Below are 57,394 nucleotides of genomic sequence, written 5' to 3'. Positions count from 1 at the left end.
CCCATATGCCGGATTACACTATTCTGGATACCCGCAATTTGAGCATCAGCTTCAACATTACTATGATCATCCAGCTAGCCAATATGCTCATCCTGTCAGCCAAGCATTTCAGCCTTCACCGATTTATCAATCATCTTTGCAGGGACTCCCTTATCCTAACCCATATCCACAAGCTAGACCTGAAGTTCACCAGCCTTCTCAATTGCAAAATTTCATGTCACAATTTAAGAAAAAGAACGGACAACTCGATTTTAGTAAAATGATGGATACAGCTGGTCAAATGATGAGCACCGTCAATCAGCTGGGATCGCTCGCCAAAAGCTTTATAGGATTCTTCAAATAAAAAAAGCATGAAATGTTCATTCATGCTTTTTTTGTGCCGGAAATGACACGGTTAACGTATTACGATTCCATGATGTTTTCATTGTTTCTTCATAAACAGGATAAGGGAGCAAAATCGTTCTGGACAGATTGGTAAATGATGCTGAGTCTTTGGATTCTGTTTTCTCTTTCAGTGAAACATGTAAGTACCTTGATTTCGCTTCAATCATAATATCACCATTTTGAAATGATTCAGGGACGGTAATATCGATTAGCAGCTTGTCATTTTCTTCTCTTATATTCATGGAAACCATTAAACCTTGCAGTTGGTCTGAAACCATTTCTTGAAAAGAATTTAATAATTCGTGAAAGGGAGAGGCATAAAACAATTGTTCAAAAGCTTCTTGAACTTCGTTCTTTTGGTTAAACGGTTGGTTCTCATGATCCTTGGAATCCATCATTTGTCACCTCTTTTCGTTTTTTACTTTTAGTTTATGCAGAAGTAGGTCATATGGTTATAAATTGCTGGATGTTAAAAAATGTGGTTAAATAGTGGGGAATCCCTAACTATACATAGATATCCTTAGGGTGCTGAAAGGAGTTAATTAGATTGTTTAAAAAAATATTCGGTAAGAGCCATAAAGAGGAAGCAGTTAAAGAAGAAACCGTTTTTTCACCAGCAGACGGTAAAGTGATCAGCCTATCAGAAGTGCCGGACCCTGTTTTTTCACAAAAAATGATGGGGGATGGAATTGCGATTGAGCCGGCGAACGGTGAGATTGTTTCTCCGGTTAACGGGGAAGTCATCCAACTTTTTCATACAAAGCATGCCATCGGTATTCGCTCATTATCAGGAGTTGAAATGTTGATTCATATTGGATTGGACACTGTTAGTATGGAAGGAGAAGGCTTTACTGCTCATGTCAAAGAAGGCGACAAAGTGAAAGTCGGTGACCCTTTAATCACATGTGATTTAGAATTAATCAAGGAAAAAGCAAGCAGCACGATTACACCAATTGTGATCATGAATGGAGATGTACTGGAACGGATTCAAAAATATGAAGATGGCGAAGCAAAAAAGAGCCAGACAAAATTGCTTGAGCTAGTAGCGAAATAGTCAAAAAGCAGAGAGTTCATTCTCTGCTTTTTAACTATTCTCAAAGACAGTGTAGAAGAAGCTTTCTAGTAAACTCAAGGAGACTCCTATTTTCGAGTGTTTCACAGGTACTGCAGTGTTTAAACCTGTGGGCAACACAAGAAATACATGGGGCTGTCTTGAAAGTAGTGTGGAAATGGGGAATTTGCTCGCTTTCCGTGGGCGATCCGCGAGCCTCCTCGGAGCTCTTTCCTTGCTCCTGCGAGGTCTCGCAATTCCCCCTGATTCATCTTAATAAAGGACTTTTTAGACAGCTCCTCCACAAGTTATGTTTTATGTTCATCAGGATAAAAGGAGATACAAAAATGAAAGTTGATGATGCTTCTTTACATATGAATCACCATGTCCCATTTATGAAAGACCAGTTAAAATGGGAGGCCCGAACAAGAGAGTGGGCAAGGAATATATTGAGAACTGGGTATGGGTCTGTTCTAATCATAGCTGGAGATTTCTTAAAATGAAATCGACAGGCGTTTTGGTTTTTAGAAGAGGCTAGCTCAATCTACGAGAAGATTTTTTTCGTGCCTCCTATTTGATAAGTAAAAACCGAAAGAGGAAATATAAAGATTCGAAAGCACGACAGCAGGCATTAATAGAATCCTCAGCAAATCTCACTAATGTTCAACCTTTAAATCGTGAAGCCATTTCCTATAACGGAAAAACCATTGCTGGTGATAGCCTTTGGTACATACCGAAAACACCTGATGAGTGGTTGTTCTTTTTCAATGAATCTAATGATTATTACATTTATGTAATCGATGAGTATCCCTGGCTTTACAACAAAAGAAGAAGTTCATTTTCTCTATCGGGAAGCAGGTTGATTGGTACAGGTTAGGCAAAAAAACGAAGGTGAGATCCTTAATTGATATTTACAAAATAATTTAAAAAAGTGATAAACTTTTAAAGGTATTATAAAAGAAAGGGTTGTTTTCATGAAAATATATGAAGCTAAAACCTTATTATTGACAATGGAAGCTCGTTCTAAAGAATATCAACAAACAAGACAAGCATTTGTTGCGTTAAAAGAAGCTTTTCTAGAGGTTACCAACTTGGGAGACGATTTTCAAGGAAAAGGTGCTGACAACATAAAGGCGTTTTACAAAGATCAAGCTGGTATTGTAGATAACTGGCTCGATCTGATTGATTCACAAATTCAGTTTCTTGATGGCATATCAAATGTGATAGAAGAGGCCGAACTCTCCAACTCGTTTATCGATATTGAATTTCTCGAAAATCAACTTGCGAATGCTTACACAAACTCAAAATCAGTAGTGTCAGAGCAGAAAAAACAATTAGTAAACATATTAGCTGATATCAAAGACTTACTACCTTTAGAACCCATTTCAGATCAAGAATTTAAGGAAAAATTAGATGTGGCAAACAAAGAGCGCGAGAGTACGATTCAAGCAGTCAATGATCTTGATACCATGCTTATAAACGAATATGCTACCTCTGAAACGACTCAACAAATGGTCATGGCAGACTACGCCGCATTGATTGATGCGACAGGTTTAGCGGAAAGTGCTTCGCAGGTGAGCTATGATGCAAAAGCTTATCGAAGCAGTGAAACATACCGTCTTAAAAGCGAAGTACATAAAAATGCGGAAAGCTATATCAAATTTAAAATGGATCAGGCAGAAGCGCAAAAAATTACCAAGGAACAAACTGAACCCGCCGGACAATAAGAAGAACTGCTTTTGAAGTAAAAAAAACGTATTCATGCAAGACTTGCGACTCGGACCATTTTATTTCAAGATTAAATCATGTACTCGATTGATCACGATATGATGGTTTGTCGATTCAATAACCCGGCAGGACATCGAAACGACTAAATTGATAAAAAAATTTCTATAAGGTACCAGTTTGATAGTTATTATTGAATTGGAGGATTTTAATTGCGAATAGTTTAGGCTTGTTCATGTATAGTTTAAGGTATACAAAAATCTTAAATAGATCGGGGGTATGTTTTATAGAGGGGCTCCGATCCGTTTAAGATGACAAACGAATTATTTTAGTTTTTTGTATTCCATCAACCAACAATCTTGATACTTACCTTCATGAAGTTCATGTTTTGGAAGAATACGAATTTTTTTAAAACCACATTTTTCATAGCACTTTATAGCCCGTGAATTTCTGACTTGAGGATCCATAACAACTCGGTCTGCTAGTTTATGCTTCACTAAATAATTCAACATGGATGAAACAAGTAATGTCCCAAGTCCTTTATTCCAATTCACTTTTTCCCCGATAAATTGGTCTGTTCCGTAGACATTTTCGTTAAGATAACCATATTCTCTTTTTGTTACATCATCCAGTTGATAAAACTGAATGTATCCTATTTCTGTCTCTTCGTACTCCACTATACATTTAACTTCGTCATCTTCAGAATCATAAAAAACATCGGTAACCTTATCTATATCAAAAGGATGATCCCTCCCTTCATAAAATTCAAGAATTGATGGGTCTGAAAGCCATTTTGCTAAAAGGAACTTATCAGCTTCATTTAAATTGCGAACGATTAAATTTTGATTTTGAAATAACATGATAATCCTCGCTTTTATTCAACTTAATAAACAACATTAGAATCTCTAAGAATAATTAGAATTTTTGTGTCTGTCAAGTTGCAAAAGCTCTACTTTGCGGAATTGCCGTCAAGAATCCTTCCTAGACTATTAGATATATATAAATCAGAAACGAGTTTTGACACCAATTCAGGAGGGTGTAAAGTGATTTTTACAGAATCTTAATCAGATGGCAGATGGACCATAGGATAAAAAATTGGTTTGTCCACACAGATTACCTGAATACAATAAGAAGTAAAGTATTTCTCGGGAAAGCGTAGTTTTCAACAAAGCCGTTCTCTAAATTGTCAAACAATATCAGAATCTGCTGATGGCTGGGCGTTTGTCACAGCGCAAGCGCTTGATGAATAGGAATAAAGAGAGAATTGTGAGGTGAGTGTGTTGGAGAGGGCTGTTACTTATAAAAACAATGGGCAAATCAACATTATACTTAACGGACAGAAACAAGTTTTGGCCAATTCAGAAGCGGAAGCTGATTATCAAGCAGCTCTGCAAAAAAATGAAGCCAAACACAGCATCCTAAAAGAGATCGAAAAGGAAATGAACACGCTTGTCGGAATGGAGGAAATGAAACGGAATATTAAAGAAATATACGCTTGGATCTTTGTGAATAAAAAACGGGAAGAGCAAGGACTTAAAGTCGGAAAACAAGCACTTCACATGATGTTTAAAGGGAATCCTGGAACGGGAAAAACAACGGTGGCCAGATTAATCGGCAAGCTGTTTTATGAAATGAATGTTCTTTCGAAAGGTCATTTAATTGAAGCAGAACGTGCTGATCTTGTTGGAGAGTATATTGGACACACGGCACAAAAGACGAGAGATTTAATTAAAAAAGCGATGGGTGGTATTTTATTTATTGATGAAGCATATTCACTAGCAAGAGGTGGGGAGAAGGATTTTGGTAAAGAAGCAATTGATACTTTAGTCAAGCATATGGAAGATAAACGGAATGAATTTATCTTGATTTTAGCTGGCTATTCACGAGAAATGGATCATTTTCTTTCTTTGAATCCTGGGCTTCAGTCAAGGTTTCCAATTGGTATCGATTTCCCTGACTATTCAGTCAGTCAGCTGATGGATATTGCAAAACGGATGATGGCTGACAGGGAATATCAATTTAGTCCCGAAGCAGAATGGAAGCTGAAAGATCATCTGATGACAGTGAAAAGCACGGTTAGCCCTGCTAAATTCAGTAACGGTCGGTTTGTCCGAAATTTAATTGAAAAATCGATTCGCTCACAGGCAATGCGGCTGTTAATGGGGGATTGTTATTTGAAGAATGACCTGATAACGATTAAAAGTCAAGATCTTGATATAAAGGAAGACGCGTCATGCCTATGATGGCGTGCCTTTCCTTTTTGTTGAAATTTTCAAGAAAACATTACAAAATGAAACATAGACTGAGAACTTGTATGCATAATAGTTGAGCAGTTTGCAATTTGCGCTAGAAATTAAAAATAGGTATAATAAGGATTCGTAAAATAAAGGAGGCCGCTATATAAGAATAAAAATTAATTGAAAATGTATTTTAATCAATAGGAAGTGAGCAGTATTAAAAATTTTATTATAAAAGGCTATCCTTTGCTGACATTTCTCATTGCTGTTCTTTTTTTCTGGTTGTTTTTATTTATCAACATGGGAACAATTAATTGGGTTGGACTAGTATATGCCCAACTGATATCGATTTATGTTCTGATTGTCTATTCTGTTGCCGCTTTTCCTATCCAATTCGTTTTGCAAATGAAGAATAAGAGCAAGAAGTTTAATTTAAAACATCTTGGACTATATATTGTTGCAATTATCGTGGTATCAATAGTAATCGTTTTGATGTTTAGTGCTGATGCGCTGATTCAGTTATTGGTATTTCCTTTGTTTTATGGGATATGCATATTTGTCAGCTTATTTTATTGGTTGTTGGATTCTATATTTCTACTTTTAAAGGAACGCCTAGCTGGTAGTTGTTAAAAACAAATATTATGAGAGAATTGAAAGGAGACTTCAAATGGAACTGATGTGGGTCGGGATCGGGTTAGCTGCTATGGGTTATTTTGTCGGTGATGGACTAAAAAATTTTAAGAATCCAAAAGCAAGTTCTTCTGATTATCCAATGTTAATCAAGGAAAAAGATTTACACTATAGCCTTGGACTCAGTAAAGAAGAAACAAAGGAACTGTTAAACAAATTTCCGAACGCACCAAAGGTAGAGTTGAAGGGGACTACATATTATCCATATAAACAATTTTTAGAGTGGATGTCATCGAACGATATCTATAATCATAAACTATAATCGATAATCTATTAATGAGTTTATTACATACAGTATTAAGTGTCGCAAAAAAAACTAGAAAGGATTAAGTTTGGTATTGTACTGGACTTGATCCTTTTCATTTTGTCTTCATATCGAAACAATTTATATGAAAGGGCTATTCGATCAGATGGTGAATATTGCAAGATGGCTGAAAGTGAGAGAATGGAAGTTAAAAGATCATCTAACAGTGCGGTTAGCCTTCCAGTGTTACACCTATAAATATGCATCTTTTTATTTTTTGCTTGATGTCTGGAAACTGCTCCCACTGTTTGTTATGATAATACTGCTTTACATCACTATTGTTAAGAAAGGAACATGATCATTTGAATGAACAAGAATTCATAAAAGAAAAAGCGATCTTAGTTGGTTGTCAACTTCCACATATTTCTGATGAACGTTTTTCATACTCGATGGCAGAGCTTAGCGCATTGACGAAGACGGCTGCTGGTACAGTTATGTCGACCGTTACACAAAAACGGAATCGAGCTGATGCTGCTACATATATCGGTAAAGGGAAAGTAGATGAGCTGATGATGCTTTGTGAAGAATTGTCAGCCGATGTCTTAATTTTTAATGATGAATTGTCACCAAGTCAGCTTAAAGCTCTTGCCACATATCTCGATATAAAAATTATCGACCGAACACAATTAATCCTCGACATCTTTGCAAAACGAGCGAAGACGAGGGAAGGAAAACTGCAAATCGAACTTGCTCAGCTCCAATATACATTGCCGAGATTAAGTGGACAGGGGATTAATTTGTCAAGGCTGGGAGGTGGAATAGGAACAAGAGGACCAGGGGAAACAAAGCTTGAAACCGATCGGCGTCATATTAGGAATCGGATTCATGAAATCAATCTTCAGTTGTCTACTGTTATTCGTCACAGAAGCAGATACAGAGAAAGAAGAAAGAAAAATGGCGTACTACAAATCGCTCTTGTCGGTTATACAAATACGGGAAAATCAACATGGTTCAATCGCTTGACAGCTGCAGACAGTTTTGAAGAGAATCTGCTGTTTGCCACACTTGATCCAATGACAAGGAAAATGACACTCCCAAGTGGATATCATGTGCTCTTGTCTGATACAGTTGGTTTTATTCAGGATTTGCCAACCACTTTAATTGCAGCGTTTAGATCTACATTGGAAGAGGTAAAAGAAGCTGATTTGATTCTTCATATGATCGATTCTTCACATGAGGATTATCAAGGACATGAAGCTACGGTAAAACGTCTTATCGAAGAGCTTGAAGCCGATGATATTCCGGTGTTCACTATCTATAATAAAAGGGATCAAAAAAGAACTGATTTTATCCCTTCATCTGGAAAAAACCATATCATGACAAGTGCCAAGATTGATGGTGATTTGCCAGTGTTTAAGCAGGCGATCGAGGAATTTATTAAAAAAGAACTTCTTGTTTCCTATCGAGTAAAAATTCCTGCTTCAGAGGGTAGACTGTTAGCACGAATTAAATCTGAAACGATGATAAAAGCCACCGCTTTTCACGAAGGTTGTGAAAAATATGAAGTGGAAGGTTACATACTTCCTGAACAAAATATAATGGGAGAGCTCAAGAAGTATATGTAAGAAAGGACACTTTCAATGTTTGAGACACTAAAACATGGGGATTTACTAAAAAAGATAACGATCGAAACCGAAGATGAAATTTCAGTCGTTCATAAAACAATTGATGAAATTAGTGAGCGAAATGAGTGGAGGGTACTTGAAAGCTATCGAAAACATAAAGTGTCTGATACGCACTTTACCCCTTCTACTGGGTATGGTTATGATGATATCGGCCGAGATACACTTGAAGCTATCTACGCAGACGTATTTGGTGGTGAAGCAGGTCTTGTCAGACCCCAGATTATTTCGGGGACTCATGCGATTTCAATTGCTCTTTTCGGTGTCCTTCGTCCAGGTGATGAACTTCTTTATATAACAGGGAAACCATATGACACACTCGAAGAAATTGTCGGTGTCAGAGGTGGAAAAAATTCAGGGTCATTAAAGGAATTCAACATTCAATATAACGCCGCCCGGTTGACAAAAGAGGGAACCGTTGACTTTCAACGTGTTGCTGAGTTGATCACACCAAAGACAAAGGTTATCGGAATTCAACGATCAAAGGGTTATGCCAACCGTCCTTCTTTTTCAATTGATGACATTGAAGAAATGATTCGTTTCGTAAAAGAAATCAATAACAAAATTATTGTTTTTGTAGATAACTGCTATGGAGAATTTGTTGAAGAACGTGAACCCTGCCATGTTGGTGCAGATCTTATCGCGGGTTCACTGATTAAAAATCCAGGCGGTGGTTTAGCGAAAACAGGAGGTTATCTTGTTGGTAAGCAAGAATGGGTTGAAGCTTGTTCATTTCGAATGTCATCACCCGGTCTTGGAAGGGAAGTCGGTGCATCACTTTACTCACTGCAAGAAATGTACCAAGGTTTTTTCCTAGCGCCACATGTTGTTTCTCAAGCGTTAAAGGGAGCTGTTTTTACAGCGCGCTTTCTCGAAAAGTTAGGATTTCGAACAAATCCTTCATGGAAGCATAAACGAACCGACTTGATTCAATCAGTTGAATTTTCCAATGCTGAACAAATGATCGCATTTTGCCAAGCGATTCAATACGCTTCACCTGTTAATGCCCATGTGACTCCATATCCAAGCTATATGCCGGGATACGAAGATGATGTCATTATGGCAGCGGGGACTTTTATACAAGGTGCAAGCATCGAATTATCAGCAGATGGTCCGATCAGGCCGCCTTATGTTGCGTACGTTCAAGGAGGTTTAACCTATGCACATGTTAAAAATGCGATTTGTAGTGCAGTCGATGTTATCATAGAGTCATAATTTCATGTAAGAATTCCTGACATAACCTTGACATGTTACTTGACAACAAATATAATAGACTTAATTAGTAAAGGAGGAAATTGAGATGAGTGATAAAATTCGCCGCTCAATGCCCTTATTTCCAATAGGAATTGTCATGCAGCTAACCGAATTATCAGCTAGACAAATTCGGTATTATGAGGAAAATGGACTGATATTTCCTGCAAGAAGTGAAGGGAACAGACGGTTATTTTCGTTTCATGATGTAGATAAGTTGCTGGAAATTAAAGATTTGATTGAACAAGGTGTAAACATGGCGGGAATTAAACAAATCTTCGCCAAATCAGAACATCAATATCAAGATAAACCAGAAAAAGTAATGAAACACAATCTTTCAGATGAAGAATTGCGAAAACTGCTAAAAAACGAACTGATTCATTCGGGTCGTTTTCAAAAGGGAACAACATTTCGTCAAGGAGATATGTCCAGGTTTTTTCATTAAGTTGTTAGCAACTGCATTGCTATATATACATTTACCTTTTTAGAGGAGGAGTTTTACGAATGGCCAAGTATTCAAGAGATGACATAATGAAATTAGTAAATGAGGAGAATGTAAAATATGTTCGCCTTCAGTTTACTGACATTCTAGGAACAATTAAAAACGTTGAGATTCCTGTGAGTCAATTGGAAAAAGCACTTGATAATAAAGTCATGTTTGATGGTTCTTCAATCGAAGGCTTCGTACGTATAGAAGAGTCAGATATGTACTTATACCCAGATTTAGACACATTCGTTATTTTCCCGTGGACTGCTGAAAAAGGTAAAGTAGCCCGTTTCATCTGTGACATTTACAATCCTGATGGTACTCCGTTTGAAGGTGACCCTCGAAACAACTTAAAACGAATCTTGAAAGAAATGGAAGAGATAGGATTCTCAGATTTCAATCTTGGGCCAGAACCGGAATTCTTCTTGTTCAAACTCGATGAAAAAGGTGAACCGACTCTTGAATTGAATGATAAAGGTGGATATTTCGACCTTGCTCCGACAGACCTTGGGGAGAACTGCCGCCGTGACATCGTGCTTGAGCTCGAAGAAATGGGCTTTGAAATCGAAGCGTCTCACCATGAGGTAGCTCCTGGACAACATGAAATTGATTTTAAATATGCTGGTGCTATTCGCGCCTGTGATGATATTCAAACATTTAAGCTTGTTGTAAAAACAATCGCACGTAAGCACGGTCTTCACGCAACATTTATGCCAAAACCATTATTCGGTGTAAACGGATCAGGTATGCACTGCAATCTGTCGTTATTCAAAAACGGTGTTAACGCATTTTTTGATCAAGATGGTGATCTTCAGTTAAGCGAGACTGCAAAACAATTTATTGCCGGTGTCGTAAAACACGCAACAAGTTTTACAGCTGTTACAAACCCAACGGTTAACTCATACAAACGTCTTGTACCGGGTTATGAAGCACCATGCTATGTAGCATGGAGTGCCCAAAACAGAAGTCCATTAATCCGCATCCCGGCTTCTCGTGGTATCAGCACCCGTGTAGAAGTAAGAAGTGTCGACCCATCTGCAAACCCTTATCTTGCACTTAGCGTATTGTTAGCAGCGGGTCTTGACGGTATCAAAAACAAACTTGAAGCACCAGCTCCAATCGACCGTAACATCTACGTCATGAGTCAAGAAGAGCGCCTTGAAAATGGCATCGTTGACCTACCAGCAACACTTGCTGAAGCTTTGGACGAATTAAAATCGAACGAAGTCATGGTCAACGCCCTTGGTGAACACTTATTCGAACACTTTGTTGAAGCAAAAGAAATTGAATGGGATATGTTCCGTACACAAGTCCATCCTTGGGAACGCGAACAATATATGTCTCAATATTAATCTTTGGATCCCTTGGCACATTTGGTGTCAGGGGGTTTTTAATTTTGTGGGTATTTTTATTTTTTAAAGACTGTGAATGAAACACCCACAAAACACCTACAAAAACTTGCAAAAAAATTACTCCATTATTGTGGAGAGGTAGTCTTCATATTTGTTCATTGAATCCATATCAATCTTTTTGCTAACATGAAAATAAATATCTGATGTCATGGAGGCGTGTTGGTATTTATAGGAGATACGGATGATTTCTATTTCGAAATTATTGAGTTAGGCAAAAGGTTCGGTATTTTTTATTGTTCAGGGAAAGTCAAAAAACGCACCAAGTCCTCACTCGTTAAGAGGGATTTTTCATATGACCGGAACTGGTGAAAAGGGGTTCGGTACGTACAGTTATGTAATAGCGCTTGATTGAAAAAATAATCTTCTAGAAAAGTGAGGATCAAGTGAACATACTGGCAGATACTTTGTATTTGGTGGGTTCCACAGTGTTTACGATCATTACTTCAATTGTCGCATGGTATAAAAACAACTATGTGACTGAGAAAGGTAAGAAACAAAAAGAAGTGTTAAAACAAAACGGATTAACAAAATGATGGCTGCCAAGAGGCAGTCTTTTTTTATTCAAACATAAAATGAGGAGTGGTTTACATGGTAAAAGTCGTGAAAAATTTTGTGAAAGTTAATCGTTATACTCGTCCAGGTGCTAAATGATCAGGAGTGAAAGGAATTGTCATGCACTATACAGCAACTCCTGGGGCATCTTCATTAAATGAACGTAACTTACATGTGTAGTCGATAAGCGTTACGCATCAGCCCAATATTTTGTAGACCGCAAAGAAGTGCAGTACATTATCCCTGAAAATGAAATGGCCTATCATGCCCATGATGGGAACCGTTGTTATGTTAGTTTTTTAAAGCCAAATGCCAATCAAACAGCTATTAGTGTGGAAATGTGTGTTGAAAAAGATGGGAAAATCCACAGTGAAACTGTTGAAAATGCGGCTGAATTGGTTGCGAAACTATGTAAGCGATATGGACTATCCACGAGCAGAATCGTTCGTCATTATGATGTCACGCGAAAAAACTGCCCGGCTCCTTGGGTGAGTGACTCAAGTCAACTATCAGCATTCAGAAAAAAAGTTGATAGCTTACTAGGAAATAAAACTGGATCTAAAACAGACTCATCTTCAAGTCATAATAAAAAATCAAGATATCCATTGCCTTCCGGTGTTTATAAACTAAAAAGCCCGATGATGAAGGGTACAGCAGTACGGCAGATTCAACAAGCACTGGCAGCCCTTTATTTCTATCCAGACAAAGGCGCAAAAAACAATGAGATTGATGGTTACTATGGATCGAAGACAAAAGATGCGGTTAGACGGTTCCAATTGATGCATGGACTAGTAGCAGACGGTATTTATGGGCCGAAGACGAAGGCGAAGCTTGAGGCGTTATTGAAGTAATTAAAAAGGCCCTCTTTTAACAGAGGGCTATAAAGTTTTATTGAATTGGTCAATCGTTATTCGCTGCCGTTCTTTTCCCATATTTTTTTACCGTTTGGCAAATATACTGCACTTGGCGGATCATCATAAAGAGAAACCTCAACCAAGGAGCTTTCTTCTTGTCGTAACCAATCATATACACTGCCATAATTATTAGTAGGATGAGATAAAATTTTATTTACTTGAAATGCTGCTGCGTCATATTCTATATAATTGACATCATCGTCATCCAAACCATTATCTGTTTCATAAACTGTATCTAGTTTACCATTAATTCTTAAACCACTTTTCCATTCTAATGTCATCTCACTTTTTTCATACTTTATTAATGTTCCAATTAAAGAATCATATGCCATGTACATCCTCTTTTCTTGTTTTTTATGGTCTCGCTGGTACTATGTGAGCTCCGTTTTTACTATAATGTATTAGACCTCTAGTAGTATTCACATACTTCCCTGTATCTTTGTCATAATATTTTCCTATCGGTTGACCAAAGTCTACTCTTTCTTTATTATTTCCTAATTTAGTACCTTTTCCTGCAAACTTATCAAGCAATTCTTGTGCTCTTTTATTATCCCCGATGAAGATACTTTTGTGTTTTCCGTTGGCTACTTCTTGTTTGTAATTTGGTGTACCAGGAATATGCTTTTCTTGAGCACCTGGCTTTACTTTTGCTGGGTACCCATGTACTTCACGATATGGACCTTTTGGTACAGATTGTTTTCCATAAGAAGTTGTTTTATTGGTCTTTTTCTTACTATGTTGAGACGCTTTCTCTTCAACTTTCCCAACACTCTTAGAAGTACTCTTTGCTTCACCTTTAGCAATACTGTTCTTTAATATCTTTTTTATTCCTTTCTTCGCAAGGGTTCTACCTGCATTGCCCAAGTTAAGATATTCTAAAATTTCCAATGGTGTTCCTTCAAATAGTGAGTCATTGATTTTGGCTGATGCAGCACCTCTAGAATTTGGAATACTATCGACTACTTCCACTACTTCTTTACCGTTTGATTTATACTTACGTACAATCTGGCCATTTTCATATATATAGTATCTGCCACCAATAAAGTTTGGGTCTGAATGATCTGTAACTAACTCGTCTGGGACATCAATATCTGTGGCTACTTTCCACCCTTTAACATTATATAGCTTACCATCAATAACCCGGATGTCATCCAATTTTTGGGGATATACAACGGGTCCTTTCTGGAGAGGGCCCATTAAAGGATTATCATTTTCATGAATCTTGTGATGAATCCTTATCTCATCCTTGTCCCTCATTACTGTATCAAAAGTTAAATAATCTGTCTCCTCCAATTTTTTCAGCATTGTTACAATAGCTGAAGTAGCATCCGTATCCACCTTTTTTTCTGGATCAAGCTGGTTCATGAGAGTGAAGTTTGAAATGTTTTCCTCAGATTCTAAAATTGATCCTTTTTTATAAGTATTAATCTCAATTCTTGGGCCTGATGACGTATACATCTTCCCAAGTGTTTTCATGTAAGTTTTCATCGTCTGGAGATCGTTTGAAGCTGTCTTTAACTCGTTTGTTTGCTCTCTGTCGAATGTGTTTAGCTTTTCAAGTGTGTCGTTGATCTCTTTCAACGCTTGTTTCTGATGCTTATCAAACTCACTATCGTCCAACTCGGGTAAATCGACAATATGTTTGACTCTTTTGATGACGTCATTCGTTGAGGAAACCATGCTTTTTGTTTCCCTGTCGGCTTCATTTAAACCATCTTCAAGGTCGTTCTCAAGAAATTGTTGTGAGATAAATCCATCATCATGGGATTCTAGTGATTCTAACGATTTTTTGATTTTCTTGAGTGCTGATGTGTATTCTTCGATAAACAAATCATAGAACCGCAAAAAAGGGGTGTGACACTCTTCGTAAAAATTGCGAATCGCCTCACCGCCTTTTCCCTTTAAAGCATCATCTAAGGCTACGATACCATCAACGTTCTTTTTAATTTTATTGATTTCTTTAGATTGAACTTTTAATTCGTCAAGCGTTTTATCAATTCCTTCACGCAACGCTTTAACATCAAGAGTTTTCATTCCATTCTCCTCATTTTTAAAGTAAGTAACCAATACAAAAGTTTACCATTCTTTTTATAAATGTTGTGGAATGAAAAGACATATTTAAGAAAATGAATCTTTTGGATTAGGTATAAAAACCTAACCATAAATGAGAAAAATCCATAATTCTCGCAATAATCTGTAGAATTTTTTGTTTTTGGAAACATTTTTGACTATCAAAGGGAGTAAGTACCCCAATATTATTTGAATGATTTATATTCAAACTATTGTAAATAATGTAAACAAATGAGATAATACAAATAAATACAATTTTAAAGGGGGATGGAAACTTTGGTTACAATAGCATTTCAAAAAGTAGGACAAGACATTAACGAGTGGTACAATCTGATTAAACAAAATGATATTTATAAGGCAAAAAACAAAAGAGAAGAGATAAAAAGCACGTTGCCAAATATGAAAGAAAATCAAAACGTATTAATATACTTTAACCTGATAGACTCACGCTACAAACTCATGACTGAGGATTACAGTGTCAGGAGAATTACTGGATGAGATTAAAAGTAAGTTAGAAAATAGCACAGATGACATGATTCAATATTATTTTTATTTCTTTTCAGGAATGTACCAGTTTTATCAGAAGAATTTTATTGACGCAATTCATTATTATAGAATAGCAGAAAATAGACTCTATAAAGTACCAGATGAACTTGAAAAAGCTGAATTTCACTATCAATTAGCAATTGCATATTATGAAATCCGACAAAACTTTTTTTCTTTAAATCATGTTCAGAAAGCATTTGATAGCTTCAAAGCTTATGATGGCTATACTAACCGAGTAATTAAGTGCAAAATGCTTTATGCAATGAATCAAGTGGATTTGCAAGAATGGGAAGAAGCGTGCAACCTGTATAAAGAAGCTATAGAACTCGCTTCTAAGACAAATGATAAACCAACAGAAGGACTTGGATATTTTAATTTGGGGCTATCCTATGAAAGACAGAATCTATTGGAAAAAGCAAAAGAATGTTTTCAAAATGCGCTTGCAATTCCTGAACATCGAGCATCCGTTTATTCCATTCGTTCTATGTATATGTTAAGTCGAGTTTTATATAAGCTAGGTTTACTTGAACAAGCAAGGGAATGGCGTACCAAAGCCCTTGAGTTTGCCGATAAGGTAAATGAATATGTATATAAAACCAAGCTGAATCTCATATACTTTTTGTATGATCAGACAGATTGCAGCTCCTTTGATTCATGTATGGACCTGTTAAAGAAGAAAAACTTATGGTCAGATGTAGCCGATCTCTCTGAAAATGCAGCTTTTTATTATAAAAGGCAGGAAAACAGCAATCTGTCGTCAAAGTATTTCGAAGAAGCATGTAAGATCAAAGATCAAATATTAAATATAAGGAGGCAATTAATTTGAAAAAAATTCAGTTATTCATGGGTTTTGCTGTTCTTGGACTGAGTTTGGTGTCAGGTTTAGCAACAAAAGAAGAAGTCGGATCAGTCCAGAAACAATATAGAGTCGCTGAGAATGGAGCATTAGGATATAAGGTTTTAGAAAATGGGGCATTAAAATATGAAGTTCTGGAAAACGGGGCACTCGGATAAAATAATTTTTTTGGAAAAGTCCGTTGAGTTCTTTGAGAATTTTTGACCCCAAATTGTATTTAAAGCCATTTGTTAAGTAGGTTACAAGCGAAGCCCAACTCTAATGAGAAAGGCTTTTTTCGTATCCTATTTGAATAGCTTACCTAACAATTTTCCTGTCGTTTTTCCGGCAGCACGACGGGCGATGCGTTTCCCTACTTTTCCTTTTTTAACCGCATTGACATCTCCTAAAATTTTACCCGACTTGTACATTGCTGATCTAATTTTATTGATGCTCATGTACTTCATCCCTTTTTAATTGTTTTATAAAACCATTATAACAAACTTATAAAAGGGGATCTGATTTGACAAAAGTCATGACCAAAATCATGACCAAAATTTGACCAAAAAATGTTGAGATTGATAGATTATTTATTTCAAATTTAAAATAATACAACACTGAAAAAGGCTTATTTATAAGGGTTTTCAGTGCTGTACATTAGCTATTTCAATTCGAAATTATGTTCCGTACACAAGTCCATCCTTGGGAACGCGAACAATATATGTCTCAGTATTGGATCCCTTGGCACATTTGGTGTCAGGGGGTTTTTGAATTTTGGTCAAAGAATTGTGTAAGCATTCTTTTTGGTCCTTGACCAAAATATGACCAAAAAAATTTGAAGTTATGAATCTAACTCCACAATTGATGAGACATATTTTTCGTAATCCTTGATCCTATTTTGGTCGAGCTTCTTACTGATATGAGGATAGACATCAGCAGTTACCATCATGCTTTTATGACCTAAGCGTTCTTAAATGTATTTCATGTCTGCCCCTGACTCCAAAAGTAAAACCGCATGTGAGTGCCGCAAAGCGTGGATAGGAATTCTTTTTATACCTGCTCGTTTTAAAATATGATTAAAAGCATTACCAATTAATGAAACTTATAGTTTATTAAAAACGTATCATTATTATAACTATTATTAGTTGGGTAGGTTGTTGAAATTAAAATTTAATATATAGAAAAGGTGATAAAGTGAATTGGTCATGGTGGGTTACGATAATTATTTCTATGGCAGTTGTATTTGGCTTTTTTGATAATAAAAACAACAAAAATCAAGGGAAAAGATAGATTATCTAATAAGTTAAGAATTAACGCAAAAAAGAATGTATGAGGGGAAAGTTTAAAAAAATATATTTACGCTTTTAAAAGGGATGGCGTTTTTTTGAAAGAGCATTCTTTTAATCCTTCGGAAGTACGACAGCATCGGTCAAAGAAAAGTGGTAATGAACGATCGGTATTGAGAGGTACGAAAGGAGATGGGTTTATAAACCTTTGAAGATGACATGCTTGAATTACACTGAAATAACAAACGACACTTTAGCTGTGCCTTTTGAATTAGCTTTACTACAAGTAAGATAACTCCCCTCTACAATTGGTCAATGTGAGTATCCCCATATAAAATAAAGAAAACATAACCCATAGTAAGGCACGGCTAAATCACACTATATCATTCGGTATTTGAAATTATGAATAAGCAAAAAAAAATGATGATATTAAGAGTGTATTGACCAAATAGGGGATCAAACTTGACGACTGCGTCCATTATTCAATCATTGATGATCTGTAATTGATAGATGTGAAGGGTCTTTTTTTCTTTGGGGTCATATCCAAAACTCGTCTCTAGCCATGAATCTGAATGATCTCGTTAGTTTATTGCTGTAAAAGTCCCTTTGCCATGTAAAATGTATCGATCTCGATTAGTTATGTACTCAATTTCACAACAAAATATTATAATATAACTCTATGATAGTACAACCTACATGGCTATTGATTTTAATTCTTAGTTATGTAACAGTGAAATTCCGTAAATGTTGTTGCAACTTGAAATTTCTTACACATTCTTCATCCTGATCTTCTGTTAAACCTTCTATACTCAATAGCATTACTTTTTCTCCAGCATTTTCATATCCACAAAAACTAAAACTGGATGATCTCCATGGAGGTCACCCTTTGTTCTTAATATCAATGCGTTTTCTGTTTCATATCATAAAAAATCTACACATATAAAACTGGAGATGACACCTTTAAAATCTCGCCATCTCTTATATAAAAACGGGGGATACGGCGGCTTAGTGTAGATACAACTTCATAGTTAATCGTGTCAAGCATTTCAGCAACTTCATCAACGGAAATCTCAGCTCCCTTTTGTCGCCCATAAATAACAACTTCATCTCCTTGTTTCCCATCATCTTCACCTAAACTAACCATGATTTGATCCATCGTAACCCTTCCTACCACAGGCACTCGTTTTCCACAATGAAGAACAAACCCGCGATTAGAGAGTTCACGAGAATAACCGTCAGCATAGCCGATCGGGAGGGTAGCAATGATTTCTCCAAGATCGGCGATGTATGTAGCGCCATAACTAATGGTCCGTGGTTCTGTTATCATCGTTTTTACAAAAGCTATTCGCGCTTTCAAACTTAGTGCAGGTATAAGCTTAACGAGATTGAGTTGCTTTATATATTCTGAAGGATATAATCCATACATGCCTATACCTAAACGAATCATATCAGCACTAAATTCCGGAAAAGCGATTGTTGCAGCTGTGTTATTCATATGTACGGTAGGTAGTTCAATGTCTTGATTTTTTAAATAGCGAAGAAAACTGATAAACTTATCGTGCTGTAGTCTCGTTAGTGTCGTATCTGGTTCATCAGCTGTTGAGAAATGGGTATAAATACCATTCCATTTGAGGAATTTACTTGCCGTTAGTGCTTCCACTATTGCTAAAAGCTCTTCTTCTCTACGTACACCTAATCGTCCCATACCAGTATCCACATTAATATGAATAGCCAACCGGCTAGAAACTGCTTCTTTTTCCAAGATCTCGTTAGCTTTTTTTATCCAATCTACCTGAAATGCTGATAACTCTATATTCCAAGCTGATGCCTCTTTCACACATTTAAGGGGTGTAAAACCAAGGACAAGGATAGGGGCTTTAATTCCTGCTTTTCGTAAAACGATTCCTTCTTCTAATCCAGCAACAGCGAGCTCACTAGCTCCGTGTTCCAGGGCATGGCGTGCCACTTCTACAGCTCCATGACCATAAGCGTTAGCTTTTACGACAGCCATAATTTTGCTCTTATTTGGAATGTAATGATGAAACGCTCGTAAATTTTTTTTAATTGCATCAAGGTTTACTTCTATCCAAACTTCTCGACAAAGCTTTGTCATTAACGCTTCCTTCCTTCTTATAGAATAATATAAAACCACATTTAGCATTCGATAAATCCCCTGGGTGCTTCCATCTTATTCAATTTTATCTTCCTTTAATATACGAGAAGATGATAAAGGTGATGATTGATATTGGCTAGGCCTGAGAGCCTTCATGGCCAAAAACCTTAATCAGTATGGATTCGTTGTTTGTCAGCTTCCCTGGGTGATTGATTTAATAACCAAATAAAAACAAGCTATCCTCAAACGGTAATACGCTCTTGCTAGCAGACTGGCAGATTCAGAAAAAGTTTGTAAAGGGAGCAAAGTTGAGGGCTGGTATATATATGACAACAAAAGTGGAACTTAAGGCTCTATTCAAATGAAAAACGCCCTGTCTTTTATTTGGCTGGGGCATTTTTGGGTTCTTTCTCTTATCCTATTCTGTTTTATGGTCTAAAATTCAAGATGAATTTCAGCACTTGTTTGATAACTGTATAAACTACAAAAGATACGACAAGACCTGTATGATCCATTTTCAGAATGAAGTCAACTAACCATTTCACAAAAATTTAATCGAAAGGTAAGAGCCAGAAATAATAGCAGACAAATTTGGAAAGATTGTTTCAAAATATCATCTTGACTTGGTCACAACAAATAAGATAATGTATTAAAATAACATATTATGTAAAATGATAGAACCAAGGAGGGCTTCAATTGCCGAAAGAGAACAGTATTTGGCAAAAAAACTTTACCTTTCTTTTTTCTTCTAAATTAATCAAAATAACTGCAGACAATTTTGCAATGAATTCCATTTTGTGGTTTCTGATTTTTGATGGAAAAGGGGCTATTGGAACAGCGTTATTAATCGCTGTATCTTTTCTACCTCAAGCGTTACTAGGGCCAATCATTACACCACTGATGAAAATAAACACTTTAAAACTTTGGATGTTTTTTGCAGATATGACAAGAGCCTCTCTCATGCTTATTATTCCTACCTGCTATTTTAGTGGTTTTTCACCACTGTGGTTTATTATTTTACTCATGCTTATCCATTCGGCTACAGGAGCTTGTTACAATCCTGCGTCTGTCTCCTTGATTCCGAAAATTGTGAAAGAAGATTATATTCAAAAAGCAAATGCGATTATTCAGTCATCTGAACATATTGTAAGACTAGCCGCGGTTACTCTTGGTGGGATTTTAATCATGTTGATCGGCGCAGCAAATACAATGTTTATCCCACTTATACTTTACATGATTTCAGCTAGTTTGGTTTTATGTATTGATTATGTAAAGAGAAACAATGACGTTAAAATGAAAGCATCAAGAAAAACAAGTACATATCTTAGTAAATTGAAAAGAGGGTTTACACTTGTCCGTCGGCACCATGTTCTATATCCATTAGCGATTTATTGTGTTTTTTCAAATCTAGCATCTGCTCCATGGGAAGCACTAGCAGCAGTTTATATATCAGAAGATTTAAATGGTGGACCTATTGTTCACTCTTTATTAAGAATTACCACAGCAGGTGGAGCGTTTTTATTGGGATATTTGCTTGCTAAAATAAAAGTGAATCGGTATGGTCTAGTGTTTGTTACGGCTGGAATAATCGAAGGAGTTGCTTTTTTGATCACAGGTATGAACACGCTATTGTCACTGATGTTTATTGCAGCATTTGCACTAGGGGCTAGTATTAGTGCAATTAATATTCCTGAACATACCATCATTCAAATGTCAGTTGAAGATGAAGATCAACCGTTGGTTTTTGCAGTGATTAATATGATTTCATATGTGATGATTCCAATCGGTTCCTTAGTAGGGGGATATGTAGCGACTTTAGTAGGTGCAGGTCCGGTGATTGCTGGAGGAGGGCTGATTGAAATTCTTGCAGGAATAGCAATTCTATTGTTTACAAAACTTGGGGAAGCTCAACGAACAGATCTAATAAAGTCAAAAGGGGTTAAGTCGGTCTGACAAAACCCTTTTTTTGCTTTGTTTTAAAAAGTTGAAATCTTTTGTCTTTCTGCAGCTAATGCATCAGCTTTGGTTACATGAACAGTACCAAATGGATGGTTGGGAGGTGCATATATTGAGTAAAGTTTTAGGGGAACCCTACCTGTGTTTGTAAGGTTGTGCCATGTTCCGGCAGGTATCATGATTGCTGTATCATCAGAGACATTTCTTATAAAATTTAATTGATATTTGTTTTTACCCATTCGAACTAATCCTTGACCTTGTTCAACACGTAAGAATTGATCGACATTCGGGTGCATTTCTAAACCAATATCTTCACCGACATTGAGGCTCATTAAAGTAACTTGCAAATGAGTTCCTGTCCATAAAGCAGTACGATACTTATCGTTTTGTTTTGTAGCTTGATTGATATCAATGACAAATGGTCTTGATCCATAATCTTTTCTATTTGCAGTACCGTTAGATCTGGTTGTATGTCCTGACTCATAATAAACTGGTATATGAACATAGTACGGGCAGGGAAGAGGCATATAATACATATTCTCAATCCTTTCACAACGATTTACCAATTATTTTATGTATTGTGTTTAGGGAATGTGTCTAGATAGATAACTTGGGAATTGAAAAACTTCCACGAACATGACATCAAAAATTGCAACTTCCAAGCGAGTATCAAATATAAGGGAGGCAAATCCTACGATGATTCATCAATTAAGACAGAAAAAAGATTTTAAGCTTATCCGGTCACTTCTTCACGATAAGCGTCACCCTATTCTGAACGGTATAATCGAAGGGCATCATCATGGTCGCATTTATGTCGATCATTTGAGTAAGCCCAATTGTGCGCTAGTCTGGGCAGAGCAAGAAATTTTTTATCTATTAGGTAACCCTCAGCCTGATTTTGTTACTAAGCTTCCAACTTATATTAAAGAAGTGATCGCCCCTGAGGCTGAGCGGATAAATGATCATTTTTTTCAGGTGGAACTATGGCCAGAGTCAAAATGGAGACAAGTAGTTCAGAAACATTTACAGATGTTTCTTCCAAAACCATATGAAAGGGTTACGTTTAGTTTTGATCCTGACCTTTACATAAAATCGCCAAACGTATCGATACCCTCTCATGTGGAAGTCAAGCGTATTACTTTAGACATGCTGTCAGAACAAAGGTTTGAAGAAATCTTGGAAAGTGTTGTGGATTTTTGGGAATCGCCTGACATGTTTATCAAAAAAGGATTTGGTTATGTAGTCATTCGCGAAGAAAAAGTGAGATCCAGTTGTGTATCTGTTTTTGCAACAGATACTGATGTTGAAATAGGGATTGATACATACAATTATTTTGATCGCGGGAAAGGATATGCTCTATTAGCTGCGCGAGCGTTTCTCGATGAATGCCTCCGTCAAGGGCGAATGCCTCATTGGAGAACAGAAGATTTTCGTGTGTCATCCATTAAATTAGCAGAAAAAGTTGGCTTCACCAACCGACAGTATTATACTGCTTTTGTATTCTTGTACAATCCATTAGATCATTTTGTTTTCTGTGCTTATCATCGATTAAGATATGGTGGAAATGTAACTGAAGCTAACAACTATATAAAACAAGCCCAAGCTCTTGGAGAATTAGATAAACGGCATCATTTCCTACTTTCATGTGGCTATTCATTAGCTGACAGATCAGATCTTTCGTTAAAGTATCTGCAGCTCGCTCTAGATCTTGGTTGGAATGATATCTCTGATATTCGCTATTTTGTAGATTTGGTTCATCTGCGGAAGACAGACAAAGGACGAGCTCTTTTAGAAGAATTTGAAAATAAAAATTCCTTTTGCAATGAATAGAGCATTGTAGATCAAGAATTATGAATTATCATTTGCTATCTTAAAGATAGGAGGTGTACTTTATGGAAACATGGGAATTGGTTCAAAAAACATTGTCGCATATTGAAACTCATTTGTCAGAGGAATTGAAAATCAAAGAATTAGCGAATATCGCCTGTTTGTCACCATTTTATTATCAAAGGATTTTTAGCCGATTAGTTGGAAAGCCGGTTATGGAATATGTAAAGCTCAGACGTTTAGCAAAAGCAGCAACAATGCTAGAGAATACGGATCAAAAAATTATTGATATTGGATTTAACGTAGGGTTTGAAAATCATGAAACATTTACACGTAGTTTTAAAGATGTGTACACGATTACACCTGAAATGTATCGTAAACATCCAAGACCTTTATCACACTTTAATAAACCTGATATTTCTTTAAAATATCGGTTGGTTGATGAAAAAATGCCCCTTATTGCTGATGGAGTTGTATTGGAAGTCTACCGGAAACACTTAGAAAAAAACCGGTTTTTTGCTGGATTATCAATTGAAACCCCGTTTTCAAATCATCCTAGCATTGATCACTTAGCTGAATTATGGCACGACTTCCATATCAAAAAGAAAAGGGTTGATGTTTTCAAAAAAGAAGAAATTGGAGTTGGTCGCCCTAGTCACCGCGAAGGGTATTTAAACTATTTTGTTGGTGCCGAAGTTGATCATTTTGAAGGGCTGAAAAATTTCTCGGAATTTATACTGTTTGAAGGGGATTACATTGTTTGTTATTTTGAAGCCGAAGACTTCTATCATTTAACAAGAGATGCTCTCGATAAAGCTGTTCATTATATGTACGGCACTTGGCTCCAAAAAAATAATGTAATCGTAGAACCGTTTATGGTTGAAATATATTGTGAAAATGAACCTGAAACATCTTCTATGGAAATATGGTTCAAACAGCGAAAGGATGAATAACAATGTGGGATCAAGTCTTTGATAAAAGTCATCAACCTACACTTGAAGATATCACAGCATATGTGAATCATGATTTATGGGGTGAGTGCCAGCGGTTTATTGAAAATCATTATAAAATTATACCGAAATTAGAGTATAGTAAGTGTTCATTACAAAAAGGATGGAATGTAAAGTACAAAAAAAGTGGAAAATCGCTATGTACATTATATCCAATGAAAGGATATTTCATCGTACTGGTTGTGATTGGTACAAAAGAAAAGCATGAAGCTGATATGATCGTGCAAACCTGTACCCCGTATATTCAGGAACTGTACAAGAAAACACCTTCTTCACATCTTGGACAATGGCTGATGATTGAGGTTAAAAACAGGTCAGTTTTAGAAGATGCATTTCAACTCATTCAAATTCGCTTAAAAAAATCCTAGCCCATAAAAAGTGGCTAAGGATTTTTTTATTCAGCCCTATTTGTCCACCTTTGAAAAATTCCTATCGTCAACCACACTTTCAAGTCGAATTTTAATGCATATATTGTAAAAATAAAAAAAAGAAGGTGATCTGATTGAATAAAGATAAACGGTTAGTTTTTGTCCATATCCCAAAAACAGCTGGTTCTTCATTAAATCTATTTATTTATCAAAATTATAGCCGAGACGAGTGCATTTTGGTGAGTAACCCAAATGAAACACCAGAAATAAATGAGCACATAAAATGTATACTAGGACATAATCTTTACGGTCAACACCAGGAATTAGGACCTTGTCATTACATTACCATGTTTCGTGACCCGGTTGACCGCGTCATCTCAAATTATTTTTATCTCAAAGATGTTTTACACTACGATCATTTAGGGAGCTTAGAAGAGTTTGCCCAATCAGCTGAACGGTCAAATTTGCAAACACGCTTTGTGACTGGTGGTCAAGCAGATCTTGAGCAGGCGATCATCAATATGGATCAATTTACTTTTTACGGAATTACAGAAATGTTTAAACAATCTTTATTTTTATTAAAAGAAATAATGGGCTGGAAAAATATGAATTGTCCAAAAGTGAATGTAAACACGAAAAAACCAACAAAAGAATTAATCTCTAAGGAAACGATTAAAAAAATTGAACAGGCAAATCAGCTAGATATACAACTATATCAAGTGGCAAAGAAAAATTTCGAAAATCGTTTACAATCATTAGATCACAATATGAAAATTGAACTTCAGAAATGGACACGTAATTGAATTTAGACTAGACCATTAAGTGCTAGGCACTCTTTTCACTGAATATAATGCTAAATATACTTCTGAGTGAAAGAGGGTGCCTCTTCACATGAATGCTAAATTAATGGAAAAAGATATGTTGAATATGATTACAAATGGTCTAGAAACATCACAGTTTCCTAAACATATCGTTATCATTGGTGCTGGACTGGCTGGGCTTGTGGCAGGATCCTTATTAAAGGATGCCGGTCACAAAGTGACCATTTTAGAAGGGAATAATAGAATAGGAGGACGTGTTTACACTGCGCGATTCCCTTTTAGCCATGGGCTGCACTTCAATGCTGGGCCCATGCGTATTCCAGAAAACCATTTTTTAACTTTAGCATATATTAAAAAGTTTAAGTTACCTATTCAAATATTTATTAATCGTACTCCACAGGATATCATTTATGTAAATGGGATTAAAACACGTCTCGAAAGTTTTGAAAGAAATCCGAGTATTTTAAAATATCCAGTAGCCCCACATGAACAAGGAAAAACGGCTGAAGAACTGTTGAATACCGTCTTTGATCCGATCTTCAATTTTATCAAACAAAATCCAGAAACAAACTGGAAGATTGTAGAGTATCAATTTAGAAATCAATCGTTAAGATCGTTTTTATACTCTCATTTTTCAACCGGTGCAATTGATATGATGGGTGTCCTTCTCGATATGGAGGCTTATATGGGGATGTCTCTTATTGAAGTACTGCGAGAATCAATCTTTTTTACATCAACAACCCGTTTCTATGAGATAACAGGCGGCATGGACCGTTTGCCACATGCATTTCTTCCGCAATTAAATGAAAATATTCACTTGTGCCGAAAAATGGATAAAATTTCTCAGTTTCAAAACAATGTCACAATTCATTGTATGGATCAACAAACTGGGCAACGTTGTTCAGTAACGGGTGATCTTGCGATTGTGACGATCCCTTTTACAACTTTGCGATTTGTAAAAGTCGAACCATATCATACTTTTTCTTATTATAAACGGAAGGCGATTCGTGAACTCAACTATACAGCTGCAACAAAAATCGGTATCGAGTTTAAGAGCAGATTTTGGGAAAGGGAGGGGCAGTTTGGCGGCCGATTAATAACTGACTTGCCAATCCGTTTTACATACTATCCTAGTTATGGAATAGGGACAGGAGGACCGGCTGTCATTTTAGCAAGCTATACATGGGCAGATGATGCATTGACATGGGATGGTCTTTCCATGGGAGAACGTATTCATTATGTTTTGAAGGATTTGTCGGAAATATATGGGAATCAAGTTTATTCTGAATTTGTCAGAGGAGTTCCTTTTAGTTGGAGCCAAAATCCTTATTCAATTGGAGCTTTTACAGTTTTCGAACCAGGACAAGAATTAGAACTATATCCTTATATCCCTACACCTGAAGGGAGGATACATTTTGCAGGAGAACATACTTCACTTACTCATGGGTGGATGCAAGGTGCAATAGAATCAGGGATAAGAGCTGCATATGAAGTAAATCAAAAAAGTTTTATCCAGTTATAAATAGTCCTAAAAAATCAATTGTGAAAGTTAAAAAAGTCCTATAAACTATAATCAAAACTAATTTTTTAGGAGATGGGATTATGTTTAATGAAAGAGATGCATTGCGCTTAAGGCTTGAGCAACTAAACCATACTGAGATTACCGTTATACGAGAATTTCAAAAAGAACGAAATCAAATTTATGCAAAACTACGTGAATTAGATGGAGCAAATCAACTTCCTTCAGTAAACAAAAAGTCATCGTTGATTGAATTAGCCAGCGCAACTGCGCAAAAATTTAAAGAAGTCAATAAACATTCTGAAACGGAAAAGTCTTCTTTCATGCTAAATACAAAAGAACAAATTCACAGATCAAAAACTTCTATTCATCGAGAGGCAGCCTTAAAAGTATTGAATACATACAAAGAGGGGATTAGAGGGACAGACCTTCGGGTGGAGATTGAAAAAGAAACAGGCATTCCAATCATGAATATGACAACCTTTATGCAAGGCTTGATGAAGCACCATCCAGAGGTGAAGAAACCTGATCGTGGTCGCTATATGTTAAGTAAAGAACAAGAACTGATTTCCGAAAAGTCCTTTAAATAAAGGACTTTTCCCCTTTAAAAAATTTTCAAGGTGATGTTGGATATGAAACCAATGATTTCTGATCAACTGACAAAAGCTATACACGAAAAAATCATTATTGATTTATGCATACATGCTTTAGAAACAAGAATCGATAAAACCGATTCTAGTCAAAATACGAAGCTTGCAAAAGATTATGAAGAGAAACTAAAAAAGCTTTTTTTGCTTAGAAAACAACTCAATGATTACCTTAGAAAAGAACATGTAAAAATCCAAGAGGTTGTTGTGTGTGATGACATGTTTGTTGAATATCCTTACTATATTAAAACGGACGAAGGAGGAATTAAGCAGGGTACCTATAGGTATTGGAAAGCTGCTTTAAAGCTCCATATGAAAAGAAAGTTAGAAGAATTTGAATAGATAAATATTTCAGAAAGTAAACAGTTCTGAACAGCTCAAATAGACTAATCCCCGAATAATCCTCTCTACCTATCTGTTTTCACTTTGTGTCTATTATATGGAAATGTAATCTCTTTGGTTTATTGGAAAATAGTTGTATTTCCTCATTCTTCTATGAAAAAAATTCGTTATGCTTGTTTTACAAGAAGGGAGGGAGTTAAGTGAAATAGCTGTCAATGTTTGTCTAGTAGATCATTCGATTTTCGAAAAATGGCAATTTAATTGGGAGGGTATAAAATGAAAAAAATGTTAGCTTTCATTACAGCCTTGGTGATTAGTTTATCTTGTCTTCCATATTTGGCAGAAGCGAAAGAAACGAAACAAATGGACACTACTATTAAATCGTTGCCATCTACGTCATTGCCATCACATGTTAATCAACCACTAAAGTTTGAAAGTAAAAAATTTAAAACGTCAGCTATTGATCTTGGTATCAACCTTGACCTTCTAGGAATCGGAAATCAAATTAGAGATTCTATCGTACAAAGCGCTAACCGCAGCGGCTTCGTTAAAAACTGCATGGAATCGGCTTTTTATGCTGCAGGACAAAGATATAATGTCATGGTTTTTAACTTAAGTCAAAATTATCAAGAAAGATTAAGAGGAGTTAAGTTTTACGGATCTGCTAACTATCATGGCGTCATTTATGGAATCTGGGTGTTTGAAAACGGAGAGTTCACAAACCAAGGAGATGGCGGCTGGATTAACTGGGCTTTTAAAGGATGGTTTGACCGAAATGGAAAACATGTTACATTCCGTAAACCTTAAGTAGTTGATCATTAAAGGTGTACAGGTAAACTGTACACCTTTTTTAAGTTTAGGGATCTTTAAAAATGCATGGCTATCAAAAGTTAAACAAACAGCCATAAGGTAGTTCAGGAAAAGAGAATCGCTGGATTGTGTTTTCATATGAAAGGATTACAATACCATGCAAAGGAGGAAAATAAATGTAAAGTTTTGTATTTTTCACCAATGGAAGAACTAACTCTCATATAAATGCTAGAAACAATGATTGTAAGATTGTTGGACGGTGCATCAGTTGGTATCTTGAAAAAACTACTGAAGACTCTGTCATTGCTGCACATCTTGGTTAGATAACTTCACAGCATGTGATTGAAGTCGGGACTCGGAGCAATGCCAGAAGACAGTGTGGGAAAGTGCTTGACCGCTGACTATGCCATTGCAAATGGTCATTGACTGGCCAATTTTCTAGTTAATTTAAATACTCAATCCTAAGGACGCCTTCAGGCTGTTCGATTACATGAAACAACGACATCAAAAATCTGCTGTCTTGACTGATTAGAAGAGATAATGGATTGTATCCTTCAAAAAAAGAGAACGTTGTCGTTCTAAGTAACTTCCCAGGGAATTTAGAGAAATGAGGTTTCAAGAGGGGATGAGAATGCCACAGGGCGATGGGTGAAAGGACCGAGAGAAGGTGTATTTAATATGTGGCACATCTGTAAAGACTTGTACACGATATACAGTCTTCGATGATTAAAAAGTATCATCCATGTGAAGCACAACCACCTCATTTTTAGAAATGTTTTCCCTGATCATAATTCGAATGAATGGTGAATAGCCATAATGAAGAATGTTTGGTTAGGGGGGAGTCATTTTGAAAACATATAAAGAAACAGCTATCTTTGAACATACATTTTGGTTGCAGGTTTTAGGTGATCATGCGCGTTTTATTCTCGATTCTTTAGCTCAAAAAGAGAAGGAAGATATTCAGAAAGCAAAACAGTTTAAACAGATTTTCGATGCATTACTTAAAAAAGCGAATTCCTCAGGTGATTTGCATTCGTTAACAATGGAAGTTGAAGAATATGTTCTGGCCTTGAGGAAATTTAAACTTTCTCTTATTAAAAGACACTTAGTAGGTGATATTACCATTCATCTGTCACCAACATTTATCAATCATATGGTCAATGAACTTGAGGAATATTTGCTCGTAATCAAATATTTAAAAAAACAGGAAGTTCCACCTGTTTTCCATGAATTGCATCATCATATGTTATGGCTCATGGATGCAGCCGGACATGCTGGAGCGATCGCCGATAATTTGGACGCTGTTGAAAAGCGATTGAAAAAAACGAGCAAAGGATTTGAAAAACATTTTGAACAGTTTTATTTAAAATCTGTTCAACTGACAGGTTACCTTAGAGCCAATATAGAATCATTTCCTGCTCTCAGAAAAATGAATAAGGATGTTAAGTTAGAAATCGAATTGTTTAGGACATTTCTAAATGAAGTAGAGGAATTGGAATTGACAGATCAAATGCTTAGTACATTTTCAGCATTGATGGCAGATCATATGATGAGGGAAGAGTGTTACTATTTAATGAAAATCGCAGAATCAACAAATACGGAAATGCCAACATGTAACCCTGCAAAACCAAGATTGCAAAGTAAATAAAAAATAGATTTTTTCATACCTTTGACCTTAACTGCTGAAAAAGTTAACATGTAATCAGCAGGAAGGGGTATGGAGGTATCAAAGTGAAAAAAGATGATCAACATGCAATTTCCATGATCAGTTATTATAAGGTTGAGCGTTCTATAGATTTGAACCGGCAACAATATCAGAAAAAACAGTATGGCCTTTACTTATATCAAGACATCATCATAACAGCAACCCACCGATTTCAATTAGAACATGTCACTGATATATCGTACAGACCACTCTCAACAACCGGATTGCTTTATCTTCATACAAATCAAGGGGTGTATCCATATGAAATATGCAGTGATCCAGAGCATTTTATTCAAGAATATCAAAAACTAAAATGATACCAAGATGAAATACAATGAACAAGGCAGATGATATATAGATATTGAATCTGTCTTTTTAGTATGCTTTTAATCAGAAAAATGAAACTTTCGAGTTCATATGAACGTAAAATAAAAGTGAAGGAGGGATGACTAGTGAAAGTGATGATTGGTTCAGTCATATTGCTCCTCATGATAGGATTTGGGGTATGGCTGATATTAAGCCCGTTGTTTGAAAAAATCGGAAACGGAGCACGAAAAATAAAAAAAACACTGGAGGATGATCAAGATGATGAATGAAAAACAAAAAAAGCCAAAAAACAAAGCGCTTCTTGGTGGAATCATTGTTGCTGCTGCACTTATTATTGGGGGATTGACGGCTACACTTTTTATTGAAAAAATTCCAAATGGTTATGTTGGTGTTGTGTACTCACCAAATGGTGGTGTTAAATCAGAAACGCTTGATCAAGGCTGGCATCTTGTTGGATTATTTGATAAAGTGACAAAATATCCTGTACGCATGCAGACGGTCAGCAATCAAAACATTCAAGTTGCAACATCTGACGGTAAAAATATTTCAATGGATATTGCTTATAACTATGTCGTTCAACCTGATAAAGTTGTTGAGTTGTTTAATAAATTTGGTGCAGTAGATGTTAATTCAATTGAAAACAGCTATTTAAAAACAAGGTTATGGGATGCAGCAAGAAAATCGATATCGAAATATTCAGTTATCGATACATACGGTCAAAAATCATCTGAGGCTGCAGCAGAAGTGCAAAAAACGTTCGCTGATGATATGAAGAGGCTTGGGTTTGTAATCGATGATTTAACACTTGGGGTTCCCAAACCTGACAAAGCAACTCAAAAAGCAATTGATACTCGTGTCAAATCATCGCAAGAATTAGAAAGAAAACAAACAGAGCTTAAAATTGCCAAGGCTGAAGCAAAAAAGAAAAAAATTGAAGCGGAAGGAATTGCTAAATACAATGAAATTATTAAAAAATCAATGTCAGATGAGATGATCCAATATCAATGGATTCAAAAATGGGATGGAAAAATGCCTAAGGCTACCGGTTCCAATTCATTAGTCCAGTTACCAAAAGATGACAAATAGGTGTGAGTTGTAGTCCGGTACTGTCCCGCACATTAACTTTTTTCTATTGAAAAAATCTCAGTTTATTCATATCATTTGAATAAGGGTAAGAGGAGTGGATATGATGAGCCAATATGATCAGCAATACAACACACTGATTAACAAAATTATTCAACATGGCATTTCAGACGAAAAAGATCAAGTAAGGACACGATGGGAATCAGATGGAACACCGGCACATACCGTAAGCATCATCAGTCAAAAAATGCAATTTGATAACACGGAAATACCGATTTTAACAACAAAAAAAGTGGCCTGGAAAACAGCTATAAAAGAATTGTTGTGGATTTGGCAACTTAAGTCTAACAATGTTGAAAAACTTAATGATATGGGAGTTCATATTTGGGATCAATGGAAGCGCAAGGATGGTACGATCGGTTCAGCGTACGGCTACCAATTGGGAAAGAAAAATAGAACATTAAATGGGCAAAAGGTCGATCAGGTGGACTATTTACTTGATCAATTAAAACATAACCCTTCATCACGTAGACACATTACAATGTTATGGAACCCAGATGAATTAGATGAAATGGCACTGACACCTTGTGTATATGAAACACAATGGTATGTGAAAGAAGGAAAATTGTCTCTTGAAGTGAGAGCTAGAAGCAATGATATGGCGTTGGGCAATCCGTTTAACGTGTTTCAATATAATGTCTTGCAGCGTATAATAGCCCAAGTTTTAAATTATGAACTAGGTGATTACATTTTCAATATAGGCGATTGCCACGTATACACCCGGCATATCGATCATTTAAAGATTCAACTTGAGCGAGAGCAATATGAGGCTCCACAGCTGTGGATCAATCCAGAGATAAAAAATTTCTATGACTTCACGATTGATGACTTTAAACTAATTCATTATAAGCATGGGGACAAACTGACTTTTGAAGTGGCAGTGTGAAAGATAACAGGCAGTGATTCTGCCTGTTTTTTAATTCATACTCCATTTATCAAAATCTCACATTCTTATTATCCGAAAAACTATTGAATTTCAATACCTGCTTGTTTAAATGGCTCTAACACTTGTGGATCACACATTGAAATGTAATCAACTGTTTTTAAATTTTTAAGATGCTGAAATCCTTCAACAGATCCAACATCAAATAAACGATCCTCGCCATCCCAATCCGGCTTTAAGATATGATAAATTTCGTTTCCCCCATCAAAGCAAAGATAATCAATTTTTTGCAAATCACTCATTTCCAAAGTCAACGCTTCTAAATATTCCTTGATTTCATGAATGAGTCCAGCTCCAGTGTACCATTCAAAATGATTGGAATACTTATGTATTAAGTTTGTCAATTCCTCTAGAAATCGCGGCTCTTTATCTAATAAAGATTCAATGACTACTAATTTAAAATTAAAGTCTTTAAACATTCCACTTTTGTCCAATTTTCTCCCTCCAATTTTTATGATATAGTGTCTAAGGTTTTTGATCTGAATCAATAACAAAAGTATATTTTAGGTTTCTGGCCTTGATTACTCAATGCATTGTTATGATGTCAGTGTTTCTTGTTGCGCAAAAAGTTTCCTTAATTCAACTTTTTTGTTGACTACCAATCTAACATAAGAGATAATGGTTTTGTAAGCTTATCAGCAATTCCTCTTTTCAGGTTCATGTCACTAAATTAGTGATATGAACCTGTTTTTTTAAAAATAAAAGGCCGCCACTTATGGCTGCCTTAGATGATTAATGAACAGTTCTGAAAACCCCAATCACTTTCCCAAGGATCTTCACGTTTTGCAAAATAATAGGATCCATCGTTGGATTTTCCGGTTGAAGTCGTATGTGTGTCGCTTCTTTGAAGAAACGTTTGACGGTCGCTTCATCGTCTTCAGTCATTGCAACAACGATATCTCCGTTATTTGCCGTATTCTGTTGTTTGACGATCACATAGTCTTGATCAAGTATCCCCGCATCTATCATGCTTTCTCCCATAATCTCAAGCATAAATACATGTTCATCAGGCGGAACCAAGCGATCAGGTAGGGGAAAGTATTCTTCGATATTTTCAACAGCGGTAATCGGTATCCCAGCCGTTACTTTTCCGATAACAGGCACATTAACAACATGGTTTTTCGGAATATGAATCTCTTCTTCTGTATCCAGTATTTCGATTGCTCTCGGCTTTGTTGGGTCTCGTCTAATTAACCCCTTTGTTTCAAGTCTTGCCAAGTGACCGTGTACGGTTGAACTTGAGGCAAGGCCGACCGCTTCACCAATTTCCCTTACAGATGGCGGATAACCTTTGCGCTTGACTTCTTCTTTTATGAAACGCAAAATATCGAGTTGCCTTTTTGATAGTTTCGTCATGTTCTGCACCTCAAAACGTCGATTTTAGGTAGATTATAGCATGTTTTTCCTCAAAGTACAAACATAGGTTCGAAAAAACTATTTGACAGAAACATTTGTTCGCATTTATACTGATAACACAAAAACCGAACAAATATTCTATTTGAGGTGATAGAAATGAAAAATGAATCGTTGATTTTCGTTGTCTTGTTTACTGTTGTGATTAGTTTTTCTATTCTGTTTCTGTCATTTGCCACTAAGATCGAGGAAAGCAAACAATATGTTAAAATAGAAGTTCAAGAAGGGGATACGTTATGGGAACTGGCAGATTGCATTGAAGGGTTGAGAGGGACAGATAGGGAGAAATTTGTGGAGTGGGTTGCTGATCACAACAATTTATCAACATCTGTCATTAAACCTGGTGATGTTTTGATCCTTCCAGTAACTAAACAGCAATCTGATCAAGGCCAGCTGGCAGTTGTAGAATAAGTAGAATATGGGGGATTTCTATGAATGCGATTATATACACGAGAGTGAGTACAACGAAGGAGCAGCAAGAAACCTCCTTGAAGCGGCAAGAAGCTGAACTTACATCTCTTGCTAACGAATATGGAATGACGATTGTTAAAGTTATTTCTGAACAAGCGAGCGGATATGATATGGATCGCGATGGTGTTTTCGATCTTCTTGCAGAAATTAAGAACTCTGCTGTTGATATGGTTTTAATTCAGGATGATACACGTCTTGGTAGAGGAAATGCCAAAATTGCTCTACTTCATTGTTTATATAAAGAAGGGGTCCAAATTTATACGCTGTCTCATAGAGGAAAACTCGAGCTTTCAGAAGCGGATTCAATGGTTTTGGAGATCGTCAGCATTGTTGAAGAATACCAACGGAAAATACACAACTTAAAAATAAAAAGAGGAATGAAAAAAGCGGTGGAGAACGGATATCGGCCGGAAAAAAATTTAAAGAACCGCCATGAAGGATCAGGTAGAGGAAGAATTGAAGCACCGCTTTCAGAAATCATTAGGTTGCGAGAAAATAATCTAACTTTTGCAGAAATTGCTGCTGTATTAAGAGGATTCGGGTACAGCATCTCAAAAGCGACTGTTCACCGGCGCTATCAGGAATTTAAAGAGAGTACACAAGAGTTGTCAAACGGAAACGGATTTAGTAGTATGAGTGATAAACAAAATCAAAGGAGTTTATGATGATTTCTAAAGAAAAAATAGCCAGAATTAATGAACTTGCCAAAAAATCAAAAACAGGTTCTCTAACAGATCAAGAAAAAGCTGAACAGCAGAAGCTTCGCCAAGAATATTTAAAGGGTGTCCGTACATCTATGAAAAACACATTAAAAAACGTGACAATCGTAGATCCTGAAGGCAATGATGTAACCCCTGAAAAACTTAAAAAAGAAAAAACAAACCGCAGTTTACATTAAGTTTTAAGGAATACTCAATATTGTATTCCTTTTTGTGTAGACTACTGTTTAAGGTTTTTCAAATATTCATCACTTTTCACCTAGCTTGTTAGGCTGAAAAGCTTGTGAAAACTGTTGGGGAGATTTATGATAAGAATGTAGTAAAGTACATATTGGAAGGTGATTATGATGAAAACAATTGAGCTGAAATCTGTCGCAACAATTAGGACGCTATCCATAGACGCTATTGAAAAAGCGAAATCAGGTCATCCAGGTATGCCGATGGGGGCTGCTCCAATGGCTTATGCGCTTTGGACAAAACTGATGAATGTCAATCCTGAAAATCCAAATTGGTTTAATAGAGACCGCTTCGTGTTATCTGCAGGACACGGTTCTATGCTTTTATATAGCATGCTTCATTTAAGCGGTTACGACTTGTCAATGGATGATTTGAAAAATTTCCGTCAATGGGGAAGTCAAACACCAGGGCATCCTGAATACGGACATACTCCAGGCATAGATGCTACGACTGGTCCACTCGGACAAGGAATTGCAATGTCTGTCGGAATGGCGCTAGCAGAGCGACATCTTGCTGAAACTTACAACCGTGATCAATATCGTGTTGTTGACCATTATACTTATAGTATTTGCGGTGACGGAGATTTAATGGAAGGGATATCATCTGAAGCAGCTTCACTTGCCGGACATTTAAAACTGGGTCGTCTCATTGTCCTTTATGATTCTAATGACATCTCTCTTGATGGTGAGTTAGACCGTTCATTCTCTGAAAACGTTCAGAAACGTTTTGAAGCAATGAACTGGGAAGTTTTATATGTAGAAGATGGTAATAATATTAATGAAATTACGGCAGCAATTGAAAAAGCCAAACAAAATGAAAATCAGCCAACATTGATTGAAGTCAAGACGACAATTGGGTATGGCTCTCCAAATCGAGCAGGAACTTCTGGGGTTCATGGAGCTCCTCTTGGTGAAGAAGAGGCCAAGTTAACAAAAGAAGCTTATGAATGGACTTATGAGGAAGATTTTTATGTTCCTGCTGAAGTGTATGAGCATTTTAATGAAACAGTTAAGGAAGCGGGTAAGCGAAAGGAACAGGAATGGAATCAGTTGTTTTCGGCATATAAACAAGCTTATCCAGATTTGGCACAACAACTAGAGTTAGGTATAAAAGGAGAGCTTCCGGCTGGTTGGGATCAAGAAATTCCGGTTTATGAAACAGGTAGCAGTCTTGCATCCCGTGCTTCTTCAGGAGAAGTTCTAAACGGAATTGCTAAACAAGTTCCATTTTTCTTTGGTGGATCTGCCGATTTAGCAGGTTCTAATAAAACGACGATCAAAGACGGCGGTGATTTCTCAGCAAAAGACTATACCGGCCGCAATATCTGGTTTGGTGTCCGTGAATTTGCAATGGGTGCGGCATTAAATGGAATGGCTCTGCATGGAGGTCTTCGAGTATTTGCAGGTACATTCTTTGTCTTCTCAGATTATTTAAGACCTGCAATACGACTCGCAGCTTTAATGGGGCTTCCTGTCACATATGTATTTACCCATGACAGTATTGCGGTTGGAGAAGACGGACCGACACATGAACCAATTGAGCAGCTTGCATCACTTCGCGCACTTCCAAATCTGTCTGTCATAAGACCTGCGGATGGAAACGAGACAGCAGCAGCGTGGAAACTTGCTGTACAGTCTAAAAATCAGCCGACAGCGTTGGTATTAACACGTCAAAATTTACCAACGATTAAACAATCTGTCACTGCTGCATATGAAGGTGTAGAAAAAGGGGCATATATTGTGTCCAAGAGTCAGAATGATAAGCCGGATGCAATTTTACTTGCGAGCGGGTCAGAGGTAGGACTTGCAATTGATGCACAAAGTTTACTGCTCAAAGAAGGTATCGATGTATCAGTGGTCAGTGTTCCTTCTTGGGACCGTTTTGAGAAGCAATCCGCCGAGTATAAAGAAGCAGTTCTTCCTGCAGATGTGAAAAAACGTCTTGCGATTGAGATGGGTTCACCACTTGGCTGGGACAGATATACAGGTACTTATGGTGATATTCTTGCAATCGATCAATTCGGTGCATCTGCTCCAGGTGAAAAGATTATGGAAGAGTATGGTTTTACCGCCACAAATGTTGTTGAGCGGGCTAAAAATCTCTTAAATCAATAGAGTAATTTTATTGGGGGAGGGAATGATGTGATATCATTCCCTCTTTTCTCTGTTTTCGACAAAATTAGTTTCTTCTCTTATCATCAACAGACAATTATTTTGTTCAACCTTTTGTATAATAGAAGACATATATTCACTAAAATGTTTACAGAAGGGGATGAGAAGTAGTTGGAGCGTCATTATTATACGTATCTAATAGAAGAGGAATTTGCCAGTCACTATTTTGGAAGGGAAGTTGTGATATTTAAGCTTTTTTATGATTATCATTGGACAAACCTTGATCATAAGAAATCACTGTTGGCAGCCAAACAGATAGAGTATATTACTGAGCCGATTCCGATTTCTCACATACACAAAAGACTGAAAATGAATCTCAGCCAAGAAGAATATCGACAGGTGGATTGTATATACAAATTGATGGTTCCGAAAGGTAGTGTTTCTTTCATTATAAAAGATCGATATATTGAAATTTTGGCAAAAGGTCCCTTTGAAGTAGAAACCGTATTTTTTGAAATATTGCGTAAAGTCAGCCCATGTTTTCTAGCTATGGATTTTGGTATGGAACGATATGGTTGGTTAAACCCAGTGAAAGAAAGAAATTTTGTCTAAAAGAAAGAATTTGGGCTGTTTATGTTGTATAATAGCTTTTGGTTTAGTACACTTTATACGAGACAACATGAAGGAGGAAATTAAATGGATTTATGGGTTGTCATCCTAGTGGGTATTATCGCTTTGCTCGCAGGTGTAGCGCTTGGATTTTTTATTGCTCGCAAATATATGATGAATTATTTGAAAAAAAATCCACCGATTAATGAACAAATGTTACGAATGATGATGATGCAGATGGGTATGAAACCATCGCAGAAGAAAATTAATCAAATGATGAAAGCCATGGAAAATCAAACGAAATAATTGAAATTCTGACATAGAAGAAACATGGTTAAAATAAAAAACCCGCTTTCTGGGTTTTTTATTTTGATTTATGATGATTGCGTGCTACTGAGGGATAGTTTTTGGTATTCTAAAAGAAGAGTATCTAGCTGCTGGCTATGTTGAATGGTGATATGAGAAGTCATGCCATTTGTCATGATAATGTTCACCAGTTCTTTTCTTTTTTCTTCAATTTCATGAAGCAGGTTTTCTTTCGTCACAGGAATTTATCCTTTCTTCTGTAAAAATCAACTTTTAATGATGCTTACTAGTTAGTGCTATTATATCCATATCTGGTTTTCTTTTCAATTCCACAAGTGAATAGTAAAGGTTGTTAAAATAGATTATATAAAGGAATTCGAAGGAAGAAAATCTTTTTTGGTGATATGTTAGGAAATTGAAATATATATGTCATAGCAGACTAATTCTGTAAAACGAAGTCACCGTTGTCAGTAAATGATCCTGAAAGGTTGGAGCAAAAAAACTGATGCTACATACAGATCTCATCTTTCAGGATATCGTTCGTTTTTTTTGTTTTCTTTCACGAATTTGAATGTGGCAAATACCTTTTCGTTTTGTTGCATTTTTTGTTACAATAGAGTTTATTCACTGTAAAAATTGACAGTTGTTTTGGAGGGGAGCATGACAAGGGTTTTAATTGTTGATGATGCCAGATTTTTGAGAGATAAAATGAGAGAGATACTTGAATCACAAAATTTTCAAATCGTAGGGGAAGCCGGAAATGGTGAAGAAGCCGTTTTGCTATATCAAGAGCTGAAACCTGACTTAGTCATTATGGATATTACGATGCCTGTGAAAAACGGTATTGAAGCTTTAAAAGACATGATTCAAATTGAACCGAAAGTAAAAGTGATCATGTGTACGGCAATGCGCCAACAACGAATTGTCGTAGAGGCGATTGAGGCGGGAGCGAAGGACTTTATTGTCAAGCCCTTTGAAGAGGAAAAAGTGATTGAAGCGATCCGTCTTGTTTTGGGAAATGCATAATTGGTTTTTTTATCCGTGATGGCGTATAGTAACAATTAGAGAAATTTTCTAAAACATAGGGGTGATATGTATGATGGTTGTGGTTTCATCAATATTTGCGGTGTTGATGGCTGTCATTGTCATGGCAATCAGAATAAAGTCGTCTGATAAACCGACCACAGCGAAAAAAATTATACTGCCTCCGATCTTTATGAGCACAGGAGCTCTTATGTTTCTATCTCCAATGTTTCATGTGACCTTGGCAGAATTTTTTGAGGCGATCTCTGTTGGAATGATTTTTTCAATTTTCCTGATTAAAACATCAAAATTTGAAATTAGGGAAGATAAAATTTACATGAAGCGCTCAAAAGCTTTTGTGTTTATTTTAATTGCTTTGCTCGTCATTCGGATCGGATTGAAAAGTATTTTAAGTGCATCAATTGATTATGGTGCTTTGAGTGGAATGTTTTGGATTCTCGCTTTTGGAATGATTGTTCCTTGGCGAATTGCTATGTATTTATCTTTTAAAAAGCTATCAAGTCAGCTTGAAGCATCGAACAATATACAGAATCAATTAACATAAAACCTTTCCTTTAGATATGGAAAGGTTTTATTATTTAAAGAGCGTTTGATAGGGAGTGTAATCAATATCTTTTTCTTTTAAGTGTTTCATTAAGAAGCGGTGATCTTTTTTTGGTGTAGCCATAATATAGCCTCTGATGATTAGATCTTCATTAATAGAATGACTCTCCTCTTTTAAAGCAAGCTCACCAATTTTTCCAGCAATTTTTGCTTTGGCGGTATCACGAAACAACTCAGGAACGGGTGTTACAAGTTCATTTAGTAGTTTTTTATCCTCTTCTTTCCACAAATGTCTTGTTTGGTGAATATAGTAATTCTGCCAGTCAAGTTCTGACCATCCATCCTCTTTAGGAAGGCGTTTCAAAAATTTGCGAAACATAAAAAATCCACCGATTGATAAGAAGACGACCATCATGACAATCCACAACAGCATCAGCCATAAAACCCATCCTTCTAGCATCTCTCATCCTCCTTTGTCTATATATTATTTTACATGAACGTGTTTTAGAAGAACATAGAAAAAAAAGTATAAATTGGTGAAAAAGCCTGTTCATAATTATATCCCCAAGCATATTCTATTGAATAGCTACTCTTTTTCCAAGGCCATGGGAGAGTTGCTAGAGGATATTTGACGGGTGAACGGAAAAAAACCTTGTTTGAGTATTTCAACTCAAACAAGGTTTTCTCTTTACAAAAGAATATTGAAAGAAAAAGAAGGTTCTTCATAATTTGCTTCATTATTTGTTTCTTTACTGATTTTAATGGCAAGTATTTGATTTTGATATTCGGTTTCAATTTGCTTATCATTTAGAAAAAAAGGAAGCAGTAGCGTTTTTTTATATAACTGTTCTGACGTTTTAACAGCCAGAATAAAATCATGGTCTAAAAAGGTCATGGAAAGCTGTTGTCCATCTATTTTGGTTAAATCTGCTTCAAGTATATATGCTGTACTTGTTTCGTACAAATCAATTGGAATTGTTTCATCATAGAGGATGAAAGGATCATCAACAAACTGTTTTATCCATTCATCATCAAATTCAGGAGCATCAAACTGGTCAGCATTTTTCATCGAGGCATACCTCCATACTTATGCTTTTGATAAGTTATGCGGGCTCTTATTTACTTGTGAAATGATGACGACCAGCTGGGATCATGAAAAAATTATAAATCATGGTGGGCATTTTTCTTTTGTCTTGTATGGTTTCGATTTTTCACTTTTTTGCTTCCGCTCAGCGGCTCAGGTTGACCCGGTTGATCTCCTTTTGGTGCGTTTTTACGTATATCTTTACCATCATTTTTGTTCGTCATTGTTTTAGACCTCCTGATCATTCAATTATTGATTGGTTTTTCGTGTTTTATTGTTTTGACGTTCGGCTTCTGTTAGGATGTGCTGATCATTTTCAATATATCCAGCTCCATTCCCTTGTCGTTTGGCATTATTCATTCCGTTTATGACATGATTTGCTTTTCGTTTTGCCAATGTGATCACCTCAAGTCGTAGTATATCCCAGCATAAACTGTCGTATAAAAAAATGTATTTCCAGTAAAATCACTTTTTACATACATAAGTCATTCTTATAGAATTTAATAAAAACATTGATATTTACTTATGTTTAAAATTGATTTAAGATTGAATTGTGAGAAAAGTGTAGTGAAATATGCCGATTTTTCTGGTATATGAGCTTGATCTTTAAAGGGGGATTTTGGAGAATGGCGAAACAGCAGCAAATCACAAAAAACGACGCTTTTCAATCTAGAAAAACGTTCACAGTACATGGTAAAACGTACAGTTATTATTCTTTGAAAGCATTAGAGGATCAAGGTATTGGGAAAGTGTCAAAACTTCCTTATTCTATTAAGGTTCTGCTGGAATCTGTTCTTCGTCAAGTTGACGGAAGAGTGATCACAAAGGAACATGTTGAAAATTTAGCAAGATGGGGCACTGCTGAATTAAAAGATATTGATGTTCCTTTTAAACCTTCACGAGTGATTTTGCAGGATTTTACTGGGGTTCCTGCCGTTGTTGATCTTGCTTCATTAAGAAAAGCGATGGCTTCAGTTGGTGGAGACCCTGATAAAATCAATCCTGAAATTCCGGTCGACCTTGTCATTGATCATTCCGTACAGGTTGATAAGGCTGGAACTGAAGATGCATTGGCCGTGAACATGGATCTCGAATTTGAGAGAAACAGAGAGCGTTATCAATTCTTAAGTTGGGCGAAAAAAGCGTTTAATAATTATCAAGCCGTTCCGCCTGCAACCGGAATTGTTCACCAAGTGAACCTTGAATATTTAGCGAGTGTTGTTCATGCTGTTGAAGAAGATGGAGAAACAGTCACATACCCTGATACACTAGTCGGAACTGACTCTCATACAACAATGATCAATGGAATAGGTGTTCTTGGATGGGGTGTCGGGGGTATTGAAGCAGAAGCAGGTATGCTGGGACAGCCTTCCTATTTCCCTGTACCTGAAGTGATCGGTGCAAAACTGATCGGTAAGTTGCCTAACGGAACGACAGCTACGGACTTAGCTTTAAAAGTCACACAAGTGCTTCGTGAAAAAGGTGTTGTCGGAAAGTTTGTCGAGTTCTTTGGGCCAGGTGTTGCTGAACTACCACTTGCTGATCGGGCGACTATTGCAAATATGGCACCAGAATACGGAGCGACTTGCGGATTCTTCCCTGTTGATGAAGAGGCATTGGCATACATGAGGCTAACTGGGCGTGATGATAAGCATATTGCGGTTGTTGAAGAGTATTGTCGTCAAAATGGACTCTTCTATACACCTGATCAAAAAGACCCAGTGTTTACAGATATCGTTGAAATTGATTTATCAGGTATCGAAGCTAATTTATCAGGTCCAAAGCGTCCACAGGATTTAATTCCGCTATCAGCTATGAAAGAAACGTTTTATCAGCACTTAACAAGCCCTGCGGGAAATCAAGGATTTGGTTTAGAGGCAAATGAAGCGGATAAAAATATCGAGTTTACACTTGAGAATGGTGAAAAAGCTGTGATGAAGACAGGTGCAATTGCGATTGCAGCCATTACTAGCTGTACGAACACTTCAAATCCTTATGTGTTAATTGGAGCTGGTCTTGTCGCCAAAAAAGCGGTTGAATTGGGGCTGACTGTTCCGAACTATGTGAAGACTTCATTGGCACCGGGTTCTAAAGTTGTAACTGGTTATCTAGAACATTCAGGCTTACTTCCATATTTGCGTGACCTTGGCTTTAATATTGTTGGATATGGTTGCACAACCTGTATCGGTAACTCAGGTCCATTAGCTTCAGAGATTGAAGAAGCGGTGGCAGACAACGATCTCTTAATTACGTCTGTTCTATCAGGAAATCGAAATTTTGAAGGGCGGATTCACCCGCTTGTCAAAGGAAATTATTTGGCTTCACCACCACTTGTTGTTGCTTATGCACTTGCAGGTACTGTTGATATTGATTTGAAACATGAACCAATTGGAATCAGCAAAGACGGACAGAACGTCTATTTTAACGATATTTGGCCGACAATGGATGAAATTAATTCAGTTGTCAAACAAACTGTTACTCCTGAATTGTTTAGAAAAGAGTATGAGCGCGTTTTTGATGATAATGAACGCTGGAATGCAATCGAAACAACAGATGAAGCTCTTTATAAGTGGGATGAACAGTCAACTTATATTCAAAACCCACCATTTTTTGAAGATATGTCAGTTGAGCCGGGGACAGTGGAGCCTCTAAAAGGATTGCGTGTAGTCGGGAAGTTTGGAGACTCTGTCACAACAGATCATATTTCCCCAGCAGGTGCAATCGGCAAAGATACACCAGCAGGAAAATATTTGCAAGAACAAGGTGTTTCTCCAAGAGATTTCAACTCATATGGTTCAAGACGTGGTAACCATGAAGTGATGATGAGAGGAACATTCGCTAATATCCGTATCAAAAACCAGATCGCTCCAGGGACAGAGGGCGGTTATACAACTCATTGGCCAACAGGCGAAGTGATGTCAATTTATGATGCTTGCATGAGGTATAAAACGAATGGTACAGGTTTGATCGTGATTGCAGGAAAAGATTATGGAATGGGCTCTTCTCGAGACTGGGCTGCAAAAGGTACAAATTTGCTCGGTATTAAAACTGTTCTTGCCGAGAGCTTTGAAAGAATCCATCGAAGCAACCTTGTTTTAATGGGTGTTCTTCCGCTACAATTTAAATCAGGAGAAAATGCTGAAACCCTCGGACTGACAGGAAAAGAAACGATTGAAGTGGATGTAAATGAAACGGTTCGTCCACGTGATCTTGTCACAGTGAAAGCAACTGCTGAAGATGGTTCAGTGAAAACCTTTGAAGCTGTTGTTCGCTTTGACAGTGAGGTTGAAATTGACTATTATCGCCATGGTGGCATATTGCAAATGGTTCTTCGTCAAAAAATGAAATAAAAGAAGGAGAGAAAGCCTAAATGGCTTTCTCTTTTTTATAGGTCTTTTTAGTTGATCTGAAATAGAAAAATTCAGGCTTTTTGCTTATATTGTCGAAAAATTGGCGAAAATAAAAATATAGTTGGAGGTGATTCAATTGAAAAACTCGAAAAGACGGACTTTTGAAGAGCTTGTGATGGCAAATAAAAAAGAGCTATTAACTAATCAGGAGTTTCTTGATCAACTTGAGGAAAAGCTGGAACAGAAATTTAAGTTAAAATAGCTGATGTTTCCACCTCTTTTTGGGAAACCTAATCTCTTAAAAGGAGGGATAAACAATGCCGAGAGAACATGATAAACAGTCTAAATTTACCCCTAACCATCTTGGGACAAAGCCTGTTAAATATCGGGCAAATAACGGAAAGAAAATGCACGACAAAACAGGTGAGACACCGATCATTATGCAAACAAAAGGCGAATAGATATTTTTAAAAAATGGAGGAATGATGAAAGTGGAAAGGCATAAACACAATCCGGATGACAGATCTGATAATGTCGAAAAACTTCAAAACATGGTACAGAATACGATTGAAAATCTCGAAGAGTCAGAAGAACAACTATCATTTGCCAATGATGAAGACAAGCAGCGGATCAGAGCGAAAAATGAACGGCGAAATGAAAGCATTGAGGCGATGCGCAATGAAATTCATGATGAAGCAGAAGCGCAACAAAAAAATAGATATGATCAATAAACCAGGGCAACCTGGTTTTTTTGTGATTAGTCAAGCATGTTTATGTTAAAATAAGTATACATTTTATTTCAAGGGAGTAGAGAAAATTTGTACGTCATAAAAAAAGAAATTGAAGTTCGCTATGCTGAAACAGACCAAATGGGTGTTGTTTATCATGCAAATTATTTGATTTGGATGGAGGTAGGCCGGACGGCTCTCATACAAGAGCTTGGTTTCTCATATGCCGATATGGAGAAAGATGGTATACTATCACCTGTTGTTGATGTTAACATTCGTTATGTGAAACCACTTCGCTATGGGGAAAAAGCAGTTGTACATACATGGATTGAGGATTACAACGGTTTTAAGACTGTCTATGGTTATGAAATTCTCAATTCTAACGGGGAAATTGCTGTAAAAGGAAAGACCTCTCATATATGTGTTGATCGGGACAGCTTTAAGCCGCTTCAATTCCGTAAGTTATATCCAGAGTGGCATAAAGCTTATGAAGAAGCGATAAAGAAATAGGGGTGTCCTGAAAGTCTTGCGGATGAATGAAGATCGGGGAATTTGCTTGCTTTCTGCCTGCAAATTCCCCTGATAAAGGACTTTTTAGACAGTCCTTCTTACCTTTTTATCATTGATATTCAAACACTGGTTCTTCAGCTGATTCATGATATGTTACAAGCAAGTCATGCCCATCAAAATACCAAATATCAAATATCACTTTCTTCAACAAAAAACGTGATTCCGTCTACTTCTAAACTTGCTCCAATTCGCTGAGGCTCGTCTTTTGAAATGCCTAAAGAAAACCCCTTTTGAACACTGCTACAGCCTCCATAACGGACAAAGAAGCGAATGTGATCCCCTTGTTCCAGTTCTAGCTCTTTCTTATACCATTGAAGCGCTTCTTTACTCATGTTCAAATTCATTTAAAAAGCACTCCCTTTTTAATGTTTGTTACTTGACATCCATTTTATTTTAGGTTCTGTTTTATTGATGATTCTTTTAATATTTGTTCTATGTCTGTAGATAACAAATACTGTAAGTATCGCGACGACTGCCACTAAAAAGATATCTTTTGTAAATAGACTATAAACTGTAGTATACAGTCCGGTTAAAATTGAGGAAAGCGATACATACTTTGTAATGTATAGAAACAGGAAAAACGCTATGAGCATGGTGAGAAATAGTAATGGCTGATAGCATAATAACACACCTCCAGAGGTAGCAACCGCTTTTCCACCTTTAAACTTTGCGAAAATAGGGAACATATGTCCAACTACTGCGGCTACACCTGCAAATAAAGGGTGTACATCAATGTGCATGATAGCAGGCAGAAATGCAGCCAGGGTTCCTTTTAAAATGTCTCCTACTACCACAATGGACCCTGCTTTAATTCCAAGTGTTCGGAAGGCATTAGTTGCTCCGAGGTTCCCGCTCCCATGCTCTCTGATATCGATGCCTTTAGCAGCCTTACCGACGATTAAGCCAGAAGGGATGCTACCGATTAAATAAGCTAAAACAAATAATAAAGCAATTAACATTTCATTTCTCCTTTTTCAATGATCCCTTATTCTATTTTAACACGAGGGGTGTGCTTTTAACGAGTTTTCTTTAAATATACCGTATTCTATCATACAGGATGTTGTACGCCAATTATATATTAATTTTGAATATCATGTTCGATTTCTGTAAACTAAGTTAAAAGGGGGGAATGTCATGCAAAACCCAACAAATCAAGACATCAAAAAAATTCTTAAAAATAGTAAACGAATTGCGGTAGTTGGATTATCCGACAATCCACAAAGGACTTCATACATGGTTTCCAAAGCTATGCAGAATGCTGGATATGAAATCATTCCGGTCAACCCCAAAATTGATGAAGTTCTTGGTGTTAAAGCAGTAGCTTCACTAAAGGATATTGAGGGTCATGTCGATATTGTTAATGTCTTTAGAAGATCAGAACATCTCGTTGACGTTGCAGAAGAATTTTTAGAGATAGATGCTGATGTGTTTTGGGCACAGCAGGGGCTAGTCAGTGAAGAAGCCTTTCAGATTCTTGATAAAAAAGGCTGTACAGTGATTATGGATTTATGTATTAAAGTAGCTCATGCGTTGACCAAATCGTCTTAAAAAAGACAAAAATCCTTGTTTTTTCAAGGTTTTTTGTCCTTTTTATTTGATAATTGATTGCGATTTATTATAAAACAGATACAATAAGTTTTGGACAGTTTTTTAATTGATTCTGTAAAAAAACGGTTGGAACTTTTACAAGCTTAGAAGGAAAACCGGAGATCACTTTGAATTAAAATTCAGAGTGTGTTTATTCTTGATAGCAATGTTTGATTTTTGAAAGGGGTTTATGCTTTTGGTTAAAAAACAGCAGGTTGACTATAATGATGATTCTATCCAGGTGTTAGAAGGGCTTGAAGCTGTCAGAAAACGCCCAGGTATGTATATTGGTTCAACAGACAGCCGCGGTCTTCACCATCTCGTATATGAAATTGTTGATAATTCAGTTGATGAGGTTCTTGCGGGACACGGGGATCACATTATAGTAAAAATACATAAGGATAACAGTATATCTGTACAAGATAGAGGGCGGGGAATGCCTACAGGAATGCATAAGCTTGGCAAACCGACTCCCGAAATCATTTTGACTGTACTTCATGCTGGTGGAAAATTTGGTCAAGGAGGTTATAAAACGAGTGGAGGACTGCACGGTGTTGGAGCCTCTGTCGTCAACGCCTTATCAGAATGGCTGACGGTCACGATCGAACGGGACGGAAATATCTACAAACAACGCTTTGAAAATGGCGGCAAACCGGTAACATCTCTTGATAAGACCGGAACAACTAAAAAAACTGGAACTCTCATACATTTTAAGCCTGATCAAAAGATGTTTAGCACGATTGTCTATAACTTTGAAACGCTTTCAGAGAGGTTGAGGGAATCTGCCTTTTTGTTAAAAGGTCTAAAAATCGATTTGATTGATGAACGTCATCAAGTGAAAGAAACGTTCTGTTATGAAAATGGAATTGAGGCCTTTGTTGCTTATTTGAATGAGGAAAAGGACGCTCTTTCTGAAATCGTCTCGTTTGAAGGCGTTCATAACGATATTGAAGTTGATTTTGCTTTTCAGTTCAATGACGGGTACTCCGAGAATATACTTTCTTTTGTCAACAATGTTAGAACTAAAGATGGTGGAACTCATGAATCCGGTGCAAAGACAGCCATGACAAGAGCTTTTAATGAATATGCGAGAAAAGTAGCACTGATAAAAGAAAAGGACAAAAACTTAGAGGGTACTGATATCCGGGAAGGCTTGTCAGCGATTGTATCTGTACGTATCCCAGAAGAGCTCTTACAGTTTGAAGGTCAGACAAAAGGAAAGCTTGGAACAAATGAAGCAAGGTCAGCTGTTGATGCTGTCATCTCTGAACAGCTTGCTTATTTCTTAGAAGAAAACAGAGAAACGGCAACACTGCTTGTGAAAAAAGCAATCAAAGCTTCTCAAGCAAGAGAAGCTGCTCGAAAGGCAAGGGAAGAGGCAAGAAGCGGGAAAAAGAGAAAGAAATCTGAAGCAACATTAAGCGGAAAGCTTACACCTGCACAATCAAGAAACCCTGCTAAAAATGAGTTATATCTTGTTGAAGGTGATTCTGCTGGAGGTTCTGCCAAGCAAGGAAGAGATCGTAAATTCCAGGCGGTTCTGCCGCTTCGCGGAAAAGTGATCAACACAGAAAAAGCAAAACTTGCCGACATCTTTAAAAATGAAGAGATTAATACGATCATTCATGCAATTGGTGGAGGTGTCGGTGTTGATTTCGATATTGAGGACATCAATTATGATAAAGTGATCATTATGACTGATGCTGATACAGATGGTGCTCACATCCAAGTGTTGCTACTAACGTTCTTTTACCGCTATATGAAACCACTGATTGAACATGGGAAAGTGTTTATTGCCCTTCCACCGCTTTATAAAGTGAGCAAAGGCTCAGGAAAAAAAGAAGTGATTGAATATGCATGGTCTGATGAAGAACTGGATGGTTGCTTAAAAAAAGTGGGAAAAGGTTACACCATTCAGCGTTACAAAGGTCTTGGAGAAATGAACGCAGACCAGCTTTGGGAGACGACAATGAATCCGGAATCAAGAACGCTTGTCAGGGTGAAAATTGATGATGCAGCCCGAGCGGAACGACGTGTGACAACATTAATGGGAGATAAAGTGGAACCGAGAAGAAAATGGATTGAAAAAAATGTCGCTTTTGGACTTGATGATGAAGAAAGTAACATTTTAGAAAACGAAAATTTGTCGGTCGCTGAGGAGGGTTAATAAATGGCGCAGCCTGAGATATTTCATGATTTACCATTAGAAGATGTGATCGGCGACCGTTTTGGCCGATACAGCAAATACATTATTCAGGACCGGGCGTTACCAGATGCCCGGGACGGACTTAAGCCAGTACAGAGAAGAATTTTATACGCCATGCATGCGGAAGGAAACACACATGATAAAAACTTCCGTAAAGCCGCCAAAACAGTCGGTAATGTGATCGGGAACTACCACCCTCACGGTGATAGTTCTGTTTATGAAGCGATGGTCAGAATGAGTCAAGATTGGAAGGTCCGCAATCTTTTGATTGAAATGCATGGGAACAACGGGAGTATTGACGGAGATCCACCAGCTGCGATGCGTTACACGGAAGCAAGACTTGCACCGATCGCATCCGAGCTTTTGCGTGATATTGATAAGGAGACGGTTGAATTTGTCCCGAATTTTGATGACACGAGTAAAGAACCGGTTGTCCTTCCGGCAATGTTCCCGAATCTTCTTGTGAATGGCTCAACGGGAATTTCTGCTGGTTATGCAACAGATATACCACCGCATCACCTTGGTGAGGTGATTGACGCTGTCATTAAGAGGATCGATGTGCCAACTTGCAGTGTTGATGATTTAATGAAGCTTATTAAAGGGCCAGACTTTCCAACAGGCGGGATTATTCAGGGAAAAGATGGGATCAAAAAAGCCTATGAAACTGGAAAAGGAAAAGTCATTATCAGGGGAAAAGCTAAAACTGAAACGATCAGAGGCGGCCGCGAACAGATTGTGATTACAGAAATTCCTTTTGAAGTAAATAAAGCGAATTTAGTCAAAAAAATGGATGAATTCAGGATTGAACGGAAGGTTGAAGGGATTTCTGAAGTACGTGATGAAACTGATCGTTTAGGCCTGAGAATTGTGGTTGAACTCAAAAAAGATGCGAATGCACAGGGGATCTTAAATTATCTATATAAAAATAGCGATTTGCAAATTCCATATAACTTTAATATGGTTGCTATTCATAATAGAAGACCGACGCTCATGAGCCTTACTTCAATATTAGATGCATATATTGGGCATCAAAAAGAAGTCATCACCAATCGTTCCCAGTATGAGTTGAAAAAAGCAAAAGAACGTCATCATATTGTCGAAGGTTTAATAAAAGCACTGTCTATCCTTGATGAAGTGATTTCAACGATTCGCTCTTCAGATGATAAGCGGGATGCCAAGAATAACTTGATTGAAAAGTTTGCTTTTACAGAGCTGCAGGCAGAAGCGATCGTTTCTCTTCAACTTTACAGATTAACAAATACAGATATTACGGCACTACAACAAGAAGCAAAAGATCTTGCTCAAAAAATAAAAGACCTTGAAGATATTCTTTCAAATGATAAGAAATTACTGAAGGTCATCAAGGATAATTTGAAAAAGGTCAAAAAAACTTATGCAGGTGAGAGACGGTCTGTCATTGAAGAACAAATTGAAGAAATTAAAATCAATCTAGAAGTGATGGTGGCATCAGAAGATGTTTATGTGACCGTTACAAAAGATGGATACATTAAACGAACAAGCCATCGATCTTTCGCTGCCTCAAACGGGCAAGACTTCGGAATGAAAGATACGGATCGTCTCCTCTGTCAATTTGAAATGAACACAACAGATGTGCTCCTCTTGTTTACGAATAAAGGGAGTTATGTGTATTGTCCAGTTCATCAGCTCCCAGATATTAGATGGAAAGATTTAGGTCAGCATATTACAAATATCATTACAATTGACAGTGATGAATCAATCGTTAAAGCAATCCCTGTCAAGGAATTCACTGAATCTGAATACCTCTTGTTTATCACAAAAAATGGTATGACGAAAAAAACCCAACTTATGCAATACAAAGCACAACGTTATTCAAAGGCATTAGTCGCGCTTAATTTAAAAGGCGATGATGAAGTGGTCGACGTTCATGTTACAGATGGAGCAAAAGATGTATTTATTGCAACACATTTAGGTTACGGCTTATGGTTTTCTGAAGAGGAAATTAGTGTTGTCGGTGCAAGGGCCGCCGGTGTCAAAGGTGTGAACTTAAAGGAAGGGGATTCTGTTGTCTCAGGTCAAATCCTAATCGGATCAGATACACTTGTTCTTGTAACACAACGAGGGGCTGTTAAACGAATGAACCTTACTGAATTTGAAAAAACATCAAGGGCCAAACGCGGTGTTCTGATGCTTAGGGAGCTCAAGAAAAAACCTCACCGCATCGTCGGGTTGCTTGCCTGCTCATATCATGACCAGATCATGATTCAAACTGAAAAAGACGTTACAGAGGAGCTGACGGTCAAGGAAGTCAAACTGCATGACCGGTACAGCAACGGATCATTTATCCTAGATGAGGATGAGACAGGAGAAGTAACGGATGTATGGATTAAAAAACATAAACAGGAATAAAAAACACCTGCCTATTGGAAGTGTAATCATACTGCATCCCAATTGTTAGACACCATTTAGAAGTCTGGATAAAAAAATATATGCCATAGAGAAAAGAAATGGGTTGTCTCAAATTCTTCTTTTGAGACAACCCATTTCATTTTTAAGTAAATCTAGAAGAGGTTAGTGAAATTTTTAAATATTCCTTCTCTGTGATCTTCTAGAATCATGAATTTAAAATTAATTAAATACCATTCCACCATCGATGATAAGAGCTTGACCAGTCATATAATCTGAATCTGGCCCTGCAAGGTAGGAAACGCATGCTGCTACATCTTCTGGCTCAGATAAACGTTTTAAAGTAATATTTTTAGAAAATTGCTCCATTCCCCATTCAAATGGCTTGCCTGCTTCATCAGCGGTTTGCTTTGCAATACCCATCATCATAGGTGTTTTTACGATACCCGGACAAAAGGCGTTGACAGTAATATCTAATTCAGCTAGATCTTTTGCTGCAGTTTGGGTTATACCACGAACAGCGAACTTTGTTCCACCGTAAACTGCTAAGCCTGGATTACCGACTTGACCGGCTTGAGAAGAAGCATTAATGATTTTCCCGCCGTGTCCAAGTTCTTTGAAGGCTTTTACAGCTGCTTGTATTCCCCAATAAGTACCGCCGACATTAACATCATAAACTTTTCGATATTCTTCATATGTAATGCTTTCAATCGGAGTGGTTGGTCCAAGACCTGCATTATTTATAACCACATCAAGTCCACCAAGACTTTTTACAGTTTCATCGACAGCTTTAAAAACATCATCACGATCAGCAACATTTACTTTTACCGCAATTGCTTTACCATCACAATGGTTAATTTCCTCAGCAACTTTTGTTGCAGTTTCTTCATTATAATCAGCAACTGCAACAGCAAATCCATCTTCTGCTAAGCGTTTACAGATTGCTTCACCAATTCCTTGTCCACCGCCAGTAACAAATGCTACTTTTCCAGATACTTTACTCATAGGAACATCTTCTTTCTATATGAAATTGGTATTTATTTGGTACATCAATATTATACCTTTTATTTGATGATTTGAATTAAAGTCACGACGTTTGTAAAAAAGTTGTAATATTTAAATATTGTGATTTTTTGAAAGAGTTTAACCGAGCGCTCGATACAATCAAAAGACGAGGAAACACAACGGTAAAAAGTTGTCGATTGTGCAGATTTAGAAGCTGTAACTTGTTATGCTAGTAACGGCTATGCTGTGAAGAATCTGTAGAAGTATTAAGTAGGACGGGGTTTGAGGGCAGTTTATTCATGCTTACTCTAATGTCAACCAACAGCCGAGAAAAACAAATTGTTTTGGCAGGGTAATCAAATAACCTTACAAAATGTATCATTTATAGCCAATACTGCTGAATGGAAGATTGTATGATCACAAGAGTACAAGCAATACTTGTTAAGTATCACTTTATCCAACGGCATGTGTGTGTAAGTAGGAAAATCATCACTCAAGTGCCAATCCTAACCCACATGCCAAATGATCAATTTTCTACGGTCTATACAATGGATGCTGTTTTGTGTATGGTACATTTGCTCGGCAGAACAAGGTTGCCATGGTATTTAGAGAGAAGGGAGGAATAGAAAAGGCGATGACATCATTTTTAAGCGAGTCGATACAACGCTGTATTCACAACGTGGTTTAAATGGGGCATTACAGTGTGTGCGTGCTTTGGACATCCCGTGAAAAGAGTAATAGATTTTATGACAATGACAAAAGGCATGAGTCCGGTACAATATCGGGCTCATGCCAATTAAACTGCTAAACTTTTTGGGTAAATATGATAATCAGTTGTTCTGGCGATTAAATAGATCGGTAATTGCGTGCACAAATTCAATTCCTTGATATACAAACAAATTTAAAGCTGTCAATGAGAAAAGTCCGATAATCACCATTCTTATAATAAATAACATGTTAAAAAACCTCCTGTTTTCATATGGTTATCGTTTTAAAACATGCGCTTTATCGAAATAAGAAGAGTGATAGAAAACGGCGAGCATAAATGCCTTCAGAAGTTCTTGATGCCGGTTGAAAATATAAATTTGACTGCCGGCAGCTAAGATGAAGATAAGTATCAATTCAGTTCGAAACAAGAGTGAATTCGATAATGATTTAGCCTTTTCCTCACCATGTTTGCCGATTGACAGCTCATGAAGCCCATCACCTAAAACTGCAACTTTTTGTACATGATCATTCGCCGGCATCTGGGGCATCGAGAACGAATAAAGGGTCGCAATGACTAAAAAGGATATAGACAATTGCAATAACAATGTCTTTTTCATTAGATCTCATCCCCTTTATCAAATCAGTATATTCGTTCAGGGCGAAAAAATGATTTTCTTGTGACAGTTTCATTATATATATTGACAATTTCCTGTTTTGTTAAACTTATACGTTTGTTATAATAACAAAATAGGCAATCAATAAGTCTGGTCCGGTATTTTTAATAAGCAGAATATTCTATCTTGTTTTACTTGATTCTTTATTATGATATAATCCTATCATGTTAAGAATGCTAACATTAAATTCATTTTCAGGAGGGTTTTATGGAAGAAATTTTAACCAATATTATCAATATTCCTAGCAAATTCATATGGACTTATTTAGTTTATATTTTAATTGGAATAGGTCTATATTTTACTTTTAAACTTAGATTTGTACAGTTTCGTTATTTTATTGAGATGTTTAGAGTTATTGGTAGAAAAGAAGAAAAAGGAGAAGGCGTTTCATCTTTACAAGCTTTTTTTGTTTCTGCAGCTTCACGTGTAGGAACAGCAAACCTTACTGGTGTAGCTATTGCTATTGCTACAGGAGGACCTGGAGCGGTTTTCTGGATGTGGGTGGTAGCTTTTGTCGGAATGGCGACGAGCTTTGTTGAGAGCACGCTTGCTCAAGTCTACAAGATAAAATATCGTGATCACTTTCGCGGTGGGCCTGCCTATTACATAGAACGAGCACTGGGCGCTAGATGGTTTGGGATCATTTTTGCCGTATTTATAACAATCTCATTCGGTTTAATCTTTAATGCTGTGCAAGCCAATACGATTGTCGGTTCTGTGGAAGGCGCTTTTCATGTGAATAAAATAACGGTAGGGATCGTACTTGCCGTATTAACAGGCTTTATTATTTTTGGTGGTTTGAAACGGGTCGTAGCTGTCACACAATTAGTTGTTCCTATTATGGCGATACTTTATCTTGCGATTGCATTCTACGTCATGCTCACTAATATATCAGAGTTACCAAATATCATGATGATCATTATTAAGAATGCTTTCGGCATTGAGCAGATTGCAGGCGGTACACTGGGACAAATTATTATTATCGGTGCACAGCGTGGACTGTTTTCAAATGAAGCTGGAATGGGGAGTGCTCCGAATGCAGCTGCAACTGCCAATGTATCTCACCCGGCTAAACAAGGTTTTATTCAAACATTAGGAGTATTTTTCGATACAATCATGATTTGTAGTGCAACGGCATTTATGATCTTACTGTATAATTTGACACCTGGGGAAAAACTTGACGGTATTCAAATAACCCAAGCGGCGTTACAACATCATATCGGAAGCTGGGCACCTGCTTTTGTTGCTGTGGCGATTTTCTTGTTTGCCTTCAGTTCAATTGTCGGAAACTATTACTATGGGGAAACGAATATTGAATTTATTAAAACAAGTAAGAGCGCACTAACTCTTTATCGTGTAGCTGTCGTTGGAATGGTTATTTTCGGCTCTGTATCTGGTTTTAAGCTTGTTTGGGACATGGCGGATTTATTCATGGGACTGTTGGTCATCATTAACCTGATTGCAATCGTCCTTCTTTCAGGAATTGCTAGCAAAGTATTGAAAGATTATACTGTTCAGCTTAAAGAAGGAAAGAATCCGGTCTTTAAAGCAAGTTCAATTCCAGGGTTAAAGAATGCCGAAGCATGGGAAGAAGACAAAGAAACATCAGAATCAAAATAAGCGATCATTTTCATGTCATCAGACTGCCCGAGAATAAACATCTCCCGGCAGTCTTTTTTTTAAGATGCCACACAATAAAAAGCTTGTAGAAAAGTTTGCCTTTCTCTACAAGCTTTTTATGTTACGCTTGGCAGCTGAAAGAATTAATTTCTTTCAGGTCAATGCCAGAGTAGATCCAACGATACTGGCTCGGTATCCATCTGTATCCGGCGATGGAATAACGGCCAACAAAAATAGGGTAGAACCAGAATCGCCTGCCATTTCTCAACTGGATGTACGTATAGCGATACAAGCATCTTCTAATTCCTTCTGGATCAACGGCATAAAGGGAGACGCCGCTGTCTTGTGGCAATTGGCTTGGTGGTGGACCTGGCGGAAACTGTTGTTGTGGTCCACCGACTCCTGAAGGCGGACCTGGTGGAAACTGTTGTTGTGGTCCACCGGCTCCTGAAGGTGGACCTGGTGGAAATTGCGGCTGTGTGACTGGAGGTAGACCAGGTTGAATCTGTTGCCGATATGGATCAGAAATCGATGAATAGTAAGGATACAATATAAAAGCTCCTCTCATGTGGTTTGCTTCATCATATGTTGAAGATGAGTAATGGGAGCTTGCCTATTAAAAAACCTAAAGCCAAATCAGGCCTTAGGTAAAATTAAATATTTTTGCGGTTTGTGCGTTTCCGATATACAACATAACTTCTTGTCAAATATTTAATCGGCATGCTGAAGACATGAACAAGTCTTGTAAAAGGCCAAACCATGAAAATCACGTATCCCATGACGATATGAAGTTTAAACCAGATTGGCACTGTTGTCATAAGTGAAGCATCCGGTTGAAACAAAAAAAGATGGCGGAACCATGGTCCAATTGTTGTTCGATAGTCAAAGCCTTTTGAATCAATATTTAAAAAGGTTGCTATTAATCCTGTGACCATAACGAACAATAGGCCGGCTAAACTAACAAAATCGCTGACAGAACTTGTTTTCCGAATCCGATTATCTGCTATTCTTCGATAAGTGAGAATGATCAGTCCTGACAAAGCAACAATTCCAGCAGGCATTCCAAAACCGATCGCGATTTTGTGATAGATGTGTTCTGAGACACCCAATGCTTTGTAAAAGCTTTC

65 protein-coding genes and 3 pseudogenes (2 of these 68 running past the window's edge) are annotated in these 57,394 nt (G+C 37.0%); 47 read left to right on the top strand and 21 right to left on the bottom strand.

Going from position 1 to position 57,394, the window contains the following annotated elements; translation table 11 throughout:
* Positions 1-343 carry the 3' portion of a YppG family protein gene (locus PDT38_RS02680; protein WP_270798878.1) on the top strand. 23 nt of this gene lie to the left of the window's left edge, so the window shows 343 of its 366 coding nt (coding positions 24-366); the start codon falls outside the window, past its left edge; its stop codon occupies positions 341-343.
* Between the two features lie 16 nt (positions 344-359).
* On the opposite strand, the gene PDT38_RS02675 is transcribed toward PDT38_RS02680, so the two are convergent.
* A complete protein-coding gene (locus tag PDT38_RS02675) occupies positions 360-782 on the bottom strand; it encodes an Hsp20/alpha crystallin family protein (RefSeq protein WP_270798877.1) in 423 nt (140 codons plus the stop codon).
* Between the two features lie 149 nt (positions 783-931).
* On the opposite strand from PDT38_RS02675, the gene PDT38_RS02670 reads away from it, so the two are divergent.
* From PDT38_RS02670 to PDT38_RS02660, 3 genes are all read left to right on the top strand, one after another.
* Complete coding sequence (locus tag PDT38_RS02670) at positions 932-1,438, top strand: PTS sugar transporter subunit IIA (protein ID WP_270798876.1); 507 nt, start codon at positions 932-934, stop codon at positions 1,436-1,438.
* Positions 1,439-1,782: 344 nt separating this feature from the next.
* On the top strand, positions 1,783-1,938 hold the full coding sequence (locus PDT38_RS02665) for a hypothetical protein (RefSeq protein ID WP_270798875.1): 156 nt from the start codon (positions 1,783-1,785) through the stop codon (positions 1,936-1,938).
* 471 nt (positions 1,939-2,409) lie between these two features.
* Positions 2,410-3,162: a T7SS effector LXG polymorphic toxin gene (locus PDT38_RS02660; RefSeq protein WP_270798874.1), complete on the top strand. Its 753-nt coding sequence runs from the start codon at positions 2,410-2,412 to the stop codon at positions 3,160-3,162.
* Positions 3,163-3,483: 321 nt separating this feature from the next.
* Here the strand turns inward: PDT38_RS02660 and PDT38_RS02655 are convergent, their stop codons facing one another.
* On the bottom strand, positions 3,484-4,020 hold the full coding sequence (locus PDT38_RS02655) for a GNAT family N-acetyltransferase (protein WP_270798873.1): 537 nt from the start codon (positions 4,018-4,020) through the stop codon (positions 3,484-3,486).
* 417 nt (positions 4,021-4,437) lie between these two features.
* On the opposite strand from PDT38_RS02655, the gene spoVK reads away from it, so the two are divergent.
* The 9 genes and pseudogenes from spoVK (at position 4,438) to PDT38_RS02610 (ending at position 12,566) form a co-directional block, all read left to right on the top strand.
* The gene (spoVK, locus tag PDT38_RS02650) at positions 4,438-5,403 is read left to right on the top strand and encodes a stage V sporulation protein K (RefSeq protein ID WP_270800098.1); all 966 of its coding nucleotides are present in this window, start codon (positions 4,438-4,440) and stop codon (positions 5,401-5,403) included.
* Between the two features lie 240 nt (positions 5,404-5,643).
* On the top strand, positions 5,644-6,027 hold the full coding sequence (locus PDT38_RS02645) for a UPF0715 family protein (RefSeq protein ID WP_270798872.1): 384 nt from the start codon (positions 5,644-5,646) through the stop codon (positions 6,025-6,027).
* Positions 6,028-6,064: 37 nt separating this feature from the next.
* Positions 6,065-6,349 carry a DNA-binding protein gene (locus tag PDT38_RS02640; protein ID WP_270798871.1) on the top strand — a complete coding sequence of 95 codons (285 nt, stop codon included), beginning with the start codon at positions 6,065-6,067 and terminating at the stop codon, positions 6,347-6,349.
* Between the two features lie 344 nt (positions 6,350-6,693).
* The gene (hflX, locus tag PDT38_RS02635; RefSeq protein WP_270798870.1) at positions 6,694-7,956 is read left to right on the top strand and encodes a GTPase HflX; all 1,263 of its coding nucleotides are present in this window, start codon (positions 6,694-6,696) and stop codon (positions 7,954-7,956) included.
* A gap of 15 nt (positions 7,957-7,971) precedes the next feature.
* A complete protein-coding gene (locus tag PDT38_RS02630; protein ID WP_270798869.1) occupies positions 7,972-9,228 on the top strand; it encodes a methionine gamma-lyase family protein in 1,257 nt (418 codons plus the stop codon).
* Between the two features lie 85 nt (positions 9,229-9,313).
* On the top strand, positions 9,314-9,709 hold the full coding sequence (locus PDT38_RS02625) for a MerR family transcriptional regulator (protein WP_172295369.1): 396 nt from the start codon (positions 9,314-9,316) through the stop codon (positions 9,707-9,709).
* A gap of 59 nt (positions 9,710-9,768) precedes the next feature.
* Positions 9,769-11,103 carry a type I glutamate--ammonia ligase gene (glnA, locus tag PDT38_RS02620; RefSeq protein ID WP_172295371.1) on the top strand — a complete coding sequence of 445 codons (1,335 nt, stop codon included), beginning with the start codon at positions 9,769-9,771 and terminating at the stop codon, positions 11,101-11,103.
* A gap of 431 nt (positions 11,104-11,534) precedes the next feature.
* Positions 11,535-11,696, top strand: a pseudogene (locus PDT38_RS02615) (phage holin); the annotation flags it as partial.
* A 55-nt stretch (positions 11,697-11,751) separates the two neighbouring features.
* Positions 11,752-12,566: pseudogene (locus tag PDT38_RS02610) on the top strand (peptidoglycan recognition protein family protein).
* A gap of 56 nt (positions 12,567-12,622) precedes the next feature.
* Here PDT38_RS02610 and PDT38_RS02605 read toward each other — a convergent pair.
* Positions 12,623-12,961, bottom strand: a complete 339-nt coding sequence (locus PDT38_RS02605) for a hypothetical protein (RefSeq protein ID WP_270798867.1) — start codon at positions 12,959-12,961, stop codon at positions 12,623-12,625.
* A 22-nt stretch (positions 12,962-12,983) separates the two neighbouring features.
* Complete coding sequence (locus PDT38_RS02600; protein ID WP_270798866.1) at positions 12,984-14,663, bottom strand: T7SS effector LXG polymorphic toxin; 1,680 nt, start codon at positions 14,661-14,663, stop codon at positions 12,984-12,986.
* 312 nt (positions 14,664-14,975) lie between these two features.
* Between PDT38_RS02600 and PDT38_RS02595 the strand changes: the two genes are divergently transcribed.
* From PDT38_RS02595 to PDT38_RS02585, 3 genes are read left to right on the top strand one after another with little or no spacing between them, the layout of a single operon-like run.
* Entirely contained in the window at positions 14,976-15,197 is a 222-nt protein-coding gene (locus PDT38_RS02595; RefSeq protein ID WP_270798864.1) for a response regulator aspartate phosphatase, read from the top strand.
* The gene (locus tag PDT38_RS02590; protein WP_270798863.1) at positions 15,175-16,071 is read left to right on the top strand and encodes a tetratricopeptide repeat protein; all 897 of its coding nucleotides are present in this window, start codon (positions 15,175-15,177) and stop codon (positions 16,069-16,071) included. Before PDT38_RS02595 ends, PDT38_RS02590 begins: the two co-directional genes overlap by 23 nt.
* The gene (locus PDT38_RS02585; RefSeq protein WP_270798862.1) at positions 16,068-16,259 is read left to right on the top strand and encodes a hypothetical protein; all 192 of its coding nucleotides are present in this window, start codon (positions 16,068-16,070) and stop codon (positions 16,257-16,259) included. The genes PDT38_RS02590 and PDT38_RS02585 overlap by 4 nt, the downstream gene beginning before the upstream one ends.
* 126 nt (positions 16,260-16,385) lie before the next feature.
* Here the strand turns inward: PDT38_RS02585 and PDT38_RS02580 are convergent, their stop codons facing one another.
* Both PDT38_RS02580 and alr read right to left on the bottom strand, forming a co-directional pair.
* Complete coding sequence (locus tag PDT38_RS02580) at positions 16,386-16,538, bottom strand: hypothetical protein (protein WP_270798861.1); 153 nt, start codon at positions 16,536-16,538, stop codon at positions 16,386-16,388.
* A 1,759-nt stretch (positions 16,539-18,297) separates the two neighbouring features.
* Entirely contained in the window at positions 18,298-19,479 is a 1,182-nt protein-coding gene (alr, locus tag PDT38_RS02575; protein WP_270798860.1) for an alanine racemase, read from the bottom strand.
* A gap of 696 nt (positions 19,480-20,175) precedes the next feature.
* On the opposite strand from alr, the gene PDT38_RS02570 reads away from it, so the two are divergent.
* Complete coding sequence (locus PDT38_RS02570) at positions 20,176-21,432, top strand: MFS transporter (protein ID WP_270798859.1); 1,257 nt, start codon at positions 20,176-20,178, stop codon at positions 21,430-21,432.
* A gap of 23 nt (positions 21,433-21,455) precedes the next feature.
* Here PDT38_RS02570 and PDT38_RS02565 read toward each other — a convergent pair whose 3' ends face one another.
* Complete coding sequence (locus PDT38_RS02565; protein ID WP_270798857.1) at positions 21,456-21,971, bottom strand: cupin domain-containing protein; 516 nt, start codon at positions 21,969-21,971, stop codon at positions 21,456-21,458.
* Between the two features lie 160 nt (positions 21,972-22,131).
* Between PDT38_RS02565 and PDT38_RS02560 the strand changes: the two genes are divergently transcribed.
* The 13 genes from PDT38_RS02560 to PDT38_RS02500 all read left to right on the top strand — a co-directional run bounded on the left by PDT38_RS02560 (position 22,132) and on the right by PDT38_RS02500 (position 32,840).
* Positions 22,132-23,265 carry a GNAT family N-acetyltransferase gene (locus PDT38_RS02560; protein ID WP_270798856.1) on the top strand — a complete coding sequence of 378 codons (1,134 nt, stop codon included), beginning with the start codon at positions 22,132-22,134 and terminating at the stop codon, positions 23,263-23,265.
* A gap of 62 nt (positions 23,266-23,327) precedes the next feature.
* Positions 23,328-24,215 (top strand): AraC family transcriptional regulator, encoded by an 888-nt coding sequence (locus PDT38_RS02555; protein WP_270798855.1) that lies wholly within the window; start codon positions 23,328-23,330, stop codon positions 24,213-24,215.
* Positions 24,216-24,217: 2 nt separating this feature from the next.
* A complete protein-coding gene (locus PDT38_RS02550; protein ID WP_270798854.1) occupies positions 24,218-24,640 on the top strand; it encodes a DUF3788 domain-containing protein in 423 nt (140 codons plus the stop codon).
* A 134-nt stretch (positions 24,641-24,774) separates the two neighbouring features.
* Positions 24,775-25,443 carry a sulfotransferase family 2 domain-containing protein gene (locus tag PDT38_RS02545; RefSeq protein ID WP_270798853.1) on the top strand — a complete coding sequence of 223 codons (669 nt, stop codon included), beginning with the start codon at positions 24,775-24,777 and terminating at the stop codon, positions 25,441-25,443.
* Positions 25,444-25,546: 103 nt separating this feature from the next.
* Positions 25,547-26,983 carry a flavin monoamine oxidase family protein gene (locus PDT38_RS02540; protein WP_270800097.1) on the top strand — a complete coding sequence of 479 codons (1,437 nt, stop codon included), beginning with the start codon at positions 25,547-25,549 and terminating at the stop codon, positions 26,981-26,983.
* A gap of 80 nt (positions 26,984-27,063) precedes the next feature.
* Positions 27,064-27,570 (top strand): Rok-like winged helix domain-containing protein, encoded by a 507-nt coding sequence (locus PDT38_RS02535; protein ID WP_270798852.1) that lies wholly within the window; start codon positions 27,064-27,066, stop codon positions 27,568-27,570.
* A gap of 42 nt (positions 27,571-27,612) precedes the next feature.
* Entirely contained in the window at positions 27,613-27,969 is a 357-nt protein-coding gene (locus PDT38_RS02530) for a hypothetical protein (protein ID WP_270798850.1), read from the top strand.
* A 276-nt stretch (positions 27,970-28,245) separates the two neighbouring features.
* Positions 28,246-28,776 carry a stress response protein YvgO gene (locus PDT38_RS02525; protein ID WP_270798849.1) on the top strand — a complete coding sequence of 177 codons (531 nt, stop codon included), beginning with the start codon at positions 28,246-28,248 and terminating at the stop codon, positions 28,774-28,776.
* An 850-nt stretch (positions 28,777-29,626) separates the two neighbouring features.
* The gene (locus PDT38_RS02520; RefSeq protein ID WP_270798848.1) at positions 29,627-30,427 is read left to right on the top strand and encodes a DUF2935 domain-containing protein; all 801 of its coding nucleotides are present in this window, start codon (positions 29,627-29,629) and stop codon (positions 30,425-30,427) included.
* Between the two features lie 83 nt (positions 30,428-30,510).
* Positions 30,511-30,801, top strand: coding sequence for a hypothetical protein (locus tag PDT38_RS02515; RefSeq protein ID WP_270798846.1), 291 nt, complete (start codon positions 30,511-30,513; stop codon positions 30,799-30,801).
* 135 nt (positions 30,802-30,936) lie between these two features.
* A complete protein-coding gene (locus PDT38_RS02510; protein WP_270798845.1) occupies positions 30,937-31,080 on the top strand; it encodes a hypothetical protein in 144 nt (47 codons plus the stop codon).
* Positions 31,073-31,897: a prohibitin family protein gene (locus PDT38_RS02505; protein ID WP_270800096.1), complete on the top strand. Its 825-nt coding sequence runs from the start codon at positions 31,073-31,075 to the stop codon at positions 31,895-31,897. Before PDT38_RS02510 ends, PDT38_RS02505 begins: the two co-directional genes overlap by 8 nt.
* A gap of 103 nt (positions 31,898-32,000) precedes the next feature.
* A complete protein-coding gene (locus PDT38_RS02500) occupies positions 32,001-32,840 on the top strand; it encodes a thymidylate synthase (protein ID WP_270798844.1) in 840 nt (279 codons plus the stop codon).
* An 80-nt stretch (positions 32,841-32,920) separates the two neighbouring features.
* Here PDT38_RS02500 and PDT38_RS02495 read toward each other — a convergent pair whose 3' ends face one another.
* On the bottom strand, positions 32,921-33,331 hold the full coding sequence (locus tag PDT38_RS02495) for a DUF6892 domain-containing protein (RefSeq protein ID WP_270798842.1): 411 nt from the start codon (positions 33,329-33,331) through the stop codon (positions 32,921-32,923).
* Between the two features lie 298 nt (positions 33,332-33,629).
* Positions 33,630-34,253 (bottom strand): transcriptional repressor LexA, encoded by a 624-nt coding sequence (gene lexA / locus PDT38_RS02490; protein ID WP_270798840.1) that lies wholly within the window; start codon positions 34,251-34,253, stop codon positions 33,630-33,632.
* A 156-nt stretch (positions 34,254-34,409) separates the two neighbouring features.
* On the opposite strand from lexA, the gene yneA reads away from it, so the two are divergent.
* From yneA to PDT38_RS02460, 6 genes are all read left to right on the top strand, one after another.
* Positions 34,410-34,721, top strand: a complete 312-nt coding sequence (yneA, locus tag PDT38_RS02485) for a cell division suppressor protein YneA (protein WP_270798839.1) — start codon at positions 34,410-34,412, stop codon at positions 34,719-34,721.
* A gap of 20 nt (positions 34,722-34,741) precedes the next feature.
* Entirely contained in the window at positions 34,742-35,446 is a 705-nt protein-coding gene (locus tag PDT38_RS02480) for a YneB family resolvase-like protein (RefSeq protein WP_270798838.1), read from the top strand.
* A complete protein-coding gene (locus tag PDT38_RS02475; RefSeq protein ID WP_270798836.1) occupies positions 35,446-35,679 on the top strand; it encodes a DUF896 domain-containing protein in 234 nt (77 codons plus the stop codon). Before PDT38_RS02480 ends, PDT38_RS02475 begins: the two co-directional genes overlap by 1 nt.
* Positions 35,680-35,847: 168 nt before the next feature.
* Positions 35,848-37,851, top strand: coding sequence for a transketolase (gene tkt, locus PDT38_RS02470; RefSeq protein ID WP_270798834.1), 2,004 nt, complete (start codon positions 35,848-35,850; stop codon positions 37,849-37,851).
* A gap of 168 nt (positions 37,852-38,019) precedes the next feature.
* Positions 38,020-38,460, top strand: coding sequence for a sporulation inhibitor of replication protein SirA (sirA, locus tag PDT38_RS02465; RefSeq protein ID WP_270798832.1), 441 nt, complete (start codon positions 38,020-38,022; stop codon positions 38,458-38,460).
* Between the two features lie 84 nt (positions 38,461-38,544).
* Complete coding sequence (locus tag PDT38_RS02460; protein WP_172295453.1) at positions 38,545-38,763, top strand: YneF family protein; 219 nt, start codon at positions 38,545-38,547, stop codon at positions 38,761-38,763.
* A gap of 68 nt (positions 38,764-38,831) precedes the next feature.
* Here PDT38_RS02460 and PDT38_RS02455 read toward each other — a convergent pair whose 3' ends face one another.
* Complete coding sequence (locus tag PDT38_RS02455) at positions 38,832-39,002, bottom strand: aspartyl-phosphate phosphatase Spo0E family protein (RefSeq protein WP_270798831.1); 171 nt, start codon at positions 39,000-39,002, stop codon at positions 38,832-38,834.
* Between the two features lie 421 nt (positions 39,003-39,423).
* Between PDT38_RS02455 and PDT38_RS02450 the strand changes: the two genes are divergently transcribed.
* Together PDT38_RS02450 and PDT38_RS02445 are read left to right on the top strand one after the other, a co-directional pair.
* Positions 39,424-39,789, top strand: coding sequence for a response regulator (locus PDT38_RS02450; protein WP_270798828.1), 366 nt, complete (start codon positions 39,424-39,426; stop codon positions 39,787-39,789).
* A gap of 61 nt (positions 39,790-39,850) precedes the next feature.
* Positions 39,851-40,351, top strand: coding sequence for a CcdC family protein (locus PDT38_RS02445; protein WP_270798826.1), 501 nt, complete (start codon positions 39,851-39,853; stop codon positions 40,349-40,351).
* A gap of 30 nt (positions 40,352-40,381) precedes the next feature.
* Here the strand turns inward: PDT38_RS02445 and PDT38_RS02440 are convergent, their stop codons facing one another.
* The 4 genes from PDT38_RS02440 to sspO form a co-directional block, all read right to left on the bottom strand.
* The gene (locus tag PDT38_RS02440; protein WP_270798824.1) at positions 40,382-40,810 is read right to left on the bottom strand and encodes a DUF2621 family protein; all 429 of its coding nucleotides are present in this window, start codon (positions 40,808-40,810) and stop codon (positions 40,382-40,384) included.
* 228 nt (positions 40,811-41,038) lie between these two features.
* Complete coding sequence (locus tag PDT38_RS02435) at positions 41,039-41,419, bottom strand: Hsp20/alpha crystallin family protein (RefSeq protein WP_270798822.1); 381 nt, start codon at positions 41,417-41,419, stop codon at positions 41,039-41,041.
* A 92-nt stretch (positions 41,420-41,511) separates the two neighbouring features.
* Positions 41,512-41,658, bottom strand: a complete 147-nt coding sequence (locus PDT38_RS02430; RefSeq protein ID WP_172295465.1) for a small acid-soluble spore protein P — start codon at positions 41,656-41,658, stop codon at positions 41,512-41,514.
* Between the two features lie 25 nt (positions 41,659-41,683).
* Positions 41,684-41,830, bottom strand: a complete 147-nt coding sequence (sspO, locus tag PDT38_RS02425) for a small acid-soluble spore protein O (protein WP_172295467.1) — start codon at positions 41,828-41,830, stop codon at positions 41,684-41,686.
* A gap of 230 nt (positions 41,831-42,060) precedes the next feature.
* Between sspO and acnA the strand changes: the two genes are divergently transcribed.
* From acnA to PDT38_RS02400, 5 genes are all read left to right on the top strand, one after another.
* Positions 42,061-44,784 (top strand): aconitate hydratase AcnA, encoded by a 2,724-nt coding sequence (gene acnA, locus PDT38_RS02420; protein WP_270798818.1) that lies wholly within the window; start codon positions 42,061-42,063, stop codon positions 44,782-44,784.
* A 136-nt stretch (positions 44,785-44,920) separates the two neighbouring features.
* Entirely contained in the window at positions 44,921-45,046 is a 126-nt protein-coding gene (locus tag PDT38_RS02415) for an FbpB family small basic protein (protein ID WP_317134941.1), read from the top strand.
* Positions 45,047-45,101: 55 nt separating this feature from the next.
* Entirely contained in the window at positions 45,102-45,245 is a 144-nt protein-coding gene (locus PDT38_RS02410) for an acid-soluble spore protein N (RefSeq protein WP_270798815.1), read from the top strand.
* A 24-nt stretch (positions 45,246-45,269) separates the two neighbouring features.
* Complete coding sequence (gene tlp / locus PDT38_RS02405) at positions 45,270-45,515, top strand: small acid-soluble spore protein Tlp (protein WP_394356234.1); 246 nt, start codon at positions 45,270-45,272, stop codon at positions 45,513-45,515.
* Between the two features lie 87 nt (positions 45,516-45,602).
* Entirely contained in the window at positions 45,603-46,022 is a 420-nt protein-coding gene (locus tag PDT38_RS02400) for an acyl-CoA thioesterase (RefSeq protein WP_270798812.1), read from the top strand.
* A gap of 109 nt (positions 46,023-46,131) precedes the next feature.
* On the opposite strand, the pseudogene PDT38_RS02395 reads toward PDT38_RS02400, so the two are convergent.
* Both PDT38_RS02395 and plsY read right to left on the bottom strand, forming a co-directional pair.
* Positions 46,132-46,426 (bottom strand): annotated as a pseudogene (locus PDT38_RS02395) (HesB/YadR/YfhF family protein).
* 18 nt (positions 46,427-46,444) lie between these two features.
* Positions 46,445-47,041, bottom strand: a complete 597-nt coding sequence (plsY, locus tag PDT38_RS02390) for a glycerol-3-phosphate 1-O-acyltransferase PlsY (RefSeq protein ID WP_270798810.1) — start codon at positions 47,039-47,041, stop codon at positions 46,445-46,447.
* A 175-nt stretch (positions 47,042-47,216) separates the two neighbouring features.
* Here plsY and PDT38_RS02385 point away from each other — a divergent pair, with 175 nt between their 5' ends.
* The 3 genes from PDT38_RS02385 (at position 47,217) to parC (ending at position 52,263) form a co-directional block, all read left to right on the top strand.
* Positions 47,217-47,630, top strand: coding sequence for a CoA-binding protein (locus PDT38_RS02385; RefSeq protein WP_270798808.1), 414 nt, complete (start codon positions 47,217-47,219; stop codon positions 47,628-47,630).
* Between the two features lie 235 nt (positions 47,631-47,865).
* The gene (gene parE / locus PDT38_RS02380) at positions 47,866-49,836 is read left to right on the top strand and encodes a DNA topoisomerase IV subunit B (RefSeq protein WP_270798806.1); all 1,971 of its coding nucleotides are present in this window, start codon (positions 47,866-47,868) and stop codon (positions 49,834-49,836) included.
* Positions 49,837-49,839: 3 nt separating this feature from the next.
* Positions 49,840-52,263: a DNA topoisomerase IV subunit A gene (parC, locus tag PDT38_RS02375; RefSeq protein WP_270798804.1), complete on the top strand. Its 2,424-nt coding sequence runs from the start codon at positions 49,840-49,842 to the stop codon at positions 52,261-52,263.
* Positions 52,264-52,482: 219 nt separating this feature from the next.
* Here parC and PDT38_RS02370 read toward each other — a convergent pair whose 3' ends face one another.
* The 3 genes from PDT38_RS02370 to PDT38_RS02360 all read right to left on the bottom strand — a co-directional run bounded on the left by PDT38_RS02370 (position 52,483) and on the right by PDT38_RS02360 (position 54,590).
* The gene (locus PDT38_RS02370; RefSeq protein WP_270798803.1) at positions 52,483-53,265 is read right to left on the bottom strand and encodes a (S)-acetoin forming diacetyl reductase; all 783 of its coding nucleotides are present in this window, start codon (positions 53,263-53,265) and stop codon (positions 52,483-52,485) included.
* 830 nt (positions 53,266-54,095) lie between these two features.
* Entirely contained in the window at positions 54,096-54,221 is a 126-nt protein-coding gene (locus tag PDT38_RS02365; protein WP_270798801.1) for a hypothetical protein, read from the bottom strand.
* A gap of 27 nt (positions 54,222-54,248) precedes the next feature.
* Positions 54,249-54,590: a hypothetical protein gene (locus PDT38_RS02360; protein WP_270798798.1), complete on the bottom strand. Its 342-nt coding sequence runs from the start codon at positions 54,588-54,590 to the stop codon at positions 54,249-54,251.
* A 264-nt stretch (positions 54,591-54,854) separates the two neighbouring features.
* On the opposite strand from PDT38_RS02360, the gene PDT38_RS02355 reads away from it, so the two are divergent.
* Positions 54,855-56,267 carry an alanine/glycine:cation symporter family protein gene (locus PDT38_RS02355; protein WP_270798795.1) on the top strand — a complete coding sequence of 471 codons (1,413 nt, stop codon included), beginning with the start codon at positions 54,855-54,857 and terminating at the stop codon, positions 56,265-56,267.
* A gap of 121 nt (positions 56,268-56,388) precedes the next feature.
* On the opposite strand, the gene PDT38_RS02350 is transcribed toward PDT38_RS02355, so the two are convergent.
* Positions 56,389-56,817, bottom strand: a complete 429-nt coding sequence (locus PDT38_RS02350; protein ID WP_270798792.1) for a transporter — start codon at positions 56,815-56,817, stop codon at positions 56,389-56,391.
* Positions 56,818-56,920: 103 nt separating this feature from the next.
* On the bottom strand, positions 56,921-57,394 hold the 3' portion of the coding sequence (narI, locus tag PDT38_RS02345) for a respiratory nitrate reductase subunit gamma (protein ID WP_270798790.1). It continues 213 nt past the right edge of the window; the window shows 474 of its 687 coding nt (coding positions 214-687); its start codon lies off the right edge, out of view; it ends in the stop codon at positions 56,921-56,923.

The sequence above is a fragment of the Bacillus changyiensis genome (assembly GCF_027706145.1).
In the GTDB taxonomy this organism is placed as follows: domain Bacteria; phylum Bacillota; class Bacilli; order Bacillales; family Bacillaceae; genus Bacillus; species Bacillus changyiensis.
Note: the sequence above shows the minus strand (reverse complement) of the source record. Positions and strands in the feature narration are given on the sequence as shown.

Bases quoted from the DNA above. Each gene is read 5' to 3' on its own strand.
- PDT38_RS02360 (WP_270798798.1), bottom strand. From the start codon at position 54,590: ATGAAAAAGACATTGTTATTGCAATTGTCTATATCCTTTTTAGTCATT.
- PDT38_RS02530 (WP_270798850.1), top strand. From the start codon at position 27,613: ATGAAACCAATGATTTCTGATCAACTGACAAAAGCTATACACGAAAAA.
- PDT38_RS02480 (WP_270798838.1), top strand. From the start codon at position 34,742: ATGAATGCGATTATATACACGAGAGTGAGTACAACGAAGGAGCAGCAA.
- PDT38_RS02565 (WP_270798857.1), bottom strand. From the start codon at position 21,971: ATGTATTATATGCCTCTTCCCTGCCCGTACTATGTTCATATACCAGTT.
- PDT38_RS02505 (WP_270800096.1), top strand. From the start codon at position 31,073: ATGAATGAAAAACAAAAAAAGCCAAAAAACAAAGCGCTTCTTGGTGGA.
- tlp (WP_394356234.1), top strand. From the start codon at position 45,270: ATGAAAGTGGAAAGGCATAAACACAATCCGGATGACAGATCTGATAAT.
- PDT38_RS02355 (WP_270798795.1), top strand. From the start codon at position 54,855: ATGGAAGAAATTTTAACCAATATTATCAATATTCCTAGCAAATTCATA.
- PDT38_RS02580 (WP_270798861.1), bottom strand. From the start codon at position 16,538: ATGAGCATCAATAAAATTAGATCAGCAATGTACAAGTCGGGTAAAATT.
- PDT38_RS02475 (WP_270798836.1), top strand. From the start codon at position 35,446: ATGATTTCTAAAGAAAAAATAGCCAGAATTAATGAACTTGCCAAAAAA.
- yneA (WP_270798839.1), top strand. From the start codon at position 34,410: ATGAAAAATGAATCGTTGATTTTCGTTGTCTTGTTTACTGTTGTGATT.
- lexA (WP_270798840.1), bottom strand. From the start codon at position 34,253: ATGACGAAACTATCAAAAAGGCAACTCGATATTTTGCGTTTCATAAAA.
- PDT38_RS02560 (WP_270798856.1), top strand. From the start codon at position 22,132: ATGATTCATCAATTAAGACAGAAAAAAGATTTTAAGCTTATCCGGTCA.
- PDT38_RS02410 (WP_270798815.1), top strand. From the start codon at position 45,102: ATGCCGAGAGAACATGATAAACAGTCTAAATTTACCCCTAACCATCTT.
- PDT38_RS02500 (WP_270798844.1), top strand. From the start codon at position 32,001: ATGAGCCAATATGATCAGCAATACAACACACTGATTAACAAAATTATT.
- PDT38_RS02435 (WP_270798822.1), bottom strand. From the start codon at position 41,419: ATGAAAAATGCTGACCAGTTTGATGCTCCTGAATTTGATGATGAATGG.
- parC (WP_270798804.1), top strand. From the start codon at position 49,840: ATGGCGCAGCCTGAGATATTTCATGATTTACCATTAGAAGATGTGATC.
- PDT38_RS02370 (WP_270798803.1), bottom strand. From the start codon at position 53,265: ATGAGTAAAGTATCTGGAAAAGTAGCATTTGTTACTGGCGGTGGACAA.
- PDT38_RS02600 (WP_270798866.1), bottom strand. From the start codon at position 14,663: ATGAAAACTCTTGATGTTAAAGCGTTGCGTGAAGGAATTGATAAAACG.
- PDT38_RS02550 (WP_270798854.1), top strand. From the start codon at position 24,218: ATGTGGGATCAAGTCTTTGATAAAAGTCATCAACCTACACTTGAAGAT.
- PDT38_RS02430 (WP_172295465.1), bottom strand. From the start codon at position 41,658: ATGACGAACAAAAATGATGGTAAAGATATACGTAAAAACGCACCAAAA.
- PDT38_RS02450 (WP_270798828.1), top strand. From the start codon at position 39,424: ATGACAAGGGTTTTAATTGTTGATGATGCCAGATTTTTGAGAGATAAA.
- PDT38_RS02630 (WP_270798869.1), top strand. From the start codon at position 7,972: ATGTTTGAGACACTAAAACATGGGGATTTACTAAAAAAGATAACGATC.
- PDT38_RS02625 (WP_172295369.1), top strand. From the start codon at position 9,314: ATGAGTGATAAAATTCGCCGCTCAATGCCCTTATTTCCAATAGGAATT.
- PDT38_RS02385 (WP_270798808.1), top strand. From the start codon at position 47,217: ATGCAAAACCCAACAAATCAAGACATCAAAAAAATTCTTAAAAATAGT.
- PDT38_RS02655 (WP_270798873.1), bottom strand. From the start codon at position 4,020: ATGTTATTTCAAAATCAAAATTTAATCGTTCGCAATTTAAATGAAGCT.
- glnA (WP_172295371.1), top strand. From the start codon at position 9,769: ATGGCCAAGTATTCAAGAGATGACATAATGAAATTAGTAAATGAGGAG.
- PDT38_RS02535 (WP_270798852.1), top strand. From the start codon at position 27,064: ATGTTTAATGAAAGAGATGCATTGCGCTTAAGGCTTGAGCAACTAAAC.
- PDT38_RS02525 (WP_270798849.1), top strand. From the start codon at position 28,246: ATGAAAAAAATGTTAGCTTTCATTACAGCCTTGGTGATTAGTTTATCT.
- plsY (WP_270798810.1), bottom strand. From the start codon at position 47,041: ATGTTAATTGCTTTATTATTTGTTTTAGCTTATTTAATCGGTAGCATC.
- PDT38_RS02675 (WP_270798877.1), bottom strand. From the start codon at position 782: ATGATGGATTCCAAGGATCATGAGAACCAACCGTTTAACCAAAAGAAC.
- PDT38_RS02460 (WP_172295453.1), top strand. From the start codon at position 38,545: ATGGATTTATGGGTTGTCATCCTAGTGGGTATTATCGCTTTGCTCGCA.
- alr (WP_270798860.1), bottom strand. From the start codon at position 19,479: ATGACAAAGCTTTGTCGAGAAGTTTGGATAGAAGTAAACCTTGATGCA.
- PDT38_RS02665 (WP_270798875.1), top strand. From the start codon at position 1,783: ATGAAAGTTGATGATGCTTCTTTACATATGAATCACCATGTCCCATTT.
- PDT38_RS02540 (WP_270800097.1), top strand. From the start codon at position 25,547: ATGGAAAAAGATATGTTGAATATGATTACAAATGGTCTAGAAACATCA.
- PDT38_RS02555 (WP_270798855.1), top strand. From the start codon at position 23,328: ATGGAAACATGGGAATTGGTTCAAAAAACATTGTCGCATATTGAAACT.
- PDT38_RS02660 (WP_270798874.1), top strand. From the start codon at position 2,410: ATGAAAATATATGAAGCTAAAACCTTATTATTGACAATGGAAGCTCGT.
- PDT38_RS02440 (WP_270798824.1), bottom strand. From the start codon at position 40,810: ATGCTAGAAGGATGGGTTTTATGGCTGATGCTGTTGTGGATTGTCATG.
- tkt (WP_270798834.1), top strand. From the start codon at position 35,848: ATGAAAACAATTGAGCTGAAATCTGTCGCAACAATTAGGACGCTATCC.
- PDT38_RS02365 (WP_270798801.1), bottom strand. From the start codon at position 54,221: ATGTTATTTATTATAAGAATGGTGATTATCGGACTTTTCTCATTGACA.
- PDT38_RS02640 (WP_270798871.1), top strand. From the start codon at position 6,065: ATGGAACTGATGTGGGTCGGGATCGGGTTAGCTGCTATGGGTTATTTT.
- acnA (WP_270798818.1), top strand. From the start codon at position 42,061: ATGGCGAAACAGCAGCAAATCACAAAAAACGACGCTTTTCAATCTAGA.
- PDT38_RS02605 (WP_270798867.1), bottom strand. From the start codon at position 12,961: ATGGCATATGATTCTTTAATTGGAACATTAATAAAGTATGAAAAAAGT.